Origin of the sequence: Sphingobium sp. BYY-5, from assembly GCF_022758885.1 — a bacterium.
Lineage (GTDB): Bacteria > Pseudomonadota > Alphaproteobacteria > Sphingomonadales > Sphingomonadaceae > Sphingobium.
The window spans coordinates 403,082-460,752 of sequence record NZ_JALEBH010000002.1; the positions used below are offsets into that span (position 1 = coordinate 403,082).

Here is a 57,671-nt window from a genome sequence, read left to right on the forward strand (position 1 = left end):
GGTCGGCGCGTTGCTGCTGATGCTGCTCCGCGTCCGCACCCCCTGACGATCGCAGCGAGCGCGCGTCGCCATCCGGGATTGCCTGATAGAGATTGCCGATCGCTGCCGCCCCAAAGCCCAGCTTGCCAAAATCCAACGTCACTTATGCCCCTCCTGTGCGGCCAGCCCGTAAAAGGCGCGCGCCGCGCCCTCGAACAGCCGCGCCCGCATCGGCGCATCCAGGTCGCCCGCCAGCCGCAGCGCATCATCGACCCAATCGATATAGCGATCCTCCATATGGAGCAGCACCGGCCAGTCGCTGCCCCACATCGTCCGGTCACCGAAGCTGCTCAGAATATGCGCGATATAGGGAGCCAGCGCATCCGCGCTTTGCCCCTGCGCCTGCTCGGTACGCAGGCCCGACAACTTGCACCAGATATTGGGATGGCGGGCGAGCATCGCGAGTTGATCCCGCCAGGGGTCTAGGGTCATGTCCGCCGCATGGGGCTTGGCGCCATGATCGATCACGATGGGCAGATCCGGCCAGCGTTCAGCGAAGCAGACAAGAGCCGGCAGATGTCGCGGCTGGACAAGAGCATCGAAACGCAGACCGTGCGCCAGCATCGCTTCGATCGCCGGAGCGAGATCATCCCGAAGTATCCAGTCGTTATCGTCTATCGCCTGCAGCATGGGCCGAAGCCCGACAAATTTCGGCCACGCCGCGAGTTGCGCGATCCGCGCGGGCGCGCGCTTATCCTCCAGCGCGACCCAGCCGACCACGCCAAGTATCAGAGAATCAGCCGCCGCCAGATCGAGCAGCCAGTCGGTGTCACGATCGTCCGGCTGCGACTGGACGAGTACCGTGCCCACCACATCCAGCCCTTCGATCGCGGTGCGCAAATCGCCGGGCAGAAAGTCGCGATGGAGCAAGGGCCAGTCCGCATCGGGCCAAAGCTGTTCCGGTCTTCCGATGCGCCAGAAATGCTGATGTGAGTCTATAATGCGTGGCCGTTTCATGTCATGTCACTCATGAACACATCCTCTCTTGCCTCACCATAATATTGCACCACCACAAAACATACGACATCACACAACGCGACTGGCGGCTGCCCATGCCGCTTGGACACGCTCTTTGAAAAGGAGTTCATAGTGAAATTATGCCGCATCGGGGAAGCCGGTCAGGAACGCCCCGCGATGATCGATGCCGACGGCAGGATTCGTGACCTGTCGGGCCATATCGCCGACATCGATGGCGCAGCGATCGGGCCGGAAGGACTGGCCCGACTGACAGCGATCAATCCAACCTCTCTGCCTTTGGTCGAAGGCCCCGTCCGTTATGGCCCGCCTGTCAGCGGCACGCGGCAATTTGTCGCCATCGGTCTCAACTATGCCGATCACGCCGCTGAATCGAACCTGCCCATTCCTGCAGAACCCGTAGTGTTCAACAAATGGGTAAGCTGCATCCAGGGTCCGAACGACCCCGTCATCATTCCCGCCGGATCGCGCAAAACCGATTGGGAAGTTGAGCTGGGCGTCATCATCGGCAGCACCGCGCACTGTGTCAATCAGGCCAACGCGCTCCATCACGTTGCGGGCTATTGCGTCGTCAACGACGTGTCCGAACGCGAATGGCAGATCGAACGCGGCGCGACCTGGGACAAGGGCAAGGGCTTTCCGACCTTTGGCCCCATCGGCCCCTGGCTGGTGACTGCCGACGAGGTGAACGACCCGCAGGCACTGTCCATGTGGCTCGACGTCAATGGTGAACGCAAGCAGGACGGCAGCACGAAGACGATGATCTTCACCGTGGCGGAAATCGTCGCCTATGTCAGCCAGTTCATGACCCTGCTGCCCGGCGATGTCATCACCACCGGCACCCCGCCCGGCGTCGGCCTGGGGCAGAAGCCCGAACCCTGGTATCTGATCCCCGGCGATGTCGTGACGCTCGGCATCGAAAAGCTCGGGGAGCAAAGACAGGTCTTCACAGGCGGCTGATCGAAAAAGGGAGGGGATCCATCGCGCCGATCCCTTCCCCTTTGGAGCATTTTCCAGTCAGGTGGAATCACCTGATGACCGGAGCCACAGGCCAGCGCAGCTAAAATGCGTTAAACCAAAACTTATACCAAACTGCGTAGAGAATGGCTCATTAAGATCGATCGGATGCTGTTCCCCGGCGAAAGCCGGGGTCCAGGTCCACGGTTCGAACTGGATCCCGGCTTTCGCCGGGGAACAGGCCGGCATGAGTTCTCATCAGTATATCTTGATACAGAGCGGCCGAGCCGATGCAATCGGACCGCAAACCGCTCTAAATCACCTGGAAACCGGCCCAGAAAGGATCGGCGCGGTCGATCCATATGGTGTTGAAGCCGGTCGCCACCGCCGACCCTTCGATCGACGGGACGATCGCGGGCTGGTCGCCCAGCATCACCGCCTGCTCGACCCGGCCGATGAAGCGGCTGCAGATATAGCTTTCGTGGACGAAACGATCGCCCACCTTCAACCGGCCCGATGCCGCCAGATGCGCCAGCCGCGCAGAGGTGCCGGTGCCGCACGGACTGCGGTCGATCGCCTTATCCCCATAGAAGACGGCATTGCGGCCATCGGCACCATCGCTCTTGGGCCTGTCTGCCCACAGAATATGGCTGACGCCGCGGATGGTGGGATCAAGCGGGTGGACCGGTTCATACTTCTCCCGCACCGCCGTGCGGATGCGACCACTCAGATCGATCAGCCGCGACGCCCCCATATCGTCCAGGCCGGTATAAGCGCCCTGCGGCTCGATGATCGCATAATAATTGCCGCCATAGGACACATCGATCGACAACGGGCCGATGCCCTCGACATCCACCTCGATCCCCTTCGCCGCGACATAGGCCGGGACATTGGTGATGCGCACCGCCGTCACCTTCTGCCCTTCCGTCTCATAGGCGATGTCAATCACACCCGCAGGCACCTCGACCTTCAACCGCCCCGGCGTTGCGGGCTGGATCAGGCCATGTTCCAGGCCGAAGGTGATGATACCGATCGTGCCATGACCGCACATGGGCAGGCAGCCACTGGTTTCGATGAACAATATGCCGATGTCATTCTGCGGATCGACCGGCGGATAGAGGAAGCCGCCCGACATCATGTCATGCCCGCGCGGTTCGAAACAAAGCCCGGTGCGTATCCAGTCGAAACGCGCCAGGAAATCCTGCCGCCGTTCCGACATGGACGCGCCCTTCAGCAGCGGCGCCCCGCCCGTCACCAGGCGGACGGGGTTTCCGGCCGTGTGGCCGTCAATGCAGAAGAAGGTGTGACGCATCGCCGCTCGTCTCAGGCCGCAGCCGCGACCGACAGGTCGGGACGGGTCGCCGCCGCCTTCTCCACCATGGCGATGACCTCGGCGCGACGCTCACCCTGCAACACCAGGCGCGGGGGCAGAACGCGCTCCGAACCACGGCCCATCACCTGCTCGGCCAGTTTGATCGACTGGACCAGATCATGCTCGGCATCCAGATGCAGCAGTGGCATGAACCAGCGATAGATTTCCATCGCCTTGGCATGATCGCCGCGCTCGAAGGCGCAAACCAGTTCGACCGACTCCTTGGGGAAGGCGTTGGTCAGACCCGACACCCAACCCTGCGCGCCGAGATACAGCCCCTCCAGCGCCACGTCGTCCAGGCCGGCGAACAGCGTATAGCGATCCCCGAATGCGTTGCGAAAATCGGTGAAGCGACGCGTATCCGGCGCCGATTCCTTGACCGCGACGATATTCTTCACATCGACCAGCGCGCTCAGCACATCCTGGTCGATGACGGTGCGATAGGCTGGTGGGTTATTGTAGAGCATGATCGGCAGGCCGGTCTGGTCCGCAACACCCTTGAAATGGGCGACCAGTTCGTGCGGCTTGGTGACATACACCATCGGCGGCAGCAGCATCAGGCCATCCGCGCCAGCCTTTTCAGCCGCCTGAGCATAGCGGACGGCGCGGCGCGTATCAAACTCCGACACGCCGGTGATGACGGGAACGCGGCCCGCAACAACCTCCACGATCGCGGAAAGAACCGACACTTTCTCATCATATTCCAAGGAGTTGTTCTCGCCCACCGTACCCAGCGCAATGATACCGGTGACGCCATCCTTGATAAGATCGTCAACGACGCGCTGCGTATCGGCGAGGTCGATCGACAGATCCGCACGCAGTTGCGTAGTGACCGCCGGGAACACGCCCTTCCAACCAATTGCCATAGATGTTCATCCTGCCTTTTCTGATAATCTAAATATCGTATACGATATTACGTTAAAGGTTGCAACGGATTTTTTGCAGTGCGGCAATCCTATAGCGGTTTGGGTGTAGCAACGATCGGGATCGCCCCAAAAGAGAAAGGGCTGCGACGTCTCCGTCGCGGCCCCTGGTCCTTCTTCCGTCCCGTCCGTTCAGAAGCGAAACCGGACGCTGGCTTGCGCTGTCCGTGCAAGGGTGCGAACGCCCAGCGGCAAGAGATTCTGGCTGCCATGGTAACGGAACACATCACTGCCCAGGAGGTTCGTCGCCTCCAACGACAGGGTCATGAACTTGACTGGCGTGTAGTTAACGGCAGCATCGAGCCGTTCCGTTGACGCATTATAGGGCGAATAGGTCGCATCCTGCGTACCGTCGCTGGTATCGAGCCAGATACCCATGCGATAGGACGAACGGTAGTTATAAGCGACGCGCGCGCTGAACTTCGTCGTGTCGTAGAACAAGGCCAGATTGGCGGTCCATTTCGAAGTGTTCGGGGAGTCAAACTCGCCCGGAAAACTTTCCTCATCATCATATTCGACCCGCGCCTTGAAGATGTGCGACGCATTCAGGCTGACGCCGAAATTGCGAAGTGCGCCCGGTAGAAAGTCAAAGAAAGTCTGGAACGTGCCTTCGACACCCGTAAAGGTGCCGTCACCAACATTGCGTAACTGCTCGATATAACCGAAGGATGCATTATACTTGGCCAGGTCGATTCCATAGAGAGCCAATTGTGCAGCGTTAGCCTGCTCACGGCTGCTGAGCAGGAATCCCGTGGCCTTCTTGTGATAACCAGCGAGTGAAATCTGCCCTCCGCGCCCGAAATAATATTCGGCGCTGATGTCGAAGGCTTGCTCACGCTGGGCTTTCAGGTCCGGATTGCCCGCATAGACGACCGGCGGATTGGCGCGCGTCTCGGCATAATAGAAGGGACGCGAATCAAAGAAACTGGGGCGCTGGACGTTCGTGCTGTAGGCAAGGCGAAGCTGCATTTTCGGCGTGAAGTGGATGATCGCCGAAGCGCTGGGCAGGACATCATAATAATTGCCGTGACCCGGCGATGCCTGGACAATGTCCTGATAGCCGTTGGTCACGTCACCCGGACGGTAGTTGAAGCTTTGCGAATTGCCCCATGTATTGGTGTAACGCACGCCGGCCAAACCATCGACGGGAATGCTACCCAGCTTAAAGCCCCAGTTGAGTTGGGCGTAGGCTGCGAAATTCTTCTCGTTGGACTCGAAGGTTTGGCCACGGTCGCTCGGCGGATAGACGCTCGAAAACCGCTCGGTGTTGGCGGGATCATATTGCTGGATGAAGGCGCGAATATCGTCAATATTCGAAAGTACCACCGATCCGGGGATGCGATACCATTGGGTGGTGGCACCGCCAATGTCAGGACCGACCAGCGACGCGCTGTCATAGCCGGGGAATAGGCTCAGCGGCGCATAAGTCCCGTTCACACGTGGAAAGCCGTCCCGATAGCCATAATAGCGGCTGGTGCGGCGCTGATTGTAACGTCCGCCGACCTGCAGGCTGCGCAGGAAGGATTCGTCGCTAAGCCGCAGGGTCAGGTCGGCCTGGCTGGCGAATTCCTTGTTCTTCGATCCGCCACGATTGTCCTGGAAGCGGTCTATCCCATAACTCGACAGGTCGGAAAGATCGACGCCGTTGAAGGTGATCGACGGCGCACCCTTGCTGTACAGGTCCGAAGCGAAATCGACTGTGGCCGAGTTCAGGTTCGTCGGGCGCAAAATGGTCTCGACGAAATAATTGCCTTCATTCGACCAGTTATACTGCGCACTGACGTTAAGTTGCACGCGATCATTATGCCAATGTGCTTCGAGGTTGCTGGTGTAGAGGTTCGAGTGGATTGAATTATATTGGGAATCTATGCCCGCCGGAATACCGTTCGGATTGCTGATCGTCAACGACTTCACCGTCCGGCCGTCAGGCATGAGCACGATGTCACTATAGTTGGTGGCGAACGGCATATCTTGGACGTAGAGGCGTTCGACCGAGCGCTTTTCGCGCGATCCCAGATAGCCGCCTTCCAGCACAAAATCGAGATTGTCGCTCGCCCGCCACTGCAACACGGCATTGATGGAGGGGCGCTTCACATTGCCCTGCTCAATGCCGTATTGCGCTCGATACGGGATCACCACGGTCGAGCCATCGATGTTGGTCTTGAAAGGCGATTCACTCTCGATATAGTTTTCGCGATAATTGTTTCTGGTCAGCGAAGCGTTCACCAGGAAACCGATTTCACCGATGCCGGTATCGAAGCGGTTCGCCACCAGAAGGCTGCCATAGGGGCTGACTTTCTCGGAGATGTCGTCATAGGAGCCGCGAAGGCTGCCCGCGACAGTCCAGCCCTTCTTGAGATCGAACGGCCGGCGCAATTCGACATTGACGGTACCGGCGATGCCGCCCTCGACCTGATCGGCCGAACGGGTCTTGTAGATGTCCACCGATTTGAGCAGTTCAGCCGGAATATCCGCGAGATTGAGCGAACGGCCATCACCAAGGTTGGTATTGTTGCCGTTGACCGTGGTCTGCACCTGGGCAAGGCCGCGAATTGTCACGCTTTGCCCCTGACCGCGCGCGCGGTCGATCTGCACACCGGTCACGCGCGCCAGCGCTTCAGGAACGTTATTGTCCGGCAATTTACCGGCATCTTCCGCGACAATCGAGTCGACGATCTGCTTGCTGTTCCGCTTTTTGGTGGATGCAGCCTCGACGCTGCCGCGGACGCCGGTGACGATGATGTCTGCCTTGGTGGTATCCTTGGAGTCCGAGGAATTGGGCGCATTCTGCGCCATTGCCATGGCGGAAACGGACGCAAATGCAAGGACGGACAAAGCCGCCGACATGTTGAAAATCGTACGTGACTTCATCCCTTTTCCCCTTTTATCAGACTTAACGCCTTACTTTATATCGTATACCAACTACATTATTTTGTCGGAGTCAAGAAAATTGCAAGCTGCCGGCAACAAAGCCGCAAAGGTGCAAAATCACCCGCCCAAGTCACAGAAAATCAAAGAAAAAGGGGAATGCGGCTCATCCGCATTCCCCTTGTCGTGGAACTGTCCGTTTTGCTGTACGGTTCAACCGCAGGCGGGCGCCGGTCCTTCATCCCCTTTGCGCGTAATCGGCGGCGCAGCCTTGGGTGCCAGCACCGCCCATTCCTGGACGGCAAGGCCGGCGTGGCTCTTGCCGTCACCCGACGCCGTCATGACCGCCCGCAGGCAACGGGTGCGGATCGGCGGGAAAGCAACCGCCTGGAACATGCCAGGCGTGGTGCCGTAAACGCCATGGCCCGGCACGGCTTCCCACCCCTGGTTCCAATATTCCAGATGCCAGGCGGCCGGCGGCGCCACGCCGATGCCCGATCCGGCCGGCTGGTCGTTCCAGAACCAGATGCGCGATCCGTTGATCGTGACCGGCTTGTCCCAGCGATATTCGATCCATTGGCTGGGCGGATTGTTTGCGGTCCAGCTTCCCCACATATCGGGCGGCAAGGGTGCAGCCTTGGTGATGCCGTCATTCAGCGCCTTGATCCAGAACTGGACCGGCACCGGATCGTTGGAGGCGTTCGCAGAGGCCGCGCGCGCGATGTTGCGGGTAGGCGGCAACGGCGGCTGGGGCCGCAGCGTCGGCACAACCGTGCGGATACGCGCAGGCGTGACGCTGTCATCCCATTCCATCCGGTCGATTGCCACACTGCGGCGGAAATGCCCCCCGCCCTTCGCATCGGCGGTGTGATAGGCCAGATACCATTGCCCCTTATAGTCGACCGCGCCCGGATGGGATGTGGTCGAGGATACCGGTTTCAGCACGACCCCGCGATAGGTCCACGGTCCCATCGGCGAGGACGCGGTGCCATAGGCGATACAGGCATGATAGACCGCCTGGGTGCAGTCGGAGGTCGGACCGGCGTTGTTGCCGGCATAGAGCATATAATAGACGCCCTTGCGCTTCATGATCCAGGGCGCCTCGAAGAAGCCGGTCAGCCCTTCGATCGCCTGTTCCGCTCCCTTGGGCGTCACCATGTCGCGGTCCAGCTCAATACCACGCAATTGGCCGAACGTACCCCAATAGATATAGGCGCGGCCATCATCGTCGATGAGGATGGTCGGGTCGATATTCTGGATATCGTTCTTCACCGGCACTCGTTGGGAGATGATTGGTCCCGACGGATGCGCATCGCGCCACGGCCCGATCGGACTGTCCGCCACCGCCACGCCGATGGCGAAACGGTCCTTGGCGTCACTGTTCTTTTCCAGCACCGGCGCGTAGAAATAGTAACGCTTGTCCGGCCCCTGCACGATCTGCCCGGCATAGGCGCGCGCCTCCTCCGCCCAGGCGAAGACATTTTCGGGCCGGGCGATGTTCGGATAATGGGTCCACCTGCCCGCCACCGGATCGTCGGTCTTGAGCAACTGCCATTCGCCCATGATGAAATCATTGACGTCGGGCGGCGCCTGGTCGCGGCCCGCCAATATCCACAATGCGCCATCGGCGACGAAGGGCGCAGGGTCCGTCGAATAATAGTCGCCATCCGCCAGGATGGGATTGCCCGGCACGCTGATCTGGCGCGGCTCTTCCGCGCGGGCCGAACCGGCCACCATCGCCAGCGCAAGGCCGACGAGCAGTCTATTCCTCATCGGGATACGGCCCCTTGCCGCCATCGGCGATCAACTGGTCTACGCGCTGGTCAATCACCGGCAACGGCACCGCGCCCAACGCCAGCACCGCGTCATGGAAGGTGCGGATGTTGAACTTCGGCCCCAGTGCCTTTTCCGCCTTCTGCCGCGCGCCGACAAAGGCCAGTTCGCCCATATAATAGGACAACGCCTGCCCCGGCCAGGCGATATAGCGATCGACCTCCGTCTCGATCTCATGATCGGACAGGGCCGTATTGTCGTGCAGATAATCCTGCGCCTGTTTGCGGGTCCAGCCCATCGCGTGAATGCCCGTATCGACCACCAGCCGCGACGCGCGCCACGCCTGATAGCTCAGCATCCCGAACCGGTCATAGGGCGTTTCATACATGCCCATATCCTCGCCCAGCGCCTCGCAATAGAGCGCCCAGCCTTCGCCATAGGCGGAGAGGTAAGTATCGCGGCGGAAGGCGGGCAAGGCCTTGTTTTCGGCCGCCAGCGGCATCTGCATCGCATGGCCCGGCGCGCTTTCATGCAGGGTCAGCGCGACCTGTGAGTAGAAGGGACGCGAGGGCAGGTTATAGGTGTTGACCAGATAGATGCCCGGCCCGCCACGCCCGCCGGTGTAGAAGGGGGCGATATCGTCCGGCACCGGCTTGATCGCGAAACGCATACGCGGCATTCGGCCGAAATATTGCGAAGCCTTCCCGTCGAAGGTCTTGGCGATCCAGGCGGCCCGGTTGAGCAGTTCCTGCGGCGTCTTGGCATAGAATTGCGGATCGGTGCGCAGGAAGGTGAGGAAGGCCGGAAGGTCGCCCTTGAAACCCACCTGTTGCATCACCTCACCCATCTGGGCGCGGATGCGCGCCATTTCGGCAAGGCCGATCTCGTGGATCTCCGCCGGGCTTTTGTCGAGGGTGACGAACTCGCGGATCTTGGACTGATAATAGGCCTTGCCGTCGGGCAGCTTGTAGGCGGCCAGATCCTTGCGCGCGCCGGGAATATACTCCCGCCGCAGGAAGGTCAGCAGCGTCTGGTGCGCGGGCACCACCGCCTGCGTGATCGCGGCCTGCGCCTCGGCCTTCAGCTTGGCCTGCACATCGGCGGGGATGGTCGCGGGTAGCGTTTTGAACGGCGCGTAGAAAGGCGACTCCTCGACGCTCTTCGCATCAACCACCTGCGCGACACCAATGTCGCGGCCCTGGAGCGTGATCTGCGCGGGCGTGAAACCGCGCTTGAGGCCCGCGCGCATATTGGCGATCTGCTGGTCATAATAGCGCGGAATGTCACGCAGCATGGCGATATAGCGCCGCGCGCCCGCCTCGTCGCGCAGCGGATCACGCGCCCAGCCCGCCAGTTCGCCCCAGAAGCTGGTGTCGGCGTTGAGCGGCTTTTCATAATCGCGATAACGCTGCTCGGCGAGGAGCGCGTCAATCTGTCCTTTATAGACGGCGAAATTGACGGCTTGTGCCTGCGTCAATTGATCGACTTTGATCGCGGCAAGCTGCTTTTCAACCTGCTCCCAGCGAGCGAGCCGCGCCGCCTGCGCCTGCGGGCCAACATCGGGCAGGAACAGCCCCTGATCCTTGGGACCATCCTCGCTGGGACCGAACTGCTTCTGCCGCCAGTCATATTCCGCCGTATAGATCGCCTCGAACGCCTGGTCGGCGGATAGGGCCGTAGGCTGGGCCTGGGCGGACGGCGCCGTCAGGCTGAAGAATGCAGCCCCGGCAAGCAACCAGGTCCGGCCGCCAAAGATCGTCACGCCATTTCCCCTTCCAACAATGCCAATATGTCCCGGTGAAGCTGTACCGGAATGCACACGCCTTCCACGTCCGACCGTGCCCGCGCGGCATAGCGGCGCGATCCGGGCAGGCGCGCGCCCTGCCCCTCGATCGCGTCGAACATCGCCTCAGCGCGGCGCAGATGATCCTCGACGCTGGCGCCCAGAAAGCCCGCCGGATCGACCGCAATGACCAGTTCGCCGCCGATCGGCGATCCCATCCGGCCTTCGTCCGCCGCCATGGACTCCGCGCTGGTCATGTCGCCGATCAGCGGCCCGGCGATCAGCTCGACCATGGCGGCGAGCGCCGACCCCTTATGCCCGCCGAAAGTACGCATCGCGCCGTCCAGCACCGCCTTCGGGTCGATCGACGGATAGCCTTCCACATCATAGCCCCAATCGAGTGGGATCGCCTTGCCCGCGCGGCGGTGCAGTTCGATCTCGCCCCGCGCCACCGCGCTGGTGGCAAAGTCGAAGACGAAGGGCAGCTTGCCGGGGCGTGGCCAGCCAAAGGCAATCGGGTTGGTGCCGAAGACAGGCTTCGTCCCACCCTCCGGCGCGACCCAGGCATGGCTGGGGGTGAAAGCGAGGCCGACCAGTCCCTGTTCGGCGACCGCCTCGACTTCCGGCCAGAGCGCGGCAAAATGCACGACATTGTTGAGCGCCATGGCGGCGATGCCGAACTTGCGCGCCTTGCCGACCAACAGCGGGAGGCCGCGCTCGAAGGGTAATTGCGCAAAGCCGCCCTTGCCATCGACACGAACCAGCGCAGCGGCCGGTTCGCTCACCACCGGCACGGCGTCGGGTACGACGACCCCGCGCTCGATCGAATTGGCGGCGACCAGCAGGCGATAGAGGCCGTGCGACGCGCAACCGTCCCGCTCGCCCGCCACCATGGTCCGCGCGACGGCGGCGGCGTGATCGGGCGCGAGGCCACGGCTTTCAAGCACCTTGCGGGCCAGCGCATCCGCTTGCCCCAGCGTCAGCGCGACATCACTCACGCCGGGGTGCCGGGCTTGGCGGTGAAGAGGCGCACGCCGAACACCGGCCCGGCCGAACTACGATCATGCGGCACGAAACGCACCTTGACGCTGTTCTTGCCCTTGGTCAGCGCCTCCGGGATCGGATAGTCGACATCCAGGAACTTGCCCGGTCTGTCGTTATCGAGGCTCTGGGTGGCGAGCGTCACATTGTCGATCACTATGTCGAAGCTGCGTTTGCGCTCGCCACCCCAATAGGTCGCCTGGAGCAGCAGCGGGCCGGGCTTCACCTTCATGGCGAACTCGAAATAGCCGCCCGATCGCGCATCACGTCCGTTGCGTCCGCGATAGGAGACGGGATAGCTGATCTCCGACGTCAGCGCATGATCGCGTTCGGGCTGCATCTCGCCCAGATGCATGATGTCGATCGATCGGGCGGCGAGATCCTTCTGCCGCGCCTGTTCGGCAAGGAAGGCGGCCTCCTCCTGCTTCCACGCCGTTTCGGAGAAACGCTTGAAATAGACCGCGCTGCGCCGTTCATATTGGCTGTAGAAAGGCACGAAGGCGAGGTTCGCCGGACGGATGATATTCTGCGTGCGATAGCGCGGGCGATCCGACACGATCGGGGCGAAGGCGGTCAGCGGCTCTTCGCCGACCATTGCGGGTTCGACGCCGGTCCAGTCCATTTCCGCCGGACCAAGGTCGGCCGCCATCACCATCGGCCCGCGCACCACCGCAACGACATCAGGTGCCCCCGGCGCGGATTCGAGGCGCAGGTCGAGCGGTAACGAAAGCGACACCACATCGCCCTTCTTCCAGCGCCGGTTGATGACCGCATAGCCATTGGCGGGCATCGCCGACACCGGGCTGCCGTTGACGGTCAGGGTAAAGCGCCCGTTCGCCCAGCCGGGAATACGCAGCGCGAGTGCAAACTGCCCCTGTCGCGCGGCGTCTATCGTCAGGCGGATGCCGGGCTTGAACGGATATTCGGTATCGAGCGTCAGGCCGACACCCTTCGCCTTCCATTGGGCTTCGGACGGGATGTAGAGATTGACGAACAGCGTGTCGTCACCCTCCCAATAGATGGAATCGCCATGCTTCGCGTGGCTTTCCATGCCGGAGCCGACACAACACCAGAAGGCATCCTCGTCGGGCTGCGAATAGCCGCGCGGCGCGCCGCTCATCATCGGCGTCATATAGGTGAAGCCGGCATTGGCGGGGTTCTGGGCCGACATGACATGATTAAGATGCGCGCGCTCATAATAGTCGAACAGCGCGCCGTCGGGCTGCCAGCCATAGAGATGCCGGGTGAGCTTCAGCATATTATAGCTGTTGCAATGTTCGCAGGTGGATTCGGTCAGGTGCAACGCCACCGTATCGGGTTCGAAGAAATATTCGCGGTCGGCATTGCCGCCGATCACATAGCTGTGATGCTGCGTCACCCGTTCCCAGAAGAAGCGCGCGGCCCGCGCCGGTTCCTCCTTGCCGGTCAGTTCATGGATGCGCGCCAGGCCGATCAGCTTGGGCACCTGCGTATTGGCGTGGAAATTGGCGAGCTTGTCTTCCTGCGCCACCAGCGGATCGAGAACCTTACGGTCATAGATGCGCTCCGCCACCACCAGCCAGCGCGCGTCGCCGGTGCGAGCATAAAGTTCAGCATAGCTTTCGTTAAGACCGCCATATTCGCAACCCAGCAGTTCCTGCATCTGCGCGTCATTGAGCGCGGCGAACACCTTCTCGAAATAGCCGGCGAGGCCGGTCGCCACATCCAGCGCCGTGGCATTGCCCCAGGCGCCATGGACGTCGAGCAGCCCAGCGAAATATTTGTGGACGGTGTAGAGCGGCGACCAGCTTCCGTTGAGGTCGAAGCCGCCGGACTTGATCTGCCCAGCCATGACTTCGGGGAAAATCTGCTCGCCGTCGACGATCTTGCCATCCTTGGTCTTGCGGCCGAGCGCGCCGATATAGCCGTCCTTACGCTGTGCCTGGCAGAGCGCCAGTTCATCGACGATATAGTCGGCGCGGCGGCGGCATTCTTCATTGCCCGCCTGTTGCCACCCCAGCACCAGCGCTGTGATATAATGGCCTAGCGTATGGCCGGCGATCGTATCTGACTCCCAGCCGCCATAAATGGGCGCTTTCGGCTCCAGCCCGGCATATTTGCGGAAATTATGCAGGAAACGATCGGGGCTGAGCGACAGGAGATAGGCGATATTTACCTCGACTGCGGTCGCATAGTCGGACGGGTTCAGCCGCACATCGGTCAGCGGCAGAGGCTTGGCGCGCAGCGGAATCCGGGGCGTGATCGCCGCCATGCCCGAAAAGGGGACGGTGCACATGGCAAGGGCAGCAACCCCCGCCAGCCACTCGCGGCGATTGGCTTTCATGATCCAAACACTCCTACTGAATATCGTATACTATACGATAGGCCGTGCCTTTCTCCTGTCAATCCCCATTTGCCGGACGGTCCAGAAACTGCATCTATTCAGGGACATGAGAGGGGTCGGCGGCGGCGCCCGCCTCGACCGGAAAGACATGTCTGTTGGGCCATAGCAGCGCGATCTTCTTCATGCGACATTTGGCGCCGCGCCAGGAAAGGCCAGATCATATATCGTATAATTTTATTGACGCATCCATGATGAATGGTCATGACTGCGCCATCTTTCCTGAAATCATGGGCAGCACGCAGTCATGGGCATGTTCCCTTATTCCGTTTCGAAATCGATCAGTCTGCTGGCGCTGGCCTGGGCAGCGACCATCCCGACCACCGTTTCGGCGCGACCGGCGGCGCCTATGGTGGCGTCCGCGCCGGATATCGCCACCCGTTATGCGCTGGCCGACACATTCAACGGCCAGGCCCTTGGCGACCTGATCGACAATGCGGACGTCGCCCCCCATTTTGTGGGCGACGGCAAGGGGCTGTTCTATCGCACCGGCAATCGGCTGAACCAGACCTATGCCTATGTCGATCTCGCTACGCTGGCCAGGAAGCAGATCACGACCACGACGCAATTGCTCGCCGCCCTGACGTCCGCGAGCGGCAAGCCAATAGACATCGACGCCGCGAAGATCGCGGATGTCGACTATGACCCGGCAGCCAACATCGTTCGCTTCCGCGCGCTCGACGGACTGTGGCGTCTCGACACTAGCGGAAAGGCGGAACGTGTCGCCGAGGAGAAAGCGGACGATCATGCCCTTCCCTCCCCCGACGGCCGGTTCCGCATCGTCGCCCGCAACTATAATCTGATCGCCATCGACAGCAAAAGCGGCCGCGAGGTGGCGCTGACCATCGACGGTACGCGCGAGCAGCCCTATGGCCGCTCCATCCCGCAACTGGCCGACATATTGCGCGAAGGCACCGAAGAACCGGACATGCCAGTGTCGGCCCAATGGTCGCCCGACGGCCGCTATCTTCTGAGCTGGCGGCTCGACACGCGCGACGTGAAGAAACTGTCCATCACCCAGCAGAACCCGCCAGGCAGCTTCTATCCGCGCAGCTTCTCCTACATCTATCCTCTCGCCGGCGCGGAGACGCTGCCGCAGGCGACCCGCTTCGTCGTCAATGTCGAACAGGCGATGCGCCAGGGCAAGGCGAAGATCGTGCCGCTAGCGATTCCCAGCGAATCCATCCTCTATCCCTCACCGCCCGACATGGGCTGGATCAACGGCAAGCCGCGCATCCTGTGGACCGAACGCGGCTACAAGCAGCAAGCCGTCTATCAGGCCGATCCGGAGACCGGCGCAGCGCGCATCGTCGCGCATGAGGCAGTGGAACCGCTCGTCACCGTCACCTCCAGCATGATCTTGCCCGCCCCGGACCTGGGCGGGGAACTCTCCATCTCCGAACGGTCCGGCTGGGCGCAGCTCTATCTCGTCACCCCTGATGCGCCCGATGGCGGGAAAATGCTTACTCAGGGGGAATGGGAAGTGCTGTCGGTCGACCATGTTGCCGGGGACAAGACATCGCTCGTCGTGACCGGCGTCGGCCGGGAAAAGACCCGCAATCCCTATTGGCGCGCGCTCTACCGCGTGCCGCTGAACGGTGGCGAGCCGACCGAACTGACGCCCGAACCACTGGATCATGACGCGACGCTGTCCGACGACGGCAAGTGGATCGTGGATCAGATGTCCAGCCCGACCAGCCCCACACGCGCCGTGCTGCGCGACGGGCAGAGCGGACGGATCGTCATGGAACTGGCAAAGGCCGATGACAGCCGCCTGCGCACGGCGGGATATACCGCGCCCGAACCCTTCCGGGGCGTGGCGGCGGATGGCCATACGCCGATCTATGGCATGATCTTCCGCCCGGCGCATTTCGATGCGAAGCGCCGCTATCCGATCATCGACAATGTCTATACCGGGCCGACCACGACCGACGTGCCGGCCACCTGGAGCGACGCCCGTCGCGTCGCGGGCAACAGCGTGGCGCAGTTGGGCGCGATCGTGGTGATGATTGACGGCACGGGCACCTCGCGGCGTGGCCAGGCGTTCCGTCTGCCCGCCTACCAGAATCTGGGCGAAGTAGGCCTGGACGATCATATCGCCCTCATCCGCCAGATGGCCGCCCGATATCCCTATATGGACGTGAACCGTGTCGGCGTCTTCGGCGGGTCGGCGGGCGGATATGACACCGCGCGCTTCGTGCTGCGGCGGCCCAATTTTTTCAAGGTCGGCGTCTCCTCCTCCGGCAATCACGACCTGCGGCTGGACAAGACATGGTGGCCCGAAGTGTCCATGGGCAATGCCGACGAAGCGACCTGGGAGCGCAACAGCAACATGTCGGTCGCGGGCAATTTGATGGGCAAGCTGCTGCTGATCCATGGCGATATCGATGACAATGTGCCGGTGACGGAGAGCTTCCGCCTCGCCAAGGCGCTGATGGACGCCGGACGCGATGTCGATCTGGTCGTGCTGCCCAACACCACCCACCGGGTCTACCAGCCCTTCTTCTGGAAGAAGCTGCGTGACTATTTCACGCTGAACCTGCTCGGCGAAACGCCGCCGCCGTTGGATGTGCCAATTGCCGGACCGCAAGCTGCCCGCACCGCTGCGGCCAGATGATTTCCATGAGGACAGAGATGACAAAGACACTGCCGCTCATCGCCCTGCTGCTGGCGTCCGCGCCGGTCATGATGCCTGCCGCAGGCGCCCTCGCTCAGGCCCAGCCGGCCAAGAAGGTCTTCCCGCCGATCGCGAGGACCGCGTTCAGGACCCCGGCCTTCGACCTCGCGCTGCGCACCGACACGCAGACGCTGGCGCATCTGTCTCCGACCGGGGAGACCACGTTCGACTTCGTGCCTGCGGGCCGGGAGGCCGAGCGAGCGGGCGATGGCTATGTCCATATCGGCGACATCCACATCCGCCTGAAAAGCGGCGACGGGGCGTGGCAGGATTTCTCCTCCGCCCATGCGCGCAAGCCCATCGTCAAGCTGGCGGTGCGCGGCGACATGCTGGCGGCGGCGGACATCACGGCGTCGATGGGCGCGGACATCCCGCTGCGCGTCGAGCGGCAGTGGGTCAATGACAATGGCGTGCTCGCGCTGCGCTTCACGCTGGTGAACACCAGCCGCGCGCCGGTGGAGATCGGTGCGCTCGGCCTGCCGATGGTGTTCGACAATATCATCCTCGATCGCGACCTGGATCAGGCCCATGCACAGGCGAGTTTCGTCGATCCCTATATCGGCCGCGACGCGGGCTATGTGCAGGTCACGCGCCTCAACGGCCAAGGCCCCGCCCTGCTGGTGCTGCCCGAAAAGGGCACTCCGCTCGAAGCCTATCGCCCGGTACTGGAAGCGCGCGCCGCGCCCAAGGACGACATCTTCATCGACCGCAGCCCCCGCAGCCAGGTGTCGGAAGGCTTCTACGACTGGACCATCGCCAGCAAGGGCTTTGCCCAGAAGGAATGGGCCAAGGCCGGGCAACAATGGAACGAGCCGACCAGCATCACGCTTACCCCCGGCCAGAGCCGCACCATCGGCCTGCGCTTCGTAACCTCCCCCGGCATCCGCGCGATCGAGGATATACTGGTCGCCAACAAGCGGCCAGTTGCGGTCGGGATTCCCGGCTATGTCGTACCCTCCGACCAGTCCGCCAGCCTCTTCCTGAAATCACCCAGCCCGGTCGCGAAGATCGAAAGCTTCCCCGCCACCGCGCTGACCGCAACGCCCGCGGACAGCGGCACCGGCTGGGCGCGCTATGATGTGAAGGCCAGCGGCTGGGGTCAGGCCCGTCTCACCATCACCTATGCCGACGGGCAGGCCCAGACCGTCAGCTACTATATCACCAAGCCGCTGGAGCAGGTGATGGCCGATATCGGCCACTTCACTACGACCAATCAGTGGTTCGAGGGCAAGGATGACCCTTTCCACCGTTCGCCCGCCATCCTCACCTATGACCGGGAGGAGAATAAAATCCTGACCCAGGACGGCCGCGTCTGGGTCGCCGGGATGAGCGATGAAGGCGGCGCGGGAAGCTGGGTCGCCGCCGCGATCAAGCAACTCGACAATCCGAACCCGGAAGAGGTCGCCAAGCTGGAGCGGCTGGTCAACGAGACGGTCCTCGGTCATCTCCAAGTCGCGGAAGGCGACCATGCCGGGGCCGTCAAGAAGAGCCTTTTCTATTACGATCCCAAGGCGTTTCCGAACTTCTACGATCCGTCGATCAACTGGAAGAACTGGACCGCCTGGCCGAAGAAAGAGGCCGACGATCTCGGCCGCTCCTATAATTATCCCCATGTCGCGATCGGCCATTGGGTGCTCTATCGCCTCGCCCGCGAAAACCAGGGGCTGGTGAAGCAGCATGACTGGCGCTTCTATCTCGACTGGGCTTATCGCACCTCGGTCGCGATGATGCGCGATGCACCCTATTATGCCCAATTCGGGCAGATGGAAGGCGACGTCTTCCTCGACATCCTCAAGGATCTGAAGCGCGAAGGCCTGACCACCGAAGCGGACGAGATGGAGAAGCTGATGAAGGGTCGCGCCGACCATTGGCGCACGCTCAAATATCCTTTCGGTAGCGAAATGGCCTGGGATTCGACCGGCCAGCCCGAAGTCTATGCCTGGATGCGCTATTTCGGGTATCAGCCACAGGCCGACATAACCAAAGAGGTAATATTGGGCTATGACCCGACCATCCCTAGTTGGGGCTATAACGGCAATGCCCGTCGCTATTGGGACTTCCTCTACGGCGGCAAGGTATCACGGATCGAGCGGCAGATTCACCATTATGGATCAGCGCTCAACGCCGTGCCGCTGTTCGACGCCTATCGCCAGAATCCCGAAGACCTGCACCTGCTGCGCGTTGCCTATGGCGGGATGATGGGCGGCATCACCAATATCGACCAGCAGGGCTTCGGTTCGGCCGCCTTCCATAGCTGGCCCGACATGATGAAATGGGACGCGATCAGCGGCGATTATGGCATGGGCTTTTACGGCCATGCGATCGCATCGGCGACTTATGTGGTGAAGGATAAGACATTCGGCTGGCTGGGCTTCGGCGGCAAGGTGCAGGCCGATGGCGCAATCGTCCATGTCGTGCCGCAGGACGGCGCGCGCCGTCGCCTGTTCATTGCGCCGGCAGGCCTGTGGATCACGCTGGAGGCGGGGCGGATCGCCGGCGCCGACTATGACAGCGCTTCGGGACAGGTCATATTGGCGCTCGATCCCGCCGATGCTGCCACTCCCAAGGCGCGGCTGCTGTTCGAGACAACAACCAGGGACGGCCGCCCCTATGCGATCGACGGCGCAGCAGCCGATCGAGGCGGCTATGCCATCCCGCTGGACGCTGGAGTGACGCGCGTCACGCTGATCCCACGCTGACATGGCGATCACCATTCCGTCCCATCAGCCCGAAACGCTCTGGGGCCATCCCAAGGGTCTCTACGTCCTCTTCTTCACCGAATTATGGGAACGCTTCTCCTTCTACGGGATGCGCGCGCTCCTGATTTTCTATCTCACTCGCCATTTTCTCTATTCGGGCAAGGAATCGGGCCTTCTCTACGGTTCCTATCTGGCCCTGGTCTTCCTCTCGCCGATGATCGGCGGCTATCTGGCAGACAGGTGGCTGGGGCAGCGCAAGGCGGTGCTGTTCGGCGGGATGGTGATCGCCAGCGGCCATATATTGCTGGGAACGGAAGATTTCCTGGGTGGATCGCAAGCCACGTTAGGCGTCTTCTGGATCGGCCTGTCGCTCATCGTTGTCGGCACCGGCTTTCTCAAAGCCAATATCTCGGCGCTGGTGGGCAAGCTCTATGCCCAGCATGATCCGCGACGGGATTCCGCCTACACACTCTTCTACATGGGCATCAACATCGGCGGCGCGGTCGGTCCGTTGATGTGTGGCCTGCTGGGCGAAACGCTGGGCTGGAGCTACGGCTTCGGCGCGGCGGCCATCGGCATGATCGCGGGCATCATCGTCTTTGCGCGCGGCAAGCGTCATCTGCTGGGCGGCGGCGAAGCGCCCGATCCGGCAGCCCTGGCGCAACCCGTGCTGGGCGTGAAACGCGAATGGCTGATCTATGGCAGCACCATCCCCCTCACCCTGCTGAGTTGGCTATTGTTGGTGTCGCCCAAGCTGACCGGCACGCTTCTCGCCGCAGGCGGGCTGCTGGTCGGGCTGCTGCTGGTCTGGATCGCACTGGCGCGGCTGGAGGGGGAGGAACGGCGCAAGCTGCTGTATGCGCTGGCGCTGGTCGTCATTCAACCGGTCTTCTGGGGCCTCTATGAACAAAGCGGATCGTCGCTCAACCTCTTCATCGACTATCATGTAAACCGCATGATCCTGGGCTATGAGGTACCGGCTTCGGTCTTCCAGGCGCTACCCCCTCTCTTCGTCTGCCTGATCGCCTTGCCCTTCGCCGCGCTGTGGCTGCGACTGGCGAAACGCAACCGAATGCCGACCCCGCTCAGCAGCTTCGGTTTCGGCATCATCATGGTCGGCGGCGGCTTCGTGCTGATGGCGGCGGCGCAGCTTGTACCGGCGGATCAGAAAGTGCCGCTCACCTTCATCTTCCTGCTGTTCCTCTGTCATGCCGTGGGGGAAATGTGCCTTTCCCCGGTGGGCCTGTCCGCCATGTCGCGCTTCGCGCCGCGCCACATGACCAGCTTCCTGATGGGCACCTGGTTCCTGGCGACGGCGGCGGGCAATTTCAGCGCGGGCGTCATCGCTTCGGTGATCGAGGTGATGGGCGGCGGCGCCAATGGCGGCGACCGGGCGATCATCCTCGACGCCTATCTGCGCATCGGCCTGGTCGCGGCAGCGATCGGCGCATTCGTCCTGACCCTCAATATCGGGGCGCAGCAATACATCCGCTGGCGAGGCGCTATCCCGGTCTAAGCCGGTCCGCCGCTCTGGCAGGAAGGCGGAAGCGAAAACGCATTGCATCCTCGATAATTTATCGTATACCTTATATAAATTATGCACAGCAACAGGCCTTGCTCCACCATGCGCGACATCCATCCCAGTATATTATCGTCGGCTCGTGCCGACGTGCGTGCCGGGCGATGATCATGCTGTCGGGCATCGATAAAGCCACGCCTTTGCAGTGCAACACCACATCATCTACCATATACGGTCTGGTTGCGACGCGCTATTCCGGCATCGCAGCGCCCTATATGGAGACAGACAGGTGACCATCGTCGTCCGCACTCTTGCCGAACGTATCTTTGAAGTGATCCGCGAACGGATTGTCGAGGGAAAGTTGCCTGACCGGGAGCCGGTACGGCAGGATGCTCTCGCGGCCGAACTGGGCGTCAGCAAAATTCCCTTGCGCGAAGCGCTGGCGCGGCTGGAGCATGAGGGATTACTGACCAGTCAGGCCAATCGCGGCTGGTTCGTCCGCCCCATGTCGGCCGACCAGGCCGAGGAAATCTACCTGCTGCGCCTGGTGATCGAACCGGTCGCTGCCGCCTTTTCCTGCGTCCGCGCGACGGAAGAGGACAAGCAGGCGGCGATCAAGGCCTTCGAACTGCTGGACGCCGCAGCGCATGACAATCTGAACGATGTCGCGGTGCGCAACCGGGAATTTCACGTCTCGCTGGTTCGTCCGGGCGGGCGGCTGCTGACCACCCAGTTGGTCGAGCGGCTGGAAGTGCTGGCCGAACGCTATGTGCTCGCGCATCTGGAGCCAGCCGGCCGCGGCGACCGCGCTCATCTGGAACATCAGGCGCTGCTCGACGCCTGGCTCGCGGGCAAGGGGGATGACGTCCAGTCATTGCTGACCAGCCACATCGCCAGCACGCTGGACGATCTGCGGGCGCAACTCGCCGCCAGCCACACACAATGATCCGGACGCCATAAAGGGGACAACATGCTCGGACCACGCAAATCCATCGAAAAGCTCGCCCAGCGCGAGTCCGGGCATAGTCTGGCCAAGACATTGAGTTGGCCCCATCTGATCGCGCTGGGCGTCGGCGCGATCGTCGGCACCGGCATCTATACACTGACAGGTGTCGGCGCCGAGCGCGCCGGCCCCGCCGTCATCCTGGCCTTCGCCATTGCCGGCGCGGTCTGCGCCTGCGCCGCGCTCGCCTATGCCGAAATGGCCACCCTTATCCCGGCGGCGGGCAGCGCCTATACGTTCAGCTATGCCGCCATGGGCGAAACCATCGCCTGGATCGTCGGCTGGAGTCTGATCCTCGAATATTCGCTTGCCTGTTCGACCGTCGCGGTAGGCTGGTCGGGCTATCTGGTCGGCTGGCTGCAATCGACGGGCGTCCATCTGCCCGCGATGTTGCTGGTCGGGCCGCATGGCGGGGGTCTCATCAACCTGCCTGCCGTCCTCGTCGCATTGGCCGTGATGGGGATGTTGATCGCCGGGACGCGCGAAAGCGCAACGCTCAACATCATCCTCGTCATCATCAAGCTGATTGCCCTGTCGATCTTCGTCGCGATGGCGCTGCCTGCCTTTCAATCGACCAATCTCGAACCCTTCATGCCCTATGGTTTCGCCAGCACAGAGATTGAGGGGCAGAAGCGCGGCGTGATGGCGGCGGCGGCCATCGTCTTTTTTGCCTTCTATGGCTTCGATGCCGTCGCTACTTCGGCGGAAGAAGCCAAGAATCCGGGTCGCGACCTGACCATCGGCATCATCGGGTCGATGCTGGTCTGCACCGTCATCTATATGGCGGTCGCTATCGCCGCCGTGGGCGCCCTGCCCTTCCTCCAGCTCGCCAATTCGCCGGAGCCGCTGGCGCTGGTCCTGCGCCAGCTTGGCCAGCCGGTCGCCGCCCACCTGATCGCGCTCGCCGCCGTCATCGCCCTGCCTTCGGTCATTCTGGTGATGATGTATGGGCAAAGCCGCGTCTTCTTCGTCATGGCGCGCGACGGGCTGCTGCCGCGTAGCCTGGCCAAGATCAGCCCGCGCACGGGCGCGCCGACCCGCATCACACTGATGACCGGTATCTCGATCGCCCTGGTCGCCGGTATCTTCCGCCTGGATGAGATCGCCGAACTCGCCAATGCCGGCACCTTGATCGCCTTCATGGCGGTGGGCGCCTGCCTCATGATCCTGCGCCGCCGATCGCCCGAATTGCCGCGCCTGTTCCGTTGCCCGCAACCCTATGTCGTCGGCACGCTGACCATATTGGGCTGCGCCTATCTGCTCTTCAGCCTGCCCGACGCCACGCTGGTGCGCTTTGGCGTCTGGAACGTGATCGGCCTGCTCTTCTACTTCCTTTACAGCCGCAGCCGCAGCGATGCCCGACGGGATGCCGCCATCGCCTGACGGCGGCGCATCCTGTCCATATCAGCTCCAATCCGATGCCGAAGGAGATCGCGATGTCACGCGCCCTTTTCACCGCAACCGCCCTTGCTGCCGCCTCCCTCTGTGCAGCATCTCCTGCCGCTGCCAAAACCGCTTTCGACGGCGTCTGGCTGTTCGACAAGGCGCCCCCGATGCCCGGCGTCACGATGATGGAAGTAAGGAGCAAGGGCGCGAAAATCGAAGGTCATGTCACCACTCTCTGGTACGGCCCGATCGAGATGATGAACCCGCGTATCCAGGACGGCCGCCTGCTGTTCGAAGCGCGCAACATCAATGATCGCGATCATCCCACACGCCCATGGAGTGTCAGCCTGGACAAGGGGCAGGCACATCTGAAAGGCCGAATCTGGGCGAGCGAGGTCGATACCCAGGGCTATCGTGGCACGACGAAAGACGCCAAGGCCCGCACCTTCCGCTTCACCGCGCTGCCGCCGCTGGGCCAGCCCATTCCCGGCAAGCTCGCCACGACACCCCCCATGGGATGGAGCAGTTGGAACAAATTCGCCGAACATATCGACGACAGGACGGTGCGGGCCATGGCCGACGCGATGGTGTCAACCGGCCTGCGCGATGCGGGCTATCTTTACATCAACATCGATGATGGCTGGCAGGGCAAGCGCGACGCCAATGATATGCTCCAGCCCAATGAGAAGTTCCCGGACATGAAGGCGTTGACCGCCTATGTCCATTCGAAGGGGCTGAAGATCGGCATCTATAGTTCGCAGGGGCCGCGCACCTGCGCCGGATATGAAGGCAGCTACGGCCATGTCGCGCAGGATGCGAAGAGTTTCGCCGATTGGGGCTTCGACTATCTGAAATATGATCTCTGCTCGGGCGAATGGTTCTACGCCGATGCCGATAGGGTGAAACGCAGCTATCATGAAATGGGCGCAGCGTTGCAGGCGACCGGGCGGGACATCCTCTTCTCGCTCTGCGAATATGGCCGCTTCGACGTGGGCAGTTGGGGCCGGGACGTGGGTGGTCAGCTCTGGCGCACGACCGGCGACATCACCGACGATTATGAGACGATGACCAAAATCGGCTTCGACAAGAATGGCAATCCCGCTCATGCTGGCCCGCATGGCTGGAACGATCCCGACATGCTGGAAATCGGCAATGGCGGGATGAGCGCCGCCGAATATCGCACCCATATGACGCTATGGGCCATGTCGGCCGCGCCGCTGATGATGGGCCATGACCTGCGCGAAACGAGCGCGGAGACCTTGGCTCTGCTGACCAATCGCCGCGTCATCGCGGTCGATCAGGATGCGCGCGGCGTGCAGGGCAAGGCGGTGCGCAAACAGGGCGCGCTGGAAGTCTGGGCCAAGCCGCTCGCCGATGGTCGCGTGGCGCTGGCCCTGTTCAATCGCGGCGCCGAAAGCGCGTCTCTGGAGCTGACCGCCGCCGACGCCGGTTTCTCCTCTGTTACCCAGGTCGAGGATCTCTGGTCGGGCGCCACCGCCGCCATCCTGCCAACCAGCTACACCGTCCCGGCGCATGGCGCGGTGATGATCGCGGTGAAGGGGCAATAATGATACGAATACTGATGCAATCCTGCGCCGCCAGCGCTTTAGTCACCAGTCTTCTTCTCGTTCCAACCTTTGCGCAGGTCGATCCGCCCGAATGGGAACAGCCGGAGGTGACCCGCCAAGGTGCCGAGCCGATGCACACGACTTTCGACGGGTTCGAGACGCGCGCGGGCGCCCTGTCGCGCGATACGGCCAAGTCCCGCTATCATCTCTCGCTCGACGGCGAATGGAAGTTTCACCTTTCGCCCACACCCGAAAGCCGCCCGGTCGACTTCTATCGTCCCGATTATGACACCAGCGGCTGGGGCACGATAACGGTGCCCGGCATCTGGCAGGCGGAGGGCCATGGCCGCCCGGTCTTCGTCGGCAGCGGCTATCCCTTTCCGCGTAACCAGCCGAAAATCGATCACAGCCTCAACGAGGTCGGCTCCTATCGGCGCGAAGTCGTCATCCCCGCCCATTTCGCCGGCCGCCGCCTGCTGCTGACCATCGGCGCGGCGGGCGCGGCCTATTATCTCTGGGTCAACGGCCAGCAGGTCGGCTATTCCGAAGACTCCAAACTGCCCGCCGAATTCGACATCAGCCGTTACGCGCGCCCCGGCCGCAATCTGATCGCGATCGAACTCTATCGCTTCGCCGATGGCAGCTATCTGGAAGATCAGGACTTCTGGCGGGTCAACGGCATCGAGCGCAGCATCAGCCTTTATGCAGCGCCGCCAACCCATATCCGTGATCTGACCGTCGATGCCGGACTGGAGCATGACTATCGCGACGGACGGTTGGGTCTGACGGTCGATGTCGGTGGCAGCGGTCCAGCCGCGACGCGCGTACGCGCGACCCTGCTCGATGGCCAACACAGCCTGTTCGTGCGTGAAGCAAACGGCCGCCCTTCCGTCCGGATCGCCGCCAGTCTGCCGGACGTGAAGGCATGGACCGCCGAAACACCCAATCTCTACACGCTGCTGATCGAACTGCTGGATGACAAGGGCAAGCTGATCGAGGCGACCAGCCGCCGCATCGGTTTCCGCACCGTCGAGATCGCCGAAGGCGAAGTGCGGGTGAACGGCAAGCGGATCATGATCCGCGGCGTCAATCGCCACGAACATGATCCCAAGACCTTCCGCATCGTTTCCGAAGCGACCATGCGCCGCGACATCGAACTGATGAAGGCGGCCAATATCAATGCGGTGCGCACATCCCACTATCCCAACGATCCGCGCTGGTATGATCTGGCCGACGAATATGGGCTCTACATCATGGATGAGGCCAATATTGAGAGCCATGGCTATCTCAGCCTGTCGCAGGAGCGGGGCAATGATCCTTCCGTGCTGCTGGGCAACGACCCTGCCTGGCGCGCCGCGCATCTCGACCGGGTGCAGCGGATGGTCGCGCGCGATCGCAACCATCCTTCCGTCATCTTCTGGTCGCTGGGCAATGAGACCGGCATCGGCTCCAGCTTCGAGGAAGCGGCGAAATGGGTGAAGGCCAATGACCCGTCGCGCCTCGTCAGCTTCCTGGGCTGGAGCATGAGCGGCTGGCGCCACCCGGTGAACCCCTATGTCGATATCTTCGCGCCCATGTATGACGATGTGCCCAAGATGGTGGATTATGCGCAGGACCCGGCCCTCAAACAACCGCTGATCCTCTGCGAATATGCCCATGCCATGGGCAACAGCCTGGGCGATCTGGAGGGATATTGGCAGGCAATGCGGTCGCATCGAAAGTTGCAGGGCGGTTTCGTCTGGGACTGGGTCGACCAGACGATCCTGATGACGGACAAGGACGGGCGGCCCTATTGGGGCCAGGGGCTGGACTATGATCCCGATCCCAAGGCGCCCGGCGTGCATGGCGACGACAGCCCGGTGGGCGACGGTGTGATCCAGTCCGACCGCACGCCCGATCCGGAATATTATGAACTGGCCAAGGTTCAGTCCCCGATCGCCTTCACAGCTGACGCCGGCGGCTATCATATCCTCAACCGCCACGACCATATCGACCTGTCGCGCTTCACATTGGACTGGACGCTGATGGAGGACGGCGTCGCCGCCGCGCAGGGCAGCCTGCCCATGCCCACCGTCGCGCCGGGGGAAAGCGCGCCGCTGCCCCTATCCCTCCCCGCGCCGAAAAATGGATCGGCCGAGCGCATCCTTATATTGCGCGCCCGCGCCAGGGCAGGTGCGGTGCCGATGCTGCCCGCTGGCCATGTCGTGGGCTGGGAGCAATTTCCCCTGTCCGCGCCCGCCCTCCCCGCGCCACCGCCCGGCGATATTGTGCCAGTCGAGACGTCCGGCACGCTCAGCCTGTCGGCCGGCGGCAATGTGCTGGAGATCGACCGCGCGACCGGGCTGGTGCGGCGCTATGCGCGTGGCGGTACGCTGCTCCTCTCCGGCGGCGCACCCAATTTCTGGCGCGCGCCGACCGACAATGACATCGGCGCAGGCGTCCCCAAAAGCCATGCCATGTGGCAATATTTCTCCGAGCATCGGCGCGTGGAATCGGTCGAGCGATCGGGCAACGCCATCATCGTGCGCCACGATATGGGCGTGGGATCGGTGAAGGTCGAAACCCGCTGGACGATGGCGGCGGACGGCCGCGTCGGCGTAACGATGCGCTTCGATCCGATCCGCGACACGCTGCCCGATCCATTGCGGGTCGGCCTTGCCTTCGACACATCCGCCACCCTGACCAAAGTGAACTGGTACGGCCGTGGCCCGCAGGAGACCTATGCTGACCGCAAGACCGGCGGCCTTATCGCACGTTGGAGCGGGACCGTCGCGGATCAATATCATGATTATGCCCGTCCGCAGGAATCGGGGAACAAGAGCGACGTGCGCTGGATCGAGCTGACCGGCGGCGGCACGGGCCTGCGTGTCATCGGCGCGCAACCGCTCTCGGTCAATGCGCTCGCCTTCCCCTATGCCGACCTGGCGATGAAGCCACCGGCCCAAGCGCACAGTTCCGACATCCGCCCGCATGGCAATGGCACGCTGCTGATCGATGCGGCGCAGGCGGGCGTGGGCGGCGACACCGGATGGAATCTGGACGGACGGCCCCACATGCCCTTCCGCATCCCGCTCAAGTCGATGACCTATTCCTTCACCATCGACGCATCGCGCTGACACCTCCCGGTCCGGCACGATAAAAGGCCCGCCTGCATATCGATGCAGGCGGGCCTTTTGTTTCAGCGTGACCGGACTTGCATGATCCGGTCACCACTATCGTTTATACCAAGTTGCAAAGAGAATGACTTACCGAAATCGGCTGGTTGTTCCCCGGCGAAGGCCGGGGTCCAATTCAGACCGTGAAACTGGACCCCGGCCTTCGCCGGGGAACAGGTCGGTATGGGTCCATCAATGCTTCCTTATATTAGAAATTGACCGTCGCCCCGAAGAAGATGTTCCGGCCCAGCGAGTCATAGACGCCCGGATAGGTGTTTCCGTTGCCGAAGGACGACAGAATGCCGGCGGCTAGTGCAGGCGGGTCCTTGTCGAACATATTGTTGACACCGGCGCGTATGGTCAATTGCTTGCCGATCGACTGGGTCAGCGACAGGTCGAAATAATTATAGTCGTCAATCTTGCGGTTGATGACGCTGGACGGCGAACCGTTCAGCAGAGTATTATCCGACAGGCTGGACAATGTCGTGCCGCCGATATGGCGCCAGGACAGGGAAAGCACCGTATCGCTCGGCGCCATCCAGCTAAAGCGGGCCACGTGCCGCCATTCGGGCGAAGGCTGGCCGCAGGTATAACCGAACATGCCCTTGCAGTCATAGCTGCCCAGCCCCGGCTGCGGCTGCGCCACCTGTTCGGCAAGCCAGGTGCCGACCATGTTGACGTTGACCTTGCCCATCTTGCCGATGCCGAACGTATAGTCCGCGGTCACATCGATGCCCGATGTCTTCAAATAGCCGGTGTTGAGCGTGGTCGAGACGATATAGCCGTTCTGGCCGAAGATCGCACCGGAGCGCGGATCGCGATTGAACAGGCTGCAATAATAAGGATCGCCCGACCTGGTGCATTCACTGATAATCAGCGCCGGGCTGATCGAATTGATATAGTCCTTTACCTTGATCTTGTAATAGTCGACCGACAGCGAGAAGTTACGCAGCGCACGCGGCGTCAGCACAAAACCGGCGGTGATCGTATCGGCCGTTTCCGGCTTCAGGTTGCGGTTGCCGCCGCCCAGTGCCGAACAGGTTTCGGCCGGGCACTCGACGATGTTGCCATATTGCGCAGTGGTGACGCCGGTGAGTGCACAGGTTTCCGGCGATGCGACCGGGTCCGTACCCGCACATGGATCGGAACCGGCGACGTTGCCGACCGACTGCGACGCGAACAGTTCGGTAATATTCGGCGCGCGGATCGCGTGATTGTAGCTGGCGCGCAGGCGCACATCATCAACCGGCTGCCAGCTCAACTCGCCCTTGTAAGTCCAGACACCATAGCTCGACTTGTAGCCGGTCGACTTCTGCTCATTCTTGTAGGAGGAGTAACGCAGACCGCCGTTGATCGTCAGCGAGCGGATGAACGGCATATCCTGGATCAGCGGGATTTCGATTTCGCCATAGCCTTCGGTCACGCTGATGATGCCATCGGCATTGGTGCTACCGCCCTGCTGCGCGATCTCGTCGGCGAAGAAGTTCAGCGTTTCGCGGCGATGTTCCGCACCCAGCGCGATACCGACGCCCCGGCTGGCCCACGGGCTGGTAATGCCCATCTGGCCCAGGTCGCCGCTCAGCGTGCCGGAGAATATCTGCTGCGCATTGCGCGAAGACGTATTGCTCGGCGTGAAGAGATAGCTGCCCTGCTCGGCGGTCACGCCGCCTGCGGCGAAGACATTGGCCGGAATGCAGTTCGGGTCGGTGCCGTCGATCACAGAGCGGCAGGTGGCGACGCCGTTGACGCTGACCACATCCAACGCGCGCTGCGCCTTCACCGCGTCGACATTGTTGAGGTAGCGTTCCTTGAACCGGACCAGCGAATAGAGATAGTTCACATCATAGCTGAACCCGCTACCCAGATCGCCGCGCACACCGGCGGTATAGCGATAATCATTATATTTCAGGTCATCGCGGCGCGGCGCGATCGACATGCGATAGCCGACCAGCGCGTCGGCGGTCTGGGCCGTCCCGGCCTTGCTGCCGCACAGGGTCTGTAACTGGCTCGCGCTGGCGAGCGGATTGTTGCACGAAATGGCGAAGGGCGACCCCAGGAAGATCGCCGACGGCGCCACCTGCGAAAATGTATGGTCGCGCATGAACATGAAGCTGCCATAGACTTCCGCCGCCTTGCTCAGTTCGAACTTGGCGAAGGCGCCCGCGGTGATACGCTCGTCGGAACGCTGGAAATAATTGTCCGGCGCATAATTATAGGCATAGCTGTTGTCATAAGGGACGAAAGTCTGCGTGCCGTCCCGGTTGTTGGTCAGCGTCCGCCCCTGGGACGCGCCTTCCAGCGGGACGAAGGTGCCATAGGGCGTGTTGCTCGACCCGCCGCAGAAGAGCGCGGTGCCTGCATCATCCGCCTGTTGCAACGCGCAGGAGGAAACGTCGCGATTCGACTGGCGGACCGGACTGAAATGGCGATAACCGCCATAGACGGTGATGTTGCCGCGGCCGTCGGCAAAATTCTTGCCCGCCGAAATGGTGATATCCTGCTTGCCGCCATCCATCACCGACCCGTTGGCCAGGCGATAGCCCTTGTCGTCCAGCAGGCTGCGCACCGCGCCATTATTATTGTCGTGCTGGAAGAAGCCGGTCTGGGCGTCGATGCGGATGCCGTCCAGATTATCCTTGAGCACGAAATTGACCACGCCCGACATCGCATCGGACCCATAGACGGCCGAAGCGCCGCCGGTCAGCACATCGACCCGCTCGACCAGGCTGCTGGGAACGAAATTGAGGTTGACCGCCTGCTGCGGCAACATGCGCTGGCCGTTGACCAGCACCAATACGCGGTTGGAACCCAGATTGCGCAAGTTGATCTTCGACGTGCCGTCCGATCCGTTCGACACATTCTCGTTCTCGGCGGCGGTAAACTGCGGCAGGCGGTTGAGCACGCCCTCCACCGTGGTCGCGCCCTGATAGCGAAACTCTTCGGAACCGACGACGGTCTGGGGACTGTTGCTCTCCAGATCCGGGCGCTTGATGCGCGTGCCGGTGACGACGATTTCACTGGTGCCACCCGCATCCGCAGCCTGCGGTGTTTGAGCATTGGCTGCCCCTGCCAGCAGAGCGGACAAAGCCGCTGCGCAATAAAATTTCGTGCGGTGATTCCGCATTGTCGCGTTCCTCCCTTTTAGGACCGCTCTTTATTGCGATATATGACAGCTCCTGTCAAATACCGTATACGAAATATAATAGACTGATTTGATAGGCCTACGGCAAATCGACCTGCATCGGCCGGGACAGGCAAACGAAAAGGCGTCGCACCAATGGCGTAATAGAGTTGCAAATCCGGATGATAGGCGGCCAGATCGTACAATCTCGTCAGCGATCCGCTCGACACCAGCTTCGCGCGCCATTATCAGCATATCGCCCCGTCCCTGACGGACCTGCGCCAGCGAACAACCAATAGATTTGCGCGCCCGCAACATTGTTGCCTCCGCCGATCGACATTATGGTCGCGCCATGCCGACGGTCCCTGTTCCCAGCTTCTATCTCTATGGCGAACCCCAACGCAGTGTGGCGGAAGGCTTCGTTCATGTCGAAAACCTGGATGATCGCTCCCGCCCAAGCGAATGGACGATCCGCCCGCATGTCCATCACGACCTCAACCATATCATCCTGATCGCCGAAGGCGGCGGCGCGATGCAGGCGGAGGCGACCCAGCTATCCTTCGAAGCGCCCTGCCTGCTGCTGATACCCGCCGGTATCGTTCATGGCTTTACCTGGCATCAGGAATCGCGCGGCCATGTCACCACCATCGCCGCCAGCTATCTGCGTCATCTCATGGCGCGCGACACCGAACTCGCGCCGCTTTTCGCCTGCGCACAGGCAGTGGCGCTGCCGAATGAAGAGGGCCAGGACGCCGAAACCGTCATCGCCCGCATGGCCAAGGAGCTGAGCTGGTCCGGCCCTGGCCGGCGCGCCGCCGTCGAATCCGCTCTGTTGCTGCTCATGGTCCTGGCCCTGCGGCATGTGACGATCGCGAAAGCGGCGCAATCCGGCACCACACGCCAGGCCGCGCTGGTCGCGCGGCTACGCGAACGGATCGAGCAGCGTTTTCGTCAGCGCGAACCCGTATCGATCCAGGCTGCGGCGCTGGGCACCAGCCTCACCGCCCTGCGCCAGGCCTGCGCCCGCATCGCGAACAGCTCGCCTGCGCAGATGCTCGATGATCGCGCCCTGCTGGAAGCCCGTCGGCTGCTGCTGTACTCACAGCTTTCCGTGGCGGAAATCGCCTATGCGGTGGGCTTTGAAGATCCCGCTTATTTCTCCCGCTTCTTCGCCCGGCATATTGGTCAATCGCCGCGCGCCTGGCGCGCCACGCGCGAACGATCCTGACCATCATGCACGAAGAAAATCCCTCCATTCGCTGGCGCGCATTGGAAACCTATCTTGACCTGCCTGGCCACCGGTCGGCATGGGGCGACGATGACATGTGACATGATGACCGACCTGATCGTCGCAAGGCTGCTGCGTGACCATGGCAAGAGCAAGCATCATTGGCGCAAAGTGATCGGTCCGATCCGTCTTTACAGCCGCGAGACACATCCCCATTGCAACTGGACTGCGACACCTACCGGCAGTCTACGGGATATCGCGCTGATCGAATCCCTGCTCGATGACCTGCGTTTCCTTCACCCGTTGCTCGGTGCCTGACGCGAAGAAGGGCGCGACAGGTTGGCCCGCCGCGCCCTTCCCTGCGACCCCAGAGGGATAGCGATCAACCCAGTTGCCGTTCCAACTCGCCCAACACGCGATAACAGTCGAACACCTTGGCGACGCTCGAATTGGGATCACGGCCTTCGCGGATGGCGCTGATGAACTCACGGTCCTGCAGTTCGATGCCGTTCATCGACACCGCGACCTGGCTGACGTCGATTGGTTCTTCCTTGCCGTTCACCAGATCGTCGTAGCGCGCGATATAGGTGTCCGTATCGCCGATATAGCGAAAGAAGGTGCCAAGCGGCCCGTCATTGTTGAAGGACAGCGACAGGGTGCAGATAGCGCCCGTCTCGCTTTTGAGCTGGATCGACATGTCCATGGCGATGCCGAGTTCGGGATGGATCGGCCCCTGCATCGCATGGGCCGCCACGATCCTGCCAGCCTGATAGGCAAACAGGTCGACCGTGTGTGCGGCATGGTGCCACAGAAGATGATCGGTCCAGCTACGCGGTTCACCCTTCGCATTGATGTTCTTGCGGCGGAAGAAATAGGTCTGCACGTCCATCTGCTGAACGTTGAATTCGCCGGCAGCGATACGGTTGTGAACGAACTGGTGCGACGGGTTGAAGCGGCGGGTGTGGCCGACCATGCAGGTGAGGCCGGTTTCCTGCTGCTTGGCAAGCACCGCCTGCGCGCCGGCCCAGCTATCGGCGAGCGGGATTTCGACCTCGACATGTTTGCCCGCATCCATGCAGGCGATCGCCTGGTCAACGTGCATCTGCGTGGGCGTGCAGAGGATCACCGCATCGACGTCGGCCCGCGCCAGCGTTTCGTTGAGGTCGGTCGTCACATGGCCAATGCCATATTTCTCCGCGACCTTCTTCGTCGCTTCCAACTCGCGGCCGATGATCGAGGTGACGGTCACGCCGTCGATGTTCTTGAGGCCGTCGAGATGCTTTTCGCCAAAGGCGCCGGCACCAGCCAGGGCAATACGCATAGACTAAACTCCGTATTCTTCTCCCCTCCCTTTTAAGGGAGGGGCTGGGGGTGGGTGCGAGCGAAGCGAGCCTGCGCCCATCTGAAAGGTAGAAGCGATTGCTGCCACAATCGCCCCCACCCCAACCCTTCAAACGAGGCACGTGACTCGTTTGAACCTGAAGGGGAGGGGCTAAATATCGTTATTCCGCCGCGAGCGCGCTCACGCCGCTGCCGGTCATATCCAGACCTTCGCCATTGTCGGGGCGCAGAACCATATGGCCGATCGCGGTGTTGGAGCAGGGCACATGATAATGGCGGTGCAGCGCGCGGGTCTTTTTCCCCAGCGCACCCCGCATAACCAGCCACATCACCATCTCGATGCCTTCGCTGCCCGTCTCGCGCAGATATTCGATATGGGGAATATGGCGCAGATGATCGCTTTCGCCGATCAACCCATCCAGGAACCTGTTATCCCATTCCTTGTTGATGAGGCCGGCGCGCGGTCCCTGCAACTGGTGGCTCATACCGCCCGTACCCCATATCTGGACGTTCAGATCCTCGGGGAAGCTCTCTACCGCCTTGCGCACCGCTTGGCCCAGCGCCCAGCAGCGATTGCCCGACGGTGGCGGATAGGTGACGACGTTTACCGCCAGCGGCACGACCTTGCACGGCCAGGCGTCGGGCTTGCCGAACATCATGGAAAGCGGCACCGTCAGGCCATGATCCACATCCATCTCGTTGATGATGGTCATGTCGAACTCGTCCAGGATCAGACTTTGCGCGATATGCCAGGCAAGGTCGGGATGCCCCTCCACGTCCGGCACCGCACGCGGCCCCCATCCCTCATCGGCGGACTTGTAGCGTTCGCCGCACCCAATCGCGAAGGTCGGTATGATCTTCATGTCGAAGGCGGAGGCATGGTCGTTATAGACCAGGATCACGACATCGGGTTTTTCCGCTTCTTCCCACGCGCGGGTCCAGTCGTAACCGGCGAAGATCGGCCCGAAATATTCGTCACGATCCTTGTTGAAGTCGGACGCCACGCCCAGCAGCGGCACATGGCTCGACGCCACGCCAGCAGTAATCCGCGCCATCTCAGCGGCCTCCTTCGTCAGTATCGCCGCCGATGGCGGCGTTGGCCTTTATCGAGCGGACACCCTCAGGAGAGCGTCCACCCTTCATCATCATTTCCCGATACTCGGGAAAGCTCATGTCGGTCATGGTGCTGACCGCTTCGGCGAACGGAATCCCGTCGGTCGAAAACAGCTTGGCGAGGAAATAGACATTGCCGCCCAGGTCCAGGCAGCGATTATAATCGCGTGCCAGCAACGCCTGCTTCTGTTCCTCGCTCAGCTGCCATTCGTCCATATAGGCGCGCTCGTCCGCCTTGAACCGCGCGCGATTTTCCGCGTTCATCAGGCTCATCGCAAACTGGTTCATATGATAACCGATGCGCGCGCGCGCCGCGGTATAGACGCGGGTGCCGGGAATATCCTCCAACTCGGCCAGATATTCGTGGATGTCCTGATGCTTGGGATCTTCGGTTATCACAATCCCCTCTCCTTCAATTTGGTGTCGAGGCGCGGGAAGACGCGGCGGGCGTTACCCGCAAAGATAGCGTTGCGTTCCTCGTCGCTTATCTCCAGCGCATCGACATAGCGCTTGGTGTCGTCGAAATAGAAGCCGGTGGTGGGGTCGATGCCGCGCACCGCGCCGACCATTTCCGATCCGAACAGTATGTTCTTATTGTCGATCACGTCCGCCAGCAGATTGACGCCTGTCTGGTGATAGACGCATGTGTCGAAGAAGATGTTGTTCATCAGATGCGTCGACAGGTCGGGCTTCTTGAGCATATCGGCCAGACCCCGGTAGCGCCCCCAATGATAGGGCACCGCGCCGCCGCCATGCGGGATGATGAATTTGAGCGTGGGGAAATCCTTGAACAGGTCGCCTTCCAGCAACTGCATGAAGGCGATGGTGTCGGCCGCGATATAATAGCCGCCGGTCGCGTGCATCGCCGGATTGCAGCTACCCGACACATGGATCATCGCCGGTACGTCCAGCTCGACCATCTTCTCGTAGAAGGGATACCAGTAGCGATCGGTCAGCGGCGGATGGGTGAAATGGCCACCGCCCGGATCGGGATTGAGGTTGCAGCCGATGAAACCCAGTTCAACGACGCAACGTTCCAGCTCGGCGATGCTGTTGGTCATGTCGGCCTTGGGCGACTGGGGCAACATGCACACGCCGACGAAGGTTTCAGGGAAAAGACCGACGACGCGCGCAATCAGGTCGTTGCAGCGTATCGCCCATTCTTTCGCCACCGCTTCGTCACCCACATGCGGCGCCATGGCCGAAGCGCGCGGCGAGAAAATGGTGAGGTCGGCGCCACGTTCCTTGATGAGACGCAATTGGTTCGCCTCGATCGTCTCGCGAATCTCGTCGTCGCCGATCTCGGGATAGGAAGGACATACTGTGCCAGCCTTGAACGCCGCCTTCTGCTCCTCGCGCCAGGCGTCATGCCCCTTGGGCAGAACGGTATAATGACCGTGGCAATCAATAATCAGGCTCATCCGTTCGCTTCTCCAATCTCATTCTGTCGACCCGACTTGCTCATGTCCGTGCTCCTGCGGGAGAATATTCGGAAATCGCTCCAATCTTCCCCACCAGTCCGTCAGGCGGGGTCTTGAGGCCCAATGCACCGATCGCCCGTTGCCGCTGCACCGTGCCGCGCGTCATCGCCGCATCAAGGCCTAGGCCCTCAAGCGTCTTGACCACTTCCTCCATCTCGGCCGCGCGGCGCGCGCCATGCACCAGCATCCGGTCGAGATTATAATCCGCCCGCGCATTCCAGGGCCGCGCCTTCTCGCTCGCATCGAGTGAGACAAGCACCTCGTCCAGTACATCCGCCTGAGCCGCCGCCAGCACGCATTCGGCCGTCAAGGCCTCAATGCCCTTGACCACCACCGACCGGATCATCTTGATCGACGAGGCCCGGCCGATGTCCGCGCCGACAACACGCATCCTGGTGAAGCCCAACGCCCGTAACCGCTCTTCCGCTGCCTCGGCCGACGCTCCGCTCAAGAGCAGCGGCACACCCAGACGCGCCGGATCGACCGGCGCCATCACCGCGACATCGACATAATGGGCGCCTGCTGCCTCGATCGCCCGCGCCGCCGCCTGCTTGGTCTGCGGTGCAACACTGTTAAGGTCGCAATAAAGGACACCTGGCGCGATCAACGCAGCCGCCGCTTCCGCCACGGCCAGCGCTTGATCTGCCGTCACCAGCGACAGAACCAGCGGCACGCCTGCCAGCGCATCCGCCAGAGCGCGCGCGGGCCGCACGCCCGCATCGGCATAGGCCGCCAATGTCGCGTCGCATGTCGCTGCTTCGTCCGTCTTGATATCGAACACATGGGCATCCGCAGCCCAGTCCCCCGCCAGTGCAAAGGTGGACCCCGCTTCGCCGAACCCGATCAGACCAACTTCCTGCTCCATGACGCCAGGGGATGACGCATCGGGCCGAAAGCCGCCAATCGAATCCACCATGGCAGCATAAGAATTTACGAAGTGATATCCTTTGCCGATGCTTCCACCGCCGCCATGAACTGCTGCTGCAGACGGGTCGGACGCCAGTCCGCCCGGGTGGTCAGCCCGATGGTCCGACTGATCGCCCCCGGCGCAGGACCGATATCGGCCAGCAGTCCCGCTTCCAATTCCAGCGCCAATTGGTCGTAAGACAGCAAGGTTAGATAGTCGCCCCCCACCAGCAATTGCCGGATCGTCATCACCGATCCGCACTCGATCGGCACGGCGGGCAGATCGCCGCCCAGTTCGGCAAACATCGTTCGCCACAATTGACGCAACGGCGTCCCCTCTGGTGGCAATATCCAGGGAAAAGAGCGCAGCGCGTCGGCGTCCCAACCCTCCGCCAACGGATGCCCACACCGCGCCAAGATGGTCGGACGGTCCTCGAACAGCGGGCTTTGGTTCAGATCCAGCACTAACGCCGGGTCGCGCAGCGCGCCGATCATCATGTCGATCTCACCGTCGCGCAACGGCCCGACCAGTTCGGCATGGGACCCTTCAAGGACACTGATGTCCACCTGCGGAAAGGTTAGGCGAAAGCGGGCAATGGCATCGGGTAACAGGCGCGCACGGGACAAGGGCATCGCCCCAACCAGGATGCGGCCGCCCTCCTCGCCCTTGAGGTCAGCCAGATCCTCCAGCCCCTGCCGCAACTCCGCCAGCGCCAGCCGCAATCGCTGCGCAAGTGCCATTCCCGCTTTGGTCAGCATGACCCCCCGGCCGCGCCGGTCAACCAGGCGATTTCCCACCGCCAGCCCAAGATCGCCCACAGCCCGGTGCAGCGATGGCTCTGCAACGCCGGTCGCGGCAGCGGCGGCCGCATAGCTGCCCGCGCGCGCCAGCGCGACGAAAGCGCGTATCTGTGCCGCCGTCACCCGATTGCTGCCGATCAGCCGCAACGCAACGTCGATCCGGGGTTTCAGCCGGAGCGCAGCCTCCAGCGCCGCCATCCCGCCCGGCTGTCGTTCGAACAATGGCAGGCCCAGTTGCGCCTCCAGCTTGGCAATGCCCTGCGTCACCGCCGGCTGGGTCAGATTGACGGCGCGCGCCGCAAGACTGACGCTACCCTGGTCGACGACGGCCACCATGGCGGCCAGGTGGCGGATATTGAACTGATCGGGCTTCATATCCGATGATTATCAAAATTTAATAACCTTGCGCCAGTTCGGATTTGTGGATTGCCGCGAAGCTGTCCATGTCGCTGTCCATCTTGGGAGAAGGAACAGTTCCATGTCCGGTGTCGTCGTCCAGAATATCGAAAGGGCGCAACGCGCTGTCGTCGACGGCCTCGCCAAATGCGGCGTCGCCACCGTCCATGAAGCGCAGGGCCGCACCGGATTGCTCGCTCCCTATATGCGCCCCATCTATAATGGCGCCCGTATCGCGGGTAGTGCGGTAACGATCTCCGCCCCTCCGGGCGACAACTGGATGGTCCATGTCGCGATCGAGCAGTTGAAGGAAGGCGACGTCCTCCTCCTCGCGCCGACCAGTTCCTGCACCGACGGCTATTTCGGCGATCTGTTGGCGACATCGGCCCAGGCGCGCGGCTGTCGCGGCCTCATCATCGATGCCGGCGTGCGCGACGTGCGCGATTTGACCCAGATGAATTTCCCGGTCTGGTCGAAGGCAGTCCACGCCCAGGGCACGGTCAAAAACACGCTGGGCAGCGTCAACATACCCGTGGTCTGCGCCAATGCGCTGGTGAACCCCGGAGACGTGGTGATCGCGGACGATGACGGCGTGTGCATCGTACCCCGCGCCAACGCCGCCGCCGTGCTGGAAAAGGCGCAGGCCCGCGAAGCCGCCGAGGAAGCCAAGCGCATCCGCCTCGCCGCCGGTGAATTGGGCCTCGACATCTATAATATGCGTCCACGTCTTGAGGAAATGGGCCTGAAATATGTCTGACCCCCAGAGCAGCGCCCGCGTTATGTGGATGCGCGGGGGAACATCCAAGGGCGGCTATTTTCTGGCCGAAGACCTGCCTGCCGATTCCACTGCACGCGATGCTTTCCTGCTGCGTATCATGGGTTCGCCCGATCCGCGCCAGATCGATGGCATGGGCGGCGCCGATCCGCTGACCAGCAAGGTCGCGGTGGTCAAGAAATCGGAGTGGGAGGGCGTCGACGTCGACTATCTCTTCCTTCAGATATTCGTCGAGCAGGCGATCGTTACCGATGCCCAAAATTGTGGCAACATCCTTGCCGGCATTGGTCCCTTCGCCATCGAACGCGGCCTCGTATCCGCACGGGATGGCCAAACGCCGGTTTCCATCTTCATGGAAAATACCGGCCAGATCGCCATCGCCACCGTCGAAACGCCTGGCGGCAAAGTCCGCTATGACGGTCAGGCGAAGATCGACGGCGTTCCGGGATCAGCCGCCCCCATCCCGCTGGAGTTCCGCGACACCGCCGGCTCCTCCTGCGGCGCGCTCCTTCCCACCGGCAATATTTTTGATGAAGTGGAAGGTGTGCGCGTCACGCTGATCGACAATGGTATGCCCTGCGTGGTGATGAAAGCCGAAGATGTCGGCGTGACCGGCTATGAGGACCGCGATACGCTGGACAATGACGGCGCGTTGAAGGCCCGGATCGAGAAGATCCGTCTGGCTGTGGGCGAACGGATGAATCTGGGCGATGTTCAGGAGAAGTCGGTGCCCAAGATGATGCTCGTCGCTCCGCCCCGCAATGGCGGCGCCGTCACGGTGCGCAGCTTCATACCACACCGCGCCCATGCCTCCATCGGCGTGCTGGGCGCTGTCAGCGTCGCCACGGCCTGCCTGATCGAAGGATCTCCAGCCGCCGAGGTCGCCCGCATTCCCGAAGGACAGCGCAAGACGCTGTCGGTGGAGCATCCCACCGGCGAAACAACCTGCGTCATGGAACTGGACGAAAGTGGCGCCATCACCAGCGCCGCCATGCTGCGCACCGCACGAAAGCTCATGGACGGAGAGGTTTTCGCATGACGACCGATCAAGGCCAACGCATCGTCAGTTGGCACGGCAATCCGTCCAGGCCACGCTACACGCCACCGGCGGGCGCGGTCGATGCGCATTGCCATGTGTTCGGGCCGATGGCGGATTTCCCCTTCAGCGCCAAAGCCAAATATCTGCCCGACGACGCCGGTCCGGACATGCTGTTCGCACTGCGCGACCATCTGGGCCTCGACCGCAACGTCATCGTCCAGGCCAGTTGCCACGGCACGAACAATGCCGCGACCCTGAACGGAATCGCTAGGTCGAATGGAAAGGCGCGCGGCGTCGCCGTGGTCGATCCAGCCATTTCCGAAGCCGAACTTGCCGCCCTGCATGACGGCGGCATCCGCGGCATCCGCTTCAATTTCCTTAAGCGTCTGGTCGATGACGCGCCCAAGGACAAGTTTCTGGAAGTCGCCAAACGTCTCCCCGCCGGCTGGCATGTCGTCATCTATTTCGAAGCCGACATTCTCGAAGAACTGCGCGCCTTCATGGACGCAATCCCTGTGCCATTGGTCATCGACCATATGGGTCGCCCCGATGTTGCCCAGGGGCCGGACGGCACCGATATGAAAGCTTTCCGCAATTTCCTCGATAGCCGTGACGATATCTGGTTCAAGGCGACATGCCCGGACCGGCTCGACACAACCGGCGCGCCATGGAACGCCTTTGCCGACGCCGTTGCGCCGCTGGTCGCCGACTATCAGGATCGCGTCCTCTGGGGCACCGACTGGCCGCACCCGAACATGCAGGACGCCATTCCCGATGACGGCCATCTGGTCGACATGATCCCCCGCATTGCACCCACCGAAAGACTGCAACGCAAGCTGCTCATCGACAATCCGATGCGTCTTTACTGGCCGGAGGAATGGGACCGCTAAAGGTCTGTTTGCGGATGCGCCTACCGGCGCATTGCGGCACCAGCCCTCACCCCTACTGCATCAAGGATCATTAGGGGTGACAGGCCGATGCCAGGTTTCAAGAGGCCAACGCCGGACCGACATCCGCCCCATTCCATGCCCGCCATCGTTCTGCATCAGGACATGCTTCAACTCGGTCGACAAGGTTGAAGAGCATCGTCTGGCCGCTATCGGGCGTATAGCGCGGCCAATCATCGGCGGGGCTGCCGTGACGGACAAAATGGGCGATATGATTGGTCATACGTTGACCTAAAACTGCGCGGCGACCTGTCATCGGCCCGCCTCTTGCCAGAGCGGCGCGCAGGCCACGCATCGGCCAGGTCAACGTCAGATCAAGCCCGTGGGTCGCCCCTGCGATAGGGTGGGCATAATCGAAACGGTAGAACCAGGTCGGACTGTGCGCCGCATGTCTGTCGGCGAAATGCCGGGTCGACATCGCGAAAGCGAGATCGCTCGCCAGCGCTCGCCGTCCAGTGGTCGTGCGGGGATAGGCCTTCACGATCCGCTGGCTTGCCTCGCTGCCCAACTGATCCTCCAGCAAAGTTTCGAGCGCGGACCAGGAAGTCGGCAGGATATCGCCCGGCATGAGTTCAAACAGGCGTATCTCAAGCCCCGTCGCGCCAGCCATAAGAGGCACAGCCGCCGCCCGCTCCTGATGCAGGGCCTCCAACGATGGCGGCACCAGATCGCCGTCCAGCCAAGGCGCGGCAGGCACCGTGCCGGGGTTTGCTGCACCAGCGGCAGCCTGCGCCTCGAACAAGCGTCGCAGGTCGAGCGCCCGCAAGTCCTCGATCTTTGCGCCCTTGAGACCCAGGGCCGTGACATAGTTCCGCCCGATCGCTTCGCTGCGCGTCCGGCTGTGAATGAGGCTGGTCGCTCCGCTCTGCATGATGGCCTGCTGAAACAGCCCATGGGCCAAGGGGGCATGGAGCAGCAATGCGACGGACATGGACCCCGCCGACTGGCCCCCGATGGTTATATGTGATGGATCGCCGCCAAAGGCCTCGATATTGTCGCGTACCCATTGCAGCGCCGCGATCTGATCGCGCAGTCCCAGATTGGAAGGGATGGAAGGATCATCCAGCGCATCGCCGAAATTGACGAAGCCCAGGACGCCCAGCCGATAGTTGATGGTGACGACGATGATGCCGCCCATCCGGGCGAGATGCGTACCGTCATAGGGATTACCGCTCCCCGCCACGAAAGCGCCGCCATGAATCCAGACATAGACGGGAAGGCGCTCCCCCTCCAAACGGGATTCAGGCGCATAGATGTTGAGCGTGAGGCAATTTTCATCGAAGGCGGGAGGGGAGAGACGTGCCCGTTTCGCCGAGTTGCCATACATTTGCGGGCATTGCGGAGCAGGCATAGTGGCATCCCGCTCGCCGGCCCATGACTGGGGAGCGACCGGCGCCGCAAAGCGGTCCGCCTGTGCATAGGGGATGCCCAGCCAACGCAACACACCATCTACGCACATGCCCACGATCCGGCCAGCCTGCGTGGTGACGTTTCGCCTGTCCATACCCAATCCCCTTCCAACTCTTTTCATTTTTGTACGCTTGATCGCCGCACCACATCTGTTCGAAAAACCGGGGCCGCCACATTGATCGCCTTCCCGATATCGACCGACCAGCATCGACTAAAATCATGATTTGCGCCGAAGCACGAACATGACGCCAGGCCCGATCCGCCGCGCTATGCCAACCATGGACTCTGCAATCGGCGTTCTTCACATAACGCTGACCCTCGATTTTCGCGGAGGCGATCTTCGCCGATACAGACTTGACAGCCTATGGCTCACAATGTTGATCGCCTGTTCAACATAGGAGCCAGCAAGGCTCGATAATCTTACGGGAAGGATATGCGATGACACGCTCTCTCAACGGCAAGGTCGCGGTGGTGACGGGTGCGGGATCAGGCATCGGACGCGCCATCGCAATCCGCCTAGCCGAAGACACGGCGAAAGTCGCGATCTGGGACATCAACGGCGCCGGGGCCAACGAGACCGCGCAGATGATTGAAGATGCGGGCGGCACCGCCATCTCGATTACGGCCGATTGTGCGAACAAGGAGGCAATTCACGCCGCTGCGGAAGAAACTCGCGCCAAACTGGGGCCGGTCGCGATCCTCGTCAACAATGCCGGCATCGCGCCCTTCACGCCCTTCATGGAGATTGACGACGATCTGTTCGACAAGGTGATCCGCGTCAATCTGCGCGGTCCCTATCTGGTGGTGAAGGAAGTACTGCCTGACATGCTGTCTACCGGTTGGGGGCGTGTGATTAACATCACGTCGTCGTCGGTCCAGTCCGGTTCCTTCGCTCAGGGCCATTATGTCTCCTCCAAGGGCGGGCTTATGGGTATGACCAAGGCATTGGCGCTGGAGTTCGCGGCAAGCGGCGTCACCTTCAACATGGTGCCGCCCGGCTTTATCGACACGCCAATGCTGCGCCAGGCGCCGATCGATGTCGAAGCCTTTGCCCAGACCCTGCCGATGAAACGGATAGGAAAGCCGGAGGATATCGCCGCGGCCTGCGCCTATCTGGCCTCCGAGGAGGCGAGCTATATCACCGGCCAGACGATCAGCACCAATGGCGGTCGCTACATGGGTTCCCATTGACATCGGCCTGGAAAGGACAGCCGGATGCGGCTCGCGGGCAAGATTGCCATCATCACCGGTGCTGCCGGCGGCATGGGGGAAGCAGCCGCCTCCCTCTTCGCGCGCGAAGGCGCAAGCATCGCCGCGGTCGATCTTGATGAAGCGAGCCTCGCGCCCATAGTGCAAGCCATCCGCGCGCAGGGCGGCAAAGCGATCGCAATCGGGGCCGATGTCAGCCGGACAACAGACGTGTGCCGAATTGTCGCTCGCACCGAAGCCGAACTCGGTCTGCCCACGGTCCTTTTCAACAATGCCGGCGTCGATACCGAGAATAAACAGTCCATTCTCTCGATCGACGAAGCGGCCTTCGACAAATGCCTTGAGGTAAACCTCAAGAGCGTGTGGCTCATGATCAAGCATGTCGCCCCCCATATGATCGAGGCAGGTGGTGGATCGATCGTCAACACCGCCTCCATCGCGGCGTCGATCGTTGCAGGAACGGCCGGTTATTGCGCCTCCAAAGCGGGCGTAGTGGCCTTGACAAAGGTTGCTGCGGTGGAACTGGGAAAGCATGGGATCAGGGTCAACGCCCTGTGCCCCGGCGCAACCGAAACGCCCATGGCCAAACATCAGCGTGCCGAAATGAAAAAGGCGGGATTGCCTACATCCCAGATGCTGATCGGTCGGATGGGTGTCCTAGGTCGCATGGCCGAACCCGAGGAAATGGCGCGCATGGCGCTGTTCCTGGCCAGTGATGAGGCCAGTTTCGCAACCGGCGGCGTTTTCAACAATGATGCGGGCTGGACAGCCATGAGCGGCATTTCGGTGCAGGATTTCGCCCGGTGAAAGCAACGGAGGACAGACCGCTCCTCCAACAGCCTTGCACAGGCGGCGGCGACATCTATGCTCCTGTCATGGTCCAGAAACGTCGTGTCGGCACCGAAAGCTCCGAAACTCGCGTCCGCATCCTTGATGCCGCCGAACAGGTCATCCGCGATGATGGTTATGGCGCAGCCAGCAGCCGCCGTGTCGCGCTGCGGGCCGGCCTGCCGCCTTCACTCGTCCATTATTATTTCCCCACGACCGATGATCTGCTGCTCGCCGTCTTTCGCCGTGGCGCGGAACAGAGCGATCGGATGATATCGGAGGCGCTGGACAGCGATGATCCGGTGCGTGGTCTTTGGCGATTTTTCATCGACACCAGCCGCACCGCGCTCGCGATGGAATTTGTCGCATTGGCCAATCACCGAAAGACCATCCGTACAGAGATCGCCCGTCACAGCGATGCGATGCGTACACGACAGGCAGAAGCGCTGGAGCGAATTTTGGGTGATCGGCTGGCCGCGCAGGGTGTGACCGCCGCAGGACTCACCCTGCTACTGGCCGCATCCGGCCGTGCGCTTGTGATGGAGAGCGGCCTGGGTGTCATCGCCGGGCATGATGACGCCCGCAGCGCCATCGAGAATTGGCTCGACCAACTGCTTTCCCCAAAAAATGAGATAGGTTGACTTTCCCCCAATCTCATGCTGAACACATGTTCAATGCATTAGGAAAGAGGAGAGTCGGAGATGTCCGCCACCACGATCACGCGCTTTGTCCATGAAGAGATCAAACCGCAGATCGGCAGCCGTATCCTGAACAACAAGGAGGAATTGCTGGCCGGTGATCTTGGCCCGCAAATTCGCGAATTGCTGGAACAACGCGGCGTGCTGGTTTTCCCGAAAATCGACTTCACCGACGAAGAACAGGTTGCCTTCACCAAGACGCTCGGCGGTTTTGCAGCGGAAATGCGCGGCGGCGAGGAAATTCACAAGATCACCCTCGACGTGAAGGAAAATCCGCAAAGCGCCGAATATCTGAAAGGCTCGCTCTACTGGCATATCGACGGCACGATGAACGACCTGCCCATCCTCGCTTCGCTGCTATCCTGCAAAGTACCGGCAAGCTGGGGCGGCAACACGGGTTTCTGCAACACCTATGCAGCCTATGAGGCGTTGAGTGACGAGCAGAAGGCCGAATATGAAAAGCTGCGCGTCATCCATTCGGTCTGGGCCAGCGTCTTCTATTACGAGCCGGAACCCAGCCTTGCCAAACTCAAGGGAATGCAGGCGATCGGCGAAAATGAACTGCCGCTCGTGTGGAACCACCGGTCGGGCCGCAAGTCGCTGGTGCTGGGCTGCACGGCACATCGCGTTCTGGACGTGCCCGCAACGAAGAGCGCGGAAATCCTGGTCGGCCTTCGCGAATGGGCAACGCAGGAGGAGTTCAGCTACAGCCATGAATGGAGCGTCGGGGATCTGGTGATCTGGGACAATACCGGCACGATGCACCGCGCCGAAGCCTATGATTCCAGTTGCGGCCGCATGATGCACCGTACCAAGTTGCAGGGCGAAGAGCCGTTCGAATAACCGGCTCTTGCCTGACGAACAGCGACCCGCCGCCATTTCTCTGGCGGCGGGTTTTTATGTGGAGGAAGGGGCGGATAACTGCCCCTTCCCATAACTTATACCAAGATACATTGATGAGAACTTTCGCCGGGGAACAGCCACCGGTCGATCTTGATGAGTCATTCTCTACGCCGCTTGGTATTAATCCACAGCGATCGGCGCACCCGCATCCATGTAACGGGCCAGATTATAATGCAGGCTCGCTACCGCACGCTCCATATAGGGATTGGGCTGCGTGCCCCGGAAACCGACATTCTTCATGCCCTGCTGAACGGCCGCCATGTTGGTGAAATCCTGTTGCAATACCGGCGGCCAATCCTGTGCCTGCGTATATTCCCATTCGGTTTGGGGCGCTTCGCCTTCAGGGAAAAGTTCGAAAACCGCCGCTTCGAAAATGCATTTGTCCGGGTTGGCGCCATAGGGCCGGGCCGAATAGCAGAGCATGTTGTTGACGGCATGGCCTATCTGGAAATTGGGGAAGATCTGCCAGGCGGTGCCGCTCTTGGCCGTATGCGCCGAGTCCACCACGGGCCAGAAGACGCCGCGCTTCTCATCATCGGCACGGGCGGTGGCCAGCCAGTGCTGGAGCACCTGTGGCGCGGCGGTGCCCTCCGGCAATTCGTCCTTTAGACGCTGCGCAGCCCTGACCAGCGTCATCGTCGTGTTCGTATTGGCGTTTTCCCAGGTGAATTGCTGCATTTCCGCAGTCGACAAACGGGGATCTTCCCCCGAACCGACGCGCAGCTTTGCCTGGTTTTCATCCATATTCTTGGGTGCGTCATAGCCGATATTGCTGTGCAGGCCATGCTTGCGCGCCCAGCCCCGATATTCGCCAAATGCGTTGAATTCCGGATGCGTGGTCTGGACATGATAGGTTTCGCTGAATGCTTCCAACGCGACCTTCCAATTGCAGTCGAATATGATCCATTTACGCCAGCGATAGCGCATATTCTGAAGTTGGAAGGGATCGAGCATGTCCGGCACGACGCCGAGATAATCGGCAAGCGGTTCGCTTTCAGGGTCCAGGTTGATCCAGGCCCAGCCGCCCCATGTGTCGACGCGAACCTTGCCCAGGGCCGTACGTTCGGCCGTCAGCCTGCCCTGCCAGTCGTTCTGGTGGTTGACGAATGTGCATTGTCCCTGCCGATCGAAGGTCCAGCCGTGAAAGCCGCATATCATGTTGGTGCGATTGCCCCGCGCGTTGCGCGCGCCGGGAGGCGTGTCGATCAGCCTGCGGCCGCGATGCGGGCATACATTATGGAATGCGCGCAGCTCATCGGGTGCCGTCCGCATGACGATGACCGAATCTTCCAATATGTCGTAAGTGACGAAATCGCCGACATGGGGAATGTCTTCCAATCGGGCCGCTTGCAACCACAGCTTTCGCCAGAGGCGATCCTGCTCGGCGCGAGCATAGTCCTTCGATATATAGGCTTCGACCGGGACAGTGACCGGCTCGATCAGACTCTCGTCCGGTTGGGCGAGTTTGCTCAGTTCGTTCATGCCATCCTCACTTTCCGGGCGGCGCGATCCGCCCTGTTCGTCTAGCGCCCCTGCCATTGGGGCCGGCGTTTCTCGGCAAAGGCACGCGGCCCTTCCTGCGCATCCTCGCTCATATAACTATATTGGGACGCCGCCCGGGCCGCCTGCAGGGCGGCGGTGCGGCCCATTTCGGTTGCGAGCATCACCGTGTCGCGCCCGGCCTTGACGGACAGGGGCGCGCCATCAAGAACCTCCGCCGCCAGGTCCAGGGCGGCATCCAGCAGGACAGCCGGCTCGGCAAGACGATTGACCAGGCCAATTTCATAAGCGCGCTGCGCCGTGATCGGTTTGCCGGTCAGGATGATTTCCATCATGATCCGCTGCGGGATCATATGGATGAGCGGCGCGGCCCATGGCGAAGAGCGTCCGACCTTCACTTCGGTAATGGCGAAACGCGCCGCTGTGCTCGCGACGCAAAGATCGCAGGCCTGGGCGATCATCCAGCCCCCGGCGAAGGCGACGCCATTGACAGCGGCGATCGTGGGCTTGGAGAGTTCTATGCTGTCATAGGGCAAGGGAAACAGATCGCGCGGCGGCACCTGCATACCGGTTTCGACCATTTCCTTGAGGTCTCCCCCGGCGCAGAAGGCCTTTTCGCCAGCACCGGTCAGAATGGCGATGCGCAGGGCGGGGTCGCGCTCGAAACGGTCCCATGCCACCCGCAATCCATCGCGCACCTCCCGGCTGAGACAGTTGCGCTGTTCGGGACGGTTGATGGTGATGATGGCGATGCCATCGGCACGCGCATCGAAAAGGACGGCGTCGCTCATATCAGAAACCTCGCTGCTGGATGGCATGGGCCGCGCGGTCGAGCGTTTCGCGAAAATCGGGATGCGCAATGGCGATCAGCCGCCGCGTTCGTTCCGCCAGACTACGCCCCTTGATTTCGGCAGCGCCATATTCGGTCACAACGACATCAACCTCGCTGCGGGCGGTCGTGACCGGTCCCGAAAGCTGCGGCACGATCTTGCTGAGCGTCCCCCCCTTGGCCGAGGCGGATAGCGCGATAATCGATCGGCCTCCGGGCGAACGGGCGCCGGCTCGAACGAAATCGACCTGCCCGCCGGTCCCGCCGGGATAGGCAGAGCCGGATTGTTCGGCATTGACCTGACCGGTAAGATCAACCTCCAGCGCAGAATTGATCGTGACCAGCCGCGACAGACGGCCAAGTATGGCGGCGTCATGGGTATAGCTGGTCGCGCACATGCGGATGGCCGGGTTGCGATGCGCCCAGTCGTACAGGCGCCGTGTTCCGATCAACGCGCCATTGATCGAAATGCCGGCATCGACTTCCTTGCGGGCATTGGTAACGACCCCGGCCTCCGCCAGATCGACCAGCCCGTCGCCAAGCATCCCCGAATGTACGCCCAGATCCTTGCGATCCTTGAGACGGCGCAGAATGGCATCCGGCACCGCCCCGATACCCGTCTGGATGACCGCACCGTCACCGATGAACGCAGCGCAATAGCGGGCGATCTCCTCATCGATCGGGCCGATGGCTGCGGATAGAACCTCAACGGGCGGCCGGTTGACCGGGATTGCGATGTCGATGGCGGAGGACTCGATCGTCTCACCGGGGGTGAAGGGCACGGCTTCATTGACCTCGGCGATCACCACGCGCGCCTTGTCCACGGCGGCGCGAACATAATCGCTAATCAGGCCGCAACTATGATTGCCGTCGGCGTCCGCCGGACTGACCTGGATCATCGCGACATCGCAGGGAATGATTCCGGCTGAGATGAGCGGTCCGACCTGGCTGACATGGACGGGGATGATCTGCAGCCGCCCAGCCCTTGTCATCGTACGCAGCGCGCCGATCGCGCCCATGCTGGAAAGCGTGAAGATGCCGGCGGTTTCGGGTGTGAAGAGACCGGAAAAACTGGTCGCTATGAAAGCGGAAAGCCCTGGAATCCGGTCGCCTTGCTCGATCAATGCCTCGACCAGGCTCGTCGGTTCTCCGCAGGCCTGGCCGAAAATGATGGCGTCGCCCGGCCTTAAAACATCAGCGAAACGGACAGGTGCAACGCCGGTCACGGCCCGACCTGTCTGAGCAATTGTTCGGCCCGGCTGAGATGAGGCCGATCGAGCATCCCACCCTTGTATCCGATAGTGCCGACACCCGGATTGGCCGCAAAAAGATCAACGATCGCCTGCGCCTCGGCGATTTCCTCCGCCGTGGGCGAGAAGGCCGCGTTGATGACATCCACCTGCGCAGGGTGGATCGCCAGCATCCCGCGATAGCCATCGCGGCGCACCTTTTCCGCGCGGGTCTTCAACCCGTCCAGATCGCGGAAGTCACCCTGGATCGTCTCGATCGCCGCCATGCCTGCAGCAGCGGCACCAAGCAGGCAAAGGCTGCGCGCCAGCTCATAGGTGAAACCATAGCTGCCGTCGGGATTGCGATTGGCGCTGGCTCCGATCGAATCGGCCAGATCCTCCGCACCCCAGGTAAGGGCGACGACACGCGGCGCGCCCTTATAATCGCCGGTATGGAACATCGCCTCGGCCGTCTCCGTCACAAGGACGATCAGCGGGGTTGAACCCTCCGCAATTCCGTTCGCCACTTCCAATGCGGAGAGATAGTGATCGACACGTTCGACATCCGCCCGTCCATTGACCTTTGGCAGCATGATGCCGCCGGGACGGGCGGGCAGAACCGCTGCAAGATCCGACAGGAGATGCGGCCCATCCAACGGGTTGACCCGGACCCACAGCCGCTCATGATTTTCGCGCCCTTGCAGGAAGTCATGGATCATCCGTCGTGCCAAGGCTTTGTTTTCGGGCGCGACGGCATCTTCCAGATCGAACAGCGCGATGTCGGCAGCGCTGTCGGCCGCCTTGAGCATCTTCTTTTCGCTGTCGCCCGGCGCGAAAAGCCAGGAACGCATCTTGGTCGGCAGGATCACGGACATTCTGTCAGGCACCTTCGCTCAATAGGATTTGGGTAGATCCAGCACTTTTTCGGCGAGAAAGTTCAAAATCATATGCGGACTGACCGGAGCGGTGCGCGGAATAAGCACCTCGCGCAACAACCGTTCGACATGATATTCCTGCGCATAGCCCATACCACCCAGGGTCAGCATGGCGGTATGGCACGCCTCGAACGCGGTCTCCGCAGCGAGATATTTGCCCGCATTGGCCTCCACCCCGCAATCCTCGCCCTTGTCGAATTTTGTCGCCGCCTGCATCACCATCAGGTTCGCCGCTTCCAGTTGCGCCCAGCATTTGGCGAGCGGATGCTGGATACCCTGGTTCATGCCGATCGGCCGGTCGAACACGATCCGCTCGCGCGCATAACGCGCCGCACGCTGAATGGCGTTGCGACCAATGCCGATCGCTTCCGCGCCGAGCAATATCCGTTCGGGATTGAGGCCCTTGAGAATGATGCGAAAGCCTTGCCCTTCCTCCCCGATCCGGTCTTCTTCGGGGATGAACAGGTCGTTGATGAACAACATGGTGGAACCAACGGCGTGCCGACCCATCTTGGGGATTAACCGATGCTCGATCCGATCCCGGTCCAGCCGGGTGAAGAAGAGCGAAAGGCCGTGCGTCTTGTTGGCCACCTGATCGAGTGGCGTGGTCCGCGCCAATAACATCATGCGGTCTGCGACATGCGCGTTGGTGATCCAGATCTTCTCGCCATTGACCCGATAACCGCCCTCGACCCGTTCGGCCCGCGTCTTGAGTTTGGTGGTGTCCAGACCGGTATTGGGTTCGGTCACGGCAAAGCACATCTTTTCTGCGCCCGACAGGACCGGCGGGATCATCCGCTGCTTCTGCGCCTCGGTCCCGAACAGCGCGATCGGTTCCAGGCCGAAGACAGGGCCATGAATGCTGGATGCGGCCGTCATGCCCCCGCCCGCCTCAGCCACCGCCTGCATCATGATCGCAGCCTCGGCAATGCCGAGCCCTGCGCCGCCTACCGACTGCGGCATGGCAACGCCCAGCCATCCGGCATCGGCCATGGCTGCATAGAAATCGAAGGGAAACACCCCTTCCCGATCCCGGTCCAGCCAATAGTCGTCCGAAAACTGGCTGCAATGCTGAAGCACGCTCTCCCGGACGTTCCGCTGGTCTTCGGTCAGTGAAAAATCCACGCGTGTTTCACCCTTGCCTCTACTCCTGATCCTGGTCGGGGTATCAGCGGCCGATGGGGGGCACAATCGGTTCTGCGCCATATATCGGTGGGGCGAAGCGGTTGCACATGGATTTCCTGATCGCCCTATCCTAGCCCAAATACATGGAACAGGAGAGACAGATGCACGCAGGCGCCCAGCATGGAGGCCCCTTATCCGGCATCAGGGTCGTGGACCTCACATCGATGGTCTTCGGCCCCTATGCCACACAGATCATGGCCGACATGGGCGCCGACGTCATCAAGATCGAGCCGCCCGGCGGCGGCGACGCCACCCGCTACATCAACGATGGGCCGACCCCCGAACTGGGCGGCGTGTTCACCAATGTAAACCGGGGCAAGCGCAGCATCGTGCTGGACCTGCGCCAGGATGCCGATCGCGCGGCGTTGCGCGCGCTGATCGCTACTGCGGATATCTTCATCCACTCGATGCGCGGCAAGGCGATCGCGCGGCTGGGCTTCGACTATGCCGCCGTCAGCGCGATCCGCCCTGACATCATCTACACCAATTGCTATGGCTATAGCCGTCGGGGGCCGGACGCCGACAAGCCGGCCTATGACGACACCATCCAGGCCGAATGCGGCATCCCGTACCTTCAAGGCCTGATGACCGGCCAGCCCGATTTCGCTGCGACCATCATGGCCGACAAGATATCGGGATTGACCGCCCTTTATGCCACGATGATGGCCCTGTTCCATCGCGAACGGTCAGGCGAAGGGCAGGAAGTGGAAGTGGGCATGTTCGAAACCATGGCAGCCTTCATGCTGACCGAACATGCGAGCGGCATGATGTTCACGCCATCTCTGGGTCCAGCCCATTATCACCGGGTCGTCGCCCGCAACCGCAAGCCCTATCGCACCAAGGACGGCTATGTCGCGGCGCTGGTCTATAATGACAAGCATTGGAACGCCTTCATCGAAGCAGTCAGGCCGGCCTGGGCCAGCGCGGACTTCGACACGCTCGCCAAGCGCGCGAAACAGATCGAGCGGGTCTATGGCCATCTGGGCGAAACCTTCCTGGAACGCACGACGCAGGAATGGCTGGACCTGCTGGAACGGCTACATATTCCGGCGGCCCCCCTTCGCACGACCGACGAACTGTTCGACAATCTGCACCTCAACGCCATCGGCTTTTTCGAAACCATCGAGGCGCCCTATGGTCCGGTGCGTTATCCCGGCATACCGACCTGGTTTTCGCGGACGCCCGGCGCCGTGGCTGGACCCACGCCGGAATTGGGCGCCCATACAGAAGAGGTGCTGGGGGAGATCGGACTCGGCGCCGACAGCCTTTGACGTTCCGATTGCCCAGGAATGAATGCCCATTCCATCGGCACGGCGATGATAGGGGCTGTCCAGCCGATCATTCTTGAACCACTGCCCCCAACCTATACGCTCCGCGGCCAGGGACAGATAACGGACAGGGTGATCCATGGCAGAGGATGTGATGGCAAAGGCGCGTAATGTGCCCTTCGAAGTGGAAGATCCTGAACGCATCCCCACGCCACGCTATTATGACGCGGATTTCTACCAGCGTGAGGTCGAGCAATTATGGCCGCATGTCTGGCAGATGGCCTGCCGCGTCGAGCAGATACCGGAAATCGGCGACTGGATCGAATATAGCAATCTCGGCAAGTCGGTCATCATCGTTCGCGGCAAGGACGGGATAAAGGCGTTCCACAATGCCTGCCGCCATCGCGGCGTCCCGCTAACCGACGGCGCATCGCACGGCAATTGCAAGGGCAAGGGCTTTATCTGCCCCTTCCATGGCTGGCGCTGGAACAGCGAAGGCAAGAACAGCTTCGTCTATGGCCGCCATCTCTTCAGCAAGCGGCAACTGGATGAAGCGGACCTGGCCCTGCGCCCGTGCCGCAGTGAAATCGCGATCGGTTGCGTCTTCATCAATTTCGATGATGAGGCTACGTCGCTGCGCGATCAGCTAGGCCCGCTGGCGGTCGGCCTGGATGCCTATCATGCCGACAAGATGCGCGCCGAATGGTGCTTCGGCACCATATTGCCGGCCAACTGGAAGGTCGCGATGGAAGCCTTCATGGAAGGCTATCATGTGATGCGGACCCACCCCCAACTGCAACAGAAGGTGCCGATCCTCTATAACAGCATGTATGGCATGGACACGGGCGGGATTGGCGTACCGATCAATATCCACCGGTCCATGAAGGAAAATATCGAGGACCAGGTCGAGCATATGCAGTTGCTGAGCGACGGCATGGCGGGCATGTGCCACGCCAAGGACGTCGCCGTCGCCCGCACGCTGATCGACGTCGATCTGCCGGACGATCCGCAACAGGCGATCATGCATTGGTTCGGTATGGTCAACCATTGCGTCACCGAAGCAGCGCGCGTACGCGGCGAGCCGGCCCCCGATCTCAATCGCATCGCGATGGAGACACCGGTCAAGGCGGTGGAATTCATCTTCCCCAATTATTTCCTGCTTCCCTTCCTTTCGAGCATGGCAGCCTATCGCATCCGGCCGCTGGGACCGGAAAGCTGCATGTTCGAGCTATGGTCGCTGACCCATTTCCCGGAAGGGCAGGAACCGCCGCCGGTGATGGAAACGATAATGCTTCCGCATGACAGCGATCGGTTCCCGCAAATCCCCCGGCAGGATTATTCCAATATTCCGATCCAGCAAAAAGGATTGCATGCGGAAGGGTTCGATTTCATGCGACTATCGAAGGACATTGAGGGGCTTATCAGCAATTACCAGCGGATCATCGACGGATATCTGAAGGGCGCACCGAACGAACGCCTGCTTGCCGCGACACAGAAATTGGCCGGCAATTTCGATGGACCGATCCTAGATCTGGGTCTTTGACGGAGTAGTTCGTCGAGACGAGTCCCGGCCACCGCCGATCAAGTCCTAATCCCAGAGCGCTTGCGCGGCGGCAAGCGCCTGGCCGCCGCGCCCACCAAGATCGCCGATCAGCGCTTTCAACCGATATGTCCACAAATGAAGCGGATGCTCCAGCGTCATGCCCATGGCGCCCAGGAACTGATGGAAGTCATAAACGGCGTGACGCGCCGATTCCTGGGCGTGAAGCGCTGCCAGAGAGGCATCAGCGGGATCAAGCGTGGCTGCCGCCTTCATCGCAAGCCAATATACGGCGTTGGCCCGCACCTGCGCCTCGGCCAGCCGGTGCCGTAGCGCCTGAAACGTCGCGAGCGGGCGACCGAACTGCTGGCGGTCCGTTACATGGGCGACCGTGCTGTCGAGCGCCGCGCCAAGCAGGCCCGCAGCCTCAGCCGCGAGCGCGACGCGCCAGCGCGTCAAAACCTGCTGGGGCGAGACAGCCAGGGTTGCACGGTCCATCGGAAGCAGCGTCAAACTTCCCATAGGGTAGGCGTACAGCGCTTCGGGTTCCGGGCGAACCTGCTCTGCCGTGGCGATGAAGCTCGATATGCTTGAAGCGCCAACAACCAGTATAGTCGCGCCGGGAACAAGGAACCGCACGGGACGATGCGCCCGCTCCTCCTCCACCAGGCAGAGCGGACGGGGCTGGTCGTCCCCCAGCAGCGGCCGGATGATCGCGCTTGCCGCCGCTTCCACCGCCTGCGGCAAGCGCGCGAGCGCCGCAACGACCAAGGCGGCTGTAACGGTGCCGAGATCGGGATCGAAACCAACATCAAGGAAGCCGCCCTCCGCCAATGCGCGATCAAGCGCCGCATCGGGCAGGGCAAAGCCCGTATCATGCAGCGAGGCACCCATATAGGGGCGAGTGAGCGTGTCGATCGCGTCGAGGATGGCGACCTGATCGTCGCTAAGCGCCAGATCCATCAGCGCGGCTCCCTGGGCAGGTTGAGGACGTCGGTGGCGATGATGTTGAGCTGGATTTCGGCCGCGCCCGCCGCGATGCCGGCCACGATGCCGCGTTGATGATGCATCTTCAGATAGGGATGCGCATCCGCCAGCGCTTCCGGCAGATATTCGACAATGAATTCGCAGACGCGCCGTTCGGCCATCACCGTGGCGAAACGGGCGGAACTGGATTCCGCGCCGATCGCTTCACCCCGGCCGCGCCGGTCAATAAGGGCATAGTTCGCCATGCGCGCCGCTTCGCACAAGGCGGCGCTGTGCGCGGCTTCGATCTTCACTGCCTCGCCGCGCCATTCTCCCAGCCGCTTCAGCTCCGCCACCGATCGGTCGAGGGCGGTGCGCGCCAATGCATAGCGCGGAATACCAAGCCGCTCATTGGTCAAGGAATAGGCGATGATCTCCCACGCCTGCCCCTCCTCCCCCAGACGGGCCGAGACAGGCACGACCACATCGTCGAAGAAAACCTCGTGAATATCGCCCTCACCGATCAATGAGGGGATTTGCCGCACGGTAATGCCGGGCGTATCCATCGGGAGAAGCAGGATGGAAATGCCCTTCTTGCGATCATCGCTCGTCCGGCAAACAAGGAAACAGGTGTCGGCCAGTCCGGCATAGCTGGTCCAGATTTTCTGGCCGTTGACGCGGTAGCTATCCCCATCCCGAACCGCGCGGGTCCGCAGCGAGGCAAGGTCCGAACCGGAACCGGGTTCCGAGAAACCCTGACACCAGAGCGCCTGCCCTCGTGCGATCGGCGGCAGATAATACGCTTTCTGCGCATCCGAACCATAACGGATCAGGGTAGGCCCGATCCAGTTGACGTTCATATATTGACCGCCGCGCGGTTCGCCCGCGATCCACATTTCCTCGGCAAGAATGGCCTGGTGCCAGGGGTCCAGCCCCCGGCCGCCTAGGTCCGTCGGCCAGTGCGGAATCAACAGTCCTTGATCGGCCAGCCAATTGCAGAAACCCTCCGCATAGCGGGTGAGCGCGGGGGATGCCGGGCCATGCTGTGAGAAACGTTCCCAATCCTCCGGCAGCCTGTCGGCCAGCAAATCGCGCAGCCGCTGACGGAAGCCAGCCTCTTCCTCTGTCCACTCAAAATTCATCGCATCGCTCTTCCGGCATGGCGCACATCTTTCGGGTAACGAAAGGGGCCGGAGGAGAACAGGGCGGCGGGCAAGAGAACGCCCCGGTGATATGGCGCGGCCGGGCTTGGACAAGCGGCGCGGTCCACGAAAGAATTGGCCGACCTACAGGGACGTCGCCCACCGATGACAATATTGCACTATACCCCCCTTATAGCATTGGCGGACCTGCCCGATGGCATGGTCAAGGCAATGGAGGTTGGCGGCCGGTCCATCATGCTTTGCCGCTTCGAGGGGCGGGTCCATGCGCTCGACAATCTTTGCACCCATGCCGAGGAGCCACTTGCCTGCGGCCGTATGCGTCTGGGCTGGATCGCCTGCCCGGCCCATGGCGCGCGTTTCGACCTGGAAACAGGCGAGCCGCTGACCGGTCCAGCGACAAAACCGGTCGCCACCTATGCCGTGCGGATCGTGGACGGGATGATCGAAGTGGCGCTTTGACGCCCATCGCCTTGCCGATATCGGCGCGATGCCCTTGCACCAGCCATCGCAATTGCGGCCTAGGCAGCGCAGGAAAGCAGGACCAGATGAGGAGAGTGGCAGCTTGACCGACATAGCGGGAAGCCTGCGGCAGGAAGTGCGAACCTGGCTCGCGACCCATGCGCCCAGGGATTGGCGCGCCCATAGCACCAGCGAGGCAGCCTTTCTGGACCTGCAACGCAGTTGGTTCATCACGCTGGCGAAGGGCGGCTATGCCGTGCCGCATTGGCCCGCGGGATGGCCG

Annotated in this window: 46 protein-coding genes (3 of these 46 only partly in view); 22 read left to right on the plus strand and 24 right to left on the minus strand. The window is 61.9% G+C overall.

Going from position 1 to position 57,671, the window contains the following annotated elements; translation table 11 throughout:
• Positions 1-46, plus strand: partial view of an MFS transporter gene (locus tag MOK15_RS17915; protein WP_242933079.1) — the end only. The gene continues 1,214 nt to the left of window position 1, outside the view; the window shows 46 of its 1,260 coding nt (coding positions 1,215-1,260); its start codon lies off the left edge, out of view; it ends in the stop codon at positions 44-46.
• Here the strand turns inward: MOK15_RS17915 and MOK15_RS17920 are convergent.
• Positions 1-142, minus strand: partial view of a hypothetical protein gene (locus MOK15_RS17920; RefSeq protein WP_242933080.1) — the 5' portion only. The gene continues 5 nt to the left of window position 1, outside the view; only the first 142 of its 147 coding nucleotides appear in the window; the start codon lies at positions 140-142; its stop codon lies beyond the left edge, outside the window. The two genes, MOK15_RS17915 and MOK15_RS17920, sit on opposite strands and share 51 nt — an antisense overlap.
• Positions 139-996, minus strand: a complete 858-nt coding sequence (locus MOK15_RS17925) for an amidohydrolase family protein (RefSeq protein ID WP_242933081.1) — start codon at positions 994-996, stop codon at positions 139-141. The genes MOK15_RS17920 and MOK15_RS17925 overlap by 4 nt, the downstream gene beginning before the upstream one ends.
• 132 nt (positions 997-1,128) lie before the next feature.
• On the opposite strand from MOK15_RS17925, the gene MOK15_RS17930 reads away from it, so the two are divergent.
• Entirely contained in the window at positions 1,129-1,974 is an 846-nt protein-coding gene (locus tag MOK15_RS17930; protein WP_242933082.1) for a fumarylacetoacetate hydrolase family protein, read from the plus strand.
• A gap of 310 nt (positions 1,975-2,284) precedes the next feature.
• Here the strand turns inward: MOK15_RS17930 and MOK15_RS17935 are convergent, their stop codons facing one another.
• The 7 genes from MOK15_RS17935 to MOK15_RS17965 all read right to left on the minus strand — a co-directional run bounded on the left by MOK15_RS17935 (position 2,285) and on the right by MOK15_RS17965 (position 14,054).
• Complete coding sequence (locus tag MOK15_RS17935; RefSeq protein WP_242933083.1) at positions 2,285-3,283, minus strand: 4-hydroxyproline epimerase; 999 nt, start codon at positions 3,281-3,283, stop codon at positions 2,285-2,287.
• Between the two features lie 11 nt (positions 3,284-3,294).
• Positions 3,295-4,209 carry a dihydrodipicolinate synthase family protein gene (locus tag MOK15_RS17940; protein WP_242933084.1) on the minus strand — a complete coding sequence of 305 codons (915 nt, stop codon included), beginning with the start codon at positions 4,207-4,209 and terminating at the stop codon, positions 3,295-3,297.
• Between the two features lie 189 nt (positions 4,210-4,398).
• Positions 4,399-7,137, minus strand: coding sequence for a TonB-dependent receptor (locus MOK15_RS17945; protein WP_242933085.1), 2,739 nt, complete (start codon positions 7,135-7,137; stop codon positions 4,399-4,401).
• Positions 7,138-7,347: 210 nt separating this feature from the next.
• Positions 7,348-8,907: a family 43 glycosylhydrolase gene (locus tag MOK15_RS17950; protein WP_242933086.1), complete on the minus strand. Its 1,560-nt coding sequence runs from the start codon at positions 8,905-8,907 to the stop codon at positions 7,348-7,350.
• Entirely contained in the window at positions 8,897-10,669 is a 1,773-nt protein-coding gene (locus tag MOK15_RS17955; protein WP_242933087.1) for a DUF885 family protein, read from the minus strand. Before MOK15_RS17955 ends, MOK15_RS17950 begins: the two co-directional genes overlap by 11 nt.
• On the minus strand, positions 10,666-11,688 hold the full coding sequence (locus MOK15_RS17960; RefSeq protein WP_242933088.1) for an Ldh family oxidoreductase: 1,023 nt from the start codon (positions 11,686-11,688) through the stop codon (positions 10,666-10,668). The genes MOK15_RS17955 and MOK15_RS17960 overlap by 4 nt, the downstream gene beginning before the upstream one ends.
• Positions 11,685-14,054 (minus strand): glycoside hydrolase family 127 protein, encoded by a 2,370-nt coding sequence (locus tag MOK15_RS17965; protein ID WP_242933089.1) that lies wholly within the window; start codon positions 14,052-14,054, stop codon positions 11,685-11,687. Before MOK15_RS17965 ends, MOK15_RS17960 begins: the two co-directional genes overlap by 4 nt.
• Positions 14,055-14,364: 310 nt before the next feature.
• Here MOK15_RS17965 and MOK15_RS17970 point away from each other — a divergent pair, with 310 nt between their 5' ends.
• From MOK15_RS17970 to MOK15_RS18000, 7 genes are all read left to right on the plus strand, one after another.
• On the plus strand, positions 14,365-16,728 hold the full coding sequence (locus tag MOK15_RS17970) for a DPP IV N-terminal domain-containing protein (protein ID WP_242933090.1): 2,364 nt from the start codon (positions 14,365-14,367) through the stop codon (positions 16,726-16,728).
• A 17-nt stretch (positions 16,729-16,745) separates the two neighbouring features.
• Entirely contained in the window at positions 16,746-19,487 is a 2,742-nt protein-coding gene (locus tag MOK15_RS17975) for a DUF5695 domain-containing protein (RefSeq protein ID WP_242933091.1), read from the plus strand.
• A gap of 1 nt (position 19,488) precedes the next feature.
• Positions 19,489-21,003 (plus strand): peptide MFS transporter, encoded by a 1,515-nt coding sequence (locus MOK15_RS17980; protein WP_242933092.1) that lies wholly within the window; start codon positions 19,489-19,491, stop codon positions 21,001-21,003.
• A gap of 292 nt (positions 21,004-21,295) precedes the next feature.
• Positions 21,296-21,952: a GntR family transcriptional regulator gene (locus tag MOK15_RS17985; protein WP_242933093.1), complete on the plus strand. Its 657-nt coding sequence runs from the start codon at positions 21,296-21,298 to the stop codon at positions 21,950-21,952.
• Between the two features lie 24 nt (positions 21,953-21,976).
• Complete coding sequence (locus tag MOK15_RS17990; RefSeq protein ID WP_242933094.1) at positions 21,977-23,392, plus strand: amino acid permease; 1,416 nt, start codon at positions 21,977-21,979, stop codon at positions 23,390-23,392.
• 53 nt (positions 23,393-23,445) lie between these two features.
• Positions 23,446-24,963, plus strand: coding sequence for a glycoside hydrolase family 27 protein (locus tag MOK15_RS17995; protein WP_242933095.1), 1,518 nt, complete (start codon positions 23,446-23,448; stop codon positions 24,961-24,963).
• Entirely contained in the window at positions 24,963-28,079 is a 3,117-nt protein-coding gene (locus MOK15_RS18000; protein ID WP_242933096.1) for a glycoside hydrolase family 2 TIM barrel-domain containing protein, read from the plus strand. Before MOK15_RS17995 ends, MOK15_RS18000 begins: the two co-directional genes overlap by 1 nt.
• A 247-nt stretch (positions 28,080-28,326) precedes the next feature.
• On the opposite strand, the gene MOK15_RS18005 is transcribed toward MOK15_RS18000, so the two are convergent.
• Positions 28,327-31,242: a TonB-dependent receptor gene (locus MOK15_RS18005; RefSeq protein ID WP_242933097.1), complete on the minus strand. Its 2,916-nt coding sequence runs from the start codon at positions 31,240-31,242 to the stop codon at positions 28,327-28,329.
• Positions 31,243-31,591: 349 nt separating this feature from the next.
• Between MOK15_RS18005 and MOK15_RS18010 the strand changes: the two genes are divergently transcribed.
• Positions 31,592-32,467, plus strand: coding sequence for a helix-turn-helix domain-containing protein (locus tag MOK15_RS18010; protein WP_242933098.1), 876 nt, complete (start codon positions 31,592-31,594; stop codon positions 32,465-32,467).
• Between the two features lie 90 nt (positions 32,468-32,557).
• Entirely contained in the window at positions 32,558-32,785 is a 228-nt protein-coding gene (locus MOK15_RS18015; RefSeq protein ID WP_242933099.1) for a hypothetical protein, read from the plus strand.
• Between the two features lie 64 nt (positions 32,786-32,849).
• On the opposite strand, the gene MOK15_RS18020 is transcribed toward MOK15_RS18015, so the two are convergent.
• From MOK15_RS18020 to MOK15_RS18045, 6 genes are all read right to left on the minus strand, one after another.
• Positions 32,850-33,788 carry a Gfo/Idh/MocA family oxidoreductase gene (locus MOK15_RS18020; RefSeq protein WP_242933100.1) on the minus strand — a complete coding sequence of 313 codons (939 nt, stop codon included), beginning with the start codon at positions 33,786-33,788 and terminating at the stop codon, positions 32,850-32,852.
• Between the two features lie 181 nt (positions 33,789-33,969).
• Positions 33,970-34,863, minus strand: coding sequence for a class III extradiol dioxygenase subunit beta (locus MOK15_RS18025; protein ID WP_242933101.1), 894 nt, complete (start codon positions 34,861-34,863; stop codon positions 33,970-33,972).
• Position 34,864: 1 nt separating this feature from the next.
• Positions 34,865-35,320, minus strand: a complete 456-nt coding sequence (ligA, locus tag MOK15_RS18030) for a protocatechuate 4,5-dioxygenase subunit alpha (RefSeq protein WP_242933102.1) — start codon at positions 35,318-35,320, stop codon at positions 34,865-34,867.
• Positions 35,317-36,342 (minus strand): amidohydrolase family protein, encoded by a 1,026-nt coding sequence (locus MOK15_RS18035; RefSeq protein WP_242933103.1) that lies wholly within the window; start codon positions 36,340-36,342, stop codon positions 35,317-35,319. The genes ligA and MOK15_RS18035 overlap by 4 nt, the downstream gene beginning before the upstream one ends.
• 40 nt (positions 36,343-36,382) lie before the next feature.
• Positions 36,383-37,267, minus strand: a complete 885-nt coding sequence (locus MOK15_RS18040; RefSeq protein ID WP_242933779.1) for an NAD(P)-dependent oxidoreductase — start codon at positions 37,265-37,267, stop codon at positions 36,383-36,385.
• Positions 37,268-37,332: 65 nt separating this feature from the next.
• Positions 37,333-38,484, minus strand: coding sequence for a LysR substrate-binding domain-containing protein (locus MOK15_RS18045; RefSeq protein WP_242933104.1), 1,152 nt, complete (start codon positions 38,482-38,484; stop codon positions 37,333-37,335).
• 103 nt (positions 38,485-38,587) lie between these two features.
• On the opposite strand from MOK15_RS18045, the gene ligK reads away from it, so the two are divergent.
• From ligK to MOK15_RS18060, 3 genes are read left to right on the plus strand one after another with little or no spacing between them, the layout of a single operon-like run.
• A complete protein-coding gene (ligK, locus tag MOK15_RS18050; protein WP_242933105.1) occupies positions 38,588-39,262 on the plus strand; it encodes a 4-carboxy-4-hydroxy-2-oxoadipate aldolase/oxaloacetate decarboxylase in 675 nt (224 codons plus the stop codon).
• Complete coding sequence (locus MOK15_RS18055) at positions 39,255-40,319, plus strand: 4-oxalomesaconate tautomerase (RefSeq protein WP_242933106.1); 1,065 nt, start codon at positions 39,255-39,257, stop codon at positions 40,317-40,319. Before ligK ends, MOK15_RS18055 begins: the two co-directional genes overlap by 8 nt.
• Positions 40,316-41,209, plus strand: a complete 894-nt coding sequence (locus MOK15_RS18060) for an amidohydrolase family protein (RefSeq protein ID WP_242933107.1) — start codon at positions 40,316-40,318, stop codon at positions 41,207-41,209. The genes MOK15_RS18055 and MOK15_RS18060 overlap by 4 nt, the downstream gene beginning before the upstream one ends.
• Before the next feature lie 97 nt (positions 41,210-41,306).
• Here MOK15_RS18060 and MOK15_RS18065 read toward each other — a convergent pair whose 3' ends face one another.
• Positions 41,307-42,770 (minus strand): carboxylesterase family protein, encoded by a 1,464-nt coding sequence (locus tag MOK15_RS18065; protein WP_242933108.1) that lies wholly within the window; start codon positions 42,768-42,770, stop codon positions 41,307-41,309.
• Between the two features lie 344 nt (positions 42,771-43,114).
• On the opposite strand from MOK15_RS18065, the gene MOK15_RS18070 reads away from it, so the two are divergent.
• The 4 genes from MOK15_RS18070 to MOK15_RS18085 all read left to right on the plus strand — a co-directional run bounded on the left by MOK15_RS18070 (position 43,115) and on the right by MOK15_RS18085 (position 46,254).
• Positions 43,115-43,867 carry a 3-oxoacyl-ACP reductase family protein gene (locus MOK15_RS18070; RefSeq protein ID WP_242933109.1) on the plus strand — a complete coding sequence of 251 codons (753 nt, stop codon included), beginning with the start codon at positions 43,115-43,117 and terminating at the stop codon, positions 43,865-43,867.
• 24 nt (positions 43,868-43,891) lie between these two features.
• Positions 43,892-44,692 carry an SDR family oxidoreductase gene (locus MOK15_RS18075; protein ID WP_242933110.1) on the plus strand — a complete coding sequence of 267 codons (801 nt, stop codon included), beginning with the start codon at positions 43,892-43,894 and terminating at the stop codon, positions 44,690-44,692.
• 68 nt (positions 44,693-44,760) lie between these two features.
• Entirely contained in the window at positions 44,761-45,354 is a 594-nt protein-coding gene (locus MOK15_RS18080) for a TetR/AcrR family transcriptional regulator (RefSeq protein WP_242933111.1), read from the plus strand.
• A gap of 60 nt (positions 45,355-45,414) precedes the next feature.
• Positions 45,415-46,254 carry a TauD/TfdA family dioxygenase gene (locus tag MOK15_RS18085; protein ID WP_242933112.1) on the plus strand — a complete coding sequence of 280 codons (840 nt, stop codon included), beginning with the start codon at positions 45,415-45,417 and terminating at the stop codon, positions 46,252-46,254.
• Between the two features lie 180 nt (positions 46,255-46,434).
• On the opposite strand, the gene MOK15_RS18090 is transcribed toward MOK15_RS18085, so the two are convergent.
• Genes MOK15_RS18090 through MOK15_RS18110 form a run of 5 tightly spaced genes read right to left on the minus strand, consistent with a single transcriptional unit; the run spans position 46,435 to position 51,932 of the window.
• Positions 46,435-47,796, minus strand: coding sequence for an aromatic ring-hydroxylating dioxygenase subunit alpha (locus MOK15_RS18090; RefSeq protein WP_242933780.1), 1,362 nt, complete (start codon positions 47,794-47,796; stop codon positions 46,435-46,437).
• 41 nt (positions 47,797-47,837) lie between these two features.
• Positions 47,838-48,632 carry an enoyl-CoA hydratase-related protein gene (locus tag MOK15_RS18095; protein WP_242933113.1) on the minus strand — a complete coding sequence of 265 codons (795 nt, stop codon included), beginning with the start codon at positions 48,630-48,632 and terminating at the stop codon, positions 47,838-47,840.
• Positions 48,607-49,869: an acetyl-CoA hydrolase/transferase C-terminal domain-containing protein gene (locus MOK15_RS18100; RefSeq protein WP_242933114.1), complete on the minus strand. Its 1,263-nt coding sequence runs from the start codon at positions 49,867-49,869 to the stop codon at positions 48,607-48,609. Before MOK15_RS18100 ends, MOK15_RS18095 begins: the two co-directional genes overlap by 26 nt.
• The gene (locus tag MOK15_RS18105) at positions 49,866-50,747 is read right to left on the minus strand and encodes a CoA ester lyase (protein WP_242933115.1); all 882 of its coding nucleotides are present in this window, start codon (positions 50,745-50,747) and stop codon (positions 49,866-49,868) included. The genes MOK15_RS18100 and MOK15_RS18105 overlap by 4 nt, the downstream gene beginning before the upstream one ends.
• 18 nt (positions 50,748-50,765) lie before the next feature.
• Positions 50,766-51,932: an acyl-CoA dehydrogenase family protein gene (locus MOK15_RS18110; RefSeq protein ID WP_242933116.1), complete on the minus strand. Its 1,167-nt coding sequence runs from the start codon at positions 51,930-51,932 to the stop codon at positions 50,766-50,768.
• Between the two features lie 161 nt (positions 51,933-52,093).
• Between MOK15_RS18110 and MOK15_RS18115 the strand changes: the two genes are divergently transcribed.
• Positions 52,094-53,263, plus strand: coding sequence for a CoA transferase (locus MOK15_RS18115; RefSeq protein WP_242933117.1), 1,170 nt, complete (start codon positions 52,094-52,096; stop codon positions 53,261-53,263).
• A 151-nt stretch (positions 53,264-53,414) separates the two neighbouring features.
• Positions 53,415-54,803 (plus strand): aromatic ring-hydroxylating dioxygenase subunit alpha, encoded by a 1,389-nt coding sequence (locus tag MOK15_RS18120; RefSeq protein WP_242933118.1) that lies wholly within the window; start codon positions 53,415-53,417, stop codon positions 54,801-54,803.
• A 45-nt stretch (positions 54,804-54,848) separates the two neighbouring features.
• Here MOK15_RS18120 and MOK15_RS18125 read toward each other — a convergent pair whose 3' ends face one another.
• A complete protein-coding gene (locus MOK15_RS18125) occupies positions 54,849-55,763 on the minus strand; it encodes an acyl-CoA dehydrogenase family protein (protein WP_242933119.1) in 915 nt (304 codons plus the stop codon).
• Positions 55,763-56,908, minus strand: a complete 1,146-nt coding sequence (locus MOK15_RS18130) for an acyl-CoA dehydrogenase family protein (protein WP_242933120.1) — start codon at positions 56,906-56,908, stop codon at positions 55,763-55,765. The genes MOK15_RS18125 and MOK15_RS18130 overlap by 1 nt, the downstream gene beginning before the upstream one ends.
• A gap of 165 nt (positions 56,909-57,073) precedes the next feature.
• Between MOK15_RS18130 and MOK15_RS18135 the strand changes: the two genes are divergently transcribed.
• Positions 57,074-57,388 (plus strand): non-heme iron oxygenase ferredoxin subunit, encoded by a 315-nt coding sequence (locus MOK15_RS18135; protein WP_242933121.1) that lies wholly within the window; start codon positions 57,074-57,076, stop codon positions 57,386-57,388.
• Positions 57,389-57,491: 103 nt separating this feature from the next.
• Positions 57,492-57,671, plus strand: partial view of an acyl-CoA dehydrogenase family protein gene (locus MOK15_RS18140; RefSeq protein WP_242933122.1) — the 5' end (the start) only. 1,014 nt of this gene lie beyond the right edge of the window; 180 of the gene's 1,194 nt are visible here — the first part of the coding sequence; the start codon lies at positions 57,492-57,494; its stop codon lies off the right edge, out of view.

What these genes read in the sequence shown, in the direction of transcription:
- MOK15_RS17925 (WP_242933081.1), bottom strand. Translation starts at nt 996, where the DNA reads ATGAAACGGCCACGCATTATAGACTCACATCAGCATTTCTGGCGCATC.
- MOK15_RS17935 (WP_242933083.1), bottom strand. Translation starts at nt 3,283, where the DNA reads ATGCGTCACACCTTCTTCTGCATTGACGGCCACACGGCCGGAAACCCC.
- MOK15_RS17940 (WP_242933084.1), bottom strand. Translation starts at nt 4,209, where the DNA reads ATGGCAATTGGTTGGAAGGGCGTGTTCCCGGCGGTCACTACGCAACTG.
- MOK15_RS17945 (WP_242933085.1), bottom strand. Translation starts at nt 7,137, where the DNA reads ATGAAGTCACGTACGATTTTCAACATGTCGGCGGCTTTGTCCGTCCTT.
- MOK15_RS17950 (WP_242933086.1), bottom strand. Translation starts at nt 8,907, where the DNA reads ATGAGGAATAGACTGCTCGTCGGCCTTGCGCTGGCGATGGTGGCCGGT.
- MOK15_RS17965 (WP_242933089.1), bottom strand. Translation starts at nt 14,054, where the DNA reads ATGAAAGCCAATCGCCGCGAGTGGCTGGCGGGGGTTGCTGCCCTTGCC.
- MOK15_RS17970 (WP_242933090.1), top strand. Translation starts at nt 14,365, where the DNA reads ATGTTCCCTTATTCCGTTTCGAAATCGATCAGTCTGCTGGCGCTGGCC.
- MOK15_RS17975 (WP_242933091.1), top strand. Translation starts at nt 16,746, where the DNA reads ATGACAAAGACACTGCCGCTCATCGCCCTGCTGCTGGCGTCCGCGCCG.
- MOK15_RS17980 (WP_242933092.1), top strand. Translation starts at nt 19,489, where the DNA reads ATGGCGATCACCATTCCGTCCCATCAGCCCGAAACGCTCTGGGGCCAT.
- MOK15_RS17990 (WP_242933094.1), top strand. Translation starts at nt 21,977, where the DNA reads ATGCTCGGACCACGCAAATCCATCGAAAAGCTCGCCCAGCGCGAGTCC.
- MOK15_RS17995 (WP_242933095.1), top strand. Translation starts at nt 23,446, where the DNA reads ATGTCACGCGCCCTTTTCACCGCAACCGCCCTTGCTGCCGCCTCCCTC.
- MOK15_RS18000 (WP_242933096.1), top strand. Translation starts at nt 24,963, where the DNA reads ATGATACGAATACTGATGCAATCCTGCGCCGCCAGCGCTTTAGTCACC.
- MOK15_RS18005 (WP_242933097.1), bottom strand. Translation starts at nt 31,242, where the DNA reads ATGCGGAATCACCGCACGAAATTTTATTGCGCAGCGGCTTTGTCCGCT.
- MOK15_RS18010 (WP_242933098.1), top strand. Translation starts at nt 31,592, where the DNA reads ATGCCGACGGTCCCTGTTCCCAGCTTCTATCTCTATGGCGAACCCCAA.
- MOK15_RS18015 (WP_242933099.1), top strand. Translation starts at nt 32,558, where the DNA reads ATGACATGTGACATGATGACCGACCTGATCGTCGCAAGGCTGCTGCGT.
- MOK15_RS18020 (WP_242933100.1), bottom strand. Translation starts at nt 33,788, where the DNA reads ATGCGTATTGCCCTGGCTGGTGCCGGCGCCTTTGGCGAAAAGCATCTC.
- MOK15_RS18025 (WP_242933101.1), bottom strand. Translation starts at nt 34,863, where the DNA reads ATGGCGCGGATTACTGCTGGCGTGGCGTCGAGCCATGTGCCGCTGCTG.
- MOK15_RS18035 (WP_242933103.1), bottom strand. Translation starts at nt 36,342, where the DNA reads ATGAGCCTGATTATTGATTGCCACGGTCATTATACCGTTCTGCCCAAG.
- MOK15_RS18040 (WP_242933779.1), bottom strand. Translation starts at nt 37,267, where the DNA reads ATGGAGCAGGAAGTTGGTCTGATCGGGTTCGGCGAAGCGGGGTCCACC.
- MOK15_RS18045 (WP_242933104.1), bottom strand. Translation starts at nt 38,484, where the DNA reads ATGAAGCCCGATCAGTTCAATATCCGCCACCTGGCCGCCATGGTGGCC.
- ligK (WP_242933105.1), top strand. Translation starts at nt 38,588, where the DNA reads ATGTCCGGTGTCGTCGTCCAGAATATCGAAAGGGCGCAACGCGCTGTC.
- MOK15_RS18055 (WP_242933106.1), top strand. Translation starts at nt 39,255, where the DNA reads ATGTCTGACCCCCAGAGCAGCGCCCGCGTTATGTGGATGCGCGGGGGA.
- MOK15_RS18060 (WP_242933107.1), top strand. Translation starts at nt 40,316, where the DNA reads ATGACGACCGATCAAGGCCAACGCATCGTCAGTTGGCACGGCAATCCG.
- MOK15_RS18065 (WP_242933108.1), bottom strand. Translation starts at nt 42,770, where the DNA reads ATGGACAGGCGAAACGTCACCACGCAGGCTGGCCGGATCGTGGGCATG.
- MOK15_RS18070 (WP_242933109.1), top strand. Translation starts at nt 43,115, where the DNA reads ATGACACGCTCTCTCAACGGCAAGGTCGCGGTGGTGACGGGTGCGGGA.
- MOK15_RS18075 (WP_242933110.1), top strand. Translation starts at nt 43,892, where the DNA reads ATGCGGCTCGCGGGCAAGATTGCCATCATCACCGGTGCTGCCGGCGGC.
- MOK15_RS18080 (WP_242933111.1), top strand. Translation starts at nt 44,761, where the DNA reads ATGGTCCAGAAACGTCGTGTCGGCACCGAAAGCTCCGAAACTCGCGTC.
- MOK15_RS18085 (WP_242933112.1), top strand. Translation starts at nt 45,415, where the DNA reads ATGTCCGCCACCACGATCACGCGCTTTGTCCATGAAGAGATCAAACCG.
- MOK15_RS18090 (WP_242933780.1), bottom strand. Translation starts at nt 47,796, where the DNA reads ATGAACGAACTGAGCAAACTCGCCCAACCGGACGAGAGTCTGATCGAG.
- MOK15_RS18095 (WP_242933113.1), bottom strand. Translation starts at nt 48,632, where the DNA reads ATGCCATCCAGCAGCGAGGTTTCTGATATGAGCGACGCCGTCCTTTTC.
- MOK15_RS18105 (WP_242933115.1), bottom strand. Translation starts at nt 50,747, where the DNA reads ATGTCCGTGATCCTGCCGACCAAGATGCGTTCCTGGCTTTTCGCGCCG.
- MOK15_RS18115 (WP_242933117.1), top strand. Translation starts at nt 52,094, where the DNA reads ATGCACGCAGGCGCCCAGCATGGAGGCCCCTTATCCGGCATCAGGGTC.
- MOK15_RS18120 (WP_242933118.1), top strand. Translation starts at nt 53,415, where the DNA reads ATGGCAAAGGCGCGTAATGTGCCCTTCGAAGTGGAAGATCCTGAACGC.
- MOK15_RS18125 (WP_242933119.1), bottom strand. Translation starts at nt 55,763, where the DNA reads ATGGATCTGGCGCTTAGCGACGATCAGGTCGCCATCCTCGACGCGATC.
- MOK15_RS18130 (WP_242933120.1), bottom strand. Translation starts at nt 56,908, where the DNA reads ATGAATTTTGAGTGGACAGAGGAAGAGGCTGGCTTCCGTCAGCGGCTG.
- MOK15_RS18135 (WP_242933121.1), top strand. Translation starts at nt 57,074, where the DNA reads ATGACAATATTGCACTATACCCCCCTTATAGCATTGGCGGACCTGCCC.